The 57,671-nt window shown below is 59.1% G+C and carries 53 protein-coding genes, 1 tRNA gene and 1 pseudogene (2 of these 55 cut by a window edge); 23 read left to right on the plus strand and 32 right to left on the minus strand.

The window, feature by feature from the left end; translation table 11 throughout:
• The 8 genes from I6E56_RS04665 to I6E56_RS04700 form a co-directional block, all read right to left on the minus strand.
• A protein-coding gene (locus I6E56_RS04665) for an NAD-dependent epimerase/dehydratase family protein (RefSeq protein WP_197136355.1) crosses the window boundary here: on the minus strand, positions 1–576 show its 5' portion. 405 nt of this gene lie to the left of the window's left edge; only the first 576 of its 981 coding nucleotides appear in the window; its start codon is at positions 574–576; the stop codon falls past the left edge of the window.
• Positions 577–670: 94 nt separating this feature from the next.
• Positions 671–1,381 carry a 2-C-methyl-D-erythritol 4-phosphate cytidylyltransferase gene (locus tag I6E56_RS04670; RefSeq protein ID WP_255529371.1) on the minus strand — a complete coding sequence of 237 codons (711 nt, stop codon included), beginning with the start codon at positions 1,379–1,381 and terminating at the stop codon, positions 671–673.
• A 30-nt stretch (positions 1,382–1,411) separates the two neighbouring features.
• Positions 1,412–2,680, minus strand: a complete 1,269-nt coding sequence (locus I6E56_RS04675) for a polysaccharide pyruvyl transferase family protein (protein WP_197136359.1) — start codon at positions 2,678–2,680, stop codon at positions 1,412–1,414.
• A 30-nt stretch (positions 2,681–2,710) separates the two neighbouring features.
• The gene (locus I6E56_RS04680; RefSeq protein WP_197136361.1) at positions 2,711–3,658 is read right to left on the minus strand and encodes a phosphorylcholine transferase LicD; all 948 of its coding nucleotides are present in this window, start codon (positions 3,656–3,658) and stop codon (positions 2,711–2,713) included.
• 744 nt (positions 3,659–4,402) lie between these two features.
• Positions 4,403–5,170: an ABC transporter ATP-binding protein gene (locus I6E56_RS04685; protein ID WP_307842388.1), complete on the minus strand. Its 768-nt coding sequence runs from the start codon at positions 5,168–5,170 to the stop codon at positions 4,403–4,405.
• Entirely contained in the window at positions 5,163–6,020 is an 858-nt protein-coding gene (locus I6E56_RS04690; RefSeq protein WP_197136364.1) for an ABC transporter permease, read from the minus strand. The genes I6E56_RS04685 and I6E56_RS04690 overlap by 8 nt, the downstream gene beginning before the upstream one ends.
• A gap of 256 nt (positions 6,021–6,276) precedes the next feature.
• Entirely contained in the window at positions 6,277–8,142 is a 1,866-nt protein-coding gene (locus tag I6E56_RS04695; RefSeq protein ID WP_231606242.1) for a glycosyltransferase, read from the minus strand.
• A gap of 6 nt (positions 8,143–8,148) precedes the next feature.
• Positions 8,149–8,436 carry an integrase core domain-containing protein gene (locus tag I6E56_RS04700; protein WP_374061399.1) on the minus strand — a complete coding sequence of 96 codons (288 nt, stop codon included), beginning with the start codon at positions 8,434–8,436 and terminating at the stop codon, positions 8,149–8,151.
• 873 nt (positions 8,437–9,309) lie between these two features.
• On the opposite strand from I6E56_RS04700, the gene I6E56_RS04705 reads away from it, so the two are divergent.
• The 5 genes from I6E56_RS04705 to I6E56_RS04725 all read left to right on the plus strand — a co-directional run bounded on the left by I6E56_RS04705 (position 9,310) and on the right by I6E56_RS04725 (position 14,438).
• Positions 9,310–10,497: a polysaccharide pyruvyl transferase family protein gene (locus tag I6E56_RS04705; RefSeq protein WP_197136365.1), complete on the plus strand. Its 1,188-nt coding sequence runs from the start codon at positions 9,310–9,312 to the stop codon at positions 10,495–10,497.
• Complete coding sequence (locus I6E56_RS04710; protein ID WP_197136367.1) at positions 10,494–11,783, plus strand: CDP-glycerol glycerophosphotransferase family protein; 1,290 nt, start codon at positions 10,494–10,496, stop codon at positions 11,781–11,783. Before I6E56_RS04705 ends, I6E56_RS04710 begins: the two co-directional genes overlap by 4 nt.
• Before the next feature lie 23 nt (positions 11,784–11,806).
• Positions 11,807–11,965 (plus strand): hypothetical protein, encoded by a 159-nt coding sequence (locus I6E56_RS04715; protein ID WP_197136369.1) that lies wholly within the window; start codon positions 11,807–11,809, stop codon positions 11,963–11,965.
• A 92-nt stretch (positions 11,966–12,057) separates the two neighbouring features.
• Positions 12,058–13,725 carry a CDP-glycerol glycerophosphotransferase family protein gene (locus I6E56_RS04720; RefSeq protein WP_197136371.1) on the plus strand — a complete coding sequence of 556 codons (1,668 nt, stop codon included), beginning with the start codon at positions 12,058–12,060 and terminating at the stop codon, positions 13,723–13,725.
• Positions 13,722–14,438, plus strand: a complete 717-nt coding sequence (locus I6E56_RS04725; protein ID WP_197136374.1) for a 2-C-methyl-D-erythritol 4-phosphate cytidylyltransferase — start codon at positions 13,722–13,724, stop codon at positions 14,436–14,438. Before I6E56_RS04720 ends, I6E56_RS04725 begins: the two co-directional genes overlap by 4 nt.
• A gap of 424 nt (positions 14,439–14,862) precedes the next feature.
• Here I6E56_RS04725 and glf read toward each other — a convergent pair whose 3' ends face one another.
• The 3 genes from glf to I6E56_RS04740 are packed head-to-tail and all read right to left on the minus strand — an operon-like array spanning position 14,863 to position 17,820.
• Positions 14,863–16,017 (minus strand): UDP-galactopyranose mutase, encoded by a 1,155-nt coding sequence (glf, locus tag I6E56_RS04730; RefSeq protein WP_197136375.1) that lies wholly within the window; start codon positions 16,015–16,017, stop codon positions 14,863–14,865.
• 10 nt (positions 16,018–16,027) lie between these two features.
• Complete coding sequence (locus I6E56_RS04735) at positions 16,028–16,867, minus strand: glycosyltransferase (protein ID WP_197136377.1); 840 nt, start codon at positions 16,865–16,867, stop codon at positions 16,028–16,030.
• Positions 16,864–17,820, minus strand: a complete 957-nt coding sequence (locus I6E56_RS04740) for a glycosyltransferase (protein ID WP_197136378.1) — start codon at positions 17,818–17,820, stop codon at positions 16,864–16,866. The genes I6E56_RS04735 and I6E56_RS04740 overlap by 4 nt, the downstream gene beginning before the upstream one ends.
• A gap of 149 nt (positions 17,821–17,969) precedes the next feature.
• Between I6E56_RS04740 and I6E56_RS04745 the strand changes: the two genes are divergently transcribed.
• Positions 17,970–19,955, plus strand: coding sequence for a DUF6541 family protein (locus I6E56_RS04745; protein WP_197136379.1), 1,986 nt, complete (start codon positions 17,970–17,972; stop codon positions 19,953–19,955).
• Positions 19,956–19,977: 22 nt separating this feature from the next.
• Positions 19,978–21,129: a glycosyltransferase family 1 protein gene (locus I6E56_RS04750; protein ID WP_197136380.1), complete on the plus strand. Its 1,152-nt coding sequence runs from the start codon at positions 19,978–19,980 to the stop codon at positions 21,127–21,129.
• A gap of 41 nt (positions 21,130–21,170) precedes the next feature.
• Here I6E56_RS04750 and I6E56_RS04755 read toward each other — a convergent pair whose 3' ends face one another.
• The 3 genes from I6E56_RS04755 to I6E56_RS04765 form a co-directional block, all read right to left on the minus strand.
• Positions 21,171–22,475, minus strand: coding sequence for an LCP family protein (locus I6E56_RS04755; protein ID WP_197136381.1), 1,305 nt, complete (start codon positions 22,473–22,475; stop codon positions 21,171–21,173).
• A gap of 47 nt (positions 22,476–22,522) precedes the next feature.
• Positions 22,523–23,017 (minus strand): 5-(carboxyamino)imidazole ribonucleotide mutase, encoded by a 495-nt coding sequence (gene purE, locus I6E56_RS04760; RefSeq protein WP_197136382.1) that lies wholly within the window; start codon positions 23,015–23,017, stop codon positions 22,523–22,525.
• Positions 23,018–23,089: 72 nt separating this feature from the next.
• Positions 23,090–24,202, minus strand: a complete 1,113-nt coding sequence (locus tag I6E56_RS04765; RefSeq protein WP_197136383.1) for a 5-(carboxyamino)imidazole ribonucleotide synthase — start codon at positions 24,200–24,202, stop codon at positions 23,090–23,092.
• 103 nt (positions 24,203–24,305) lie between these two features.
• On the opposite strand from I6E56_RS04765, the gene I6E56_RS04770 reads away from it, so the two are divergent.
• Positions 24,306–24,902, plus strand: a complete 597-nt coding sequence (locus I6E56_RS04770) for a GtrA family protein (RefSeq protein WP_197136385.1) — start codon at positions 24,306–24,308, stop codon at positions 24,900–24,902.
• On the opposite strand, the gene I6E56_RS04775 is transcribed toward I6E56_RS04770, so the two are convergent.
• The 3 genes from I6E56_RS04775 to I6E56_RS04785 all read right to left on the minus strand — a co-directional run bounded on the left by I6E56_RS04775 (position 24,801) and on the right by I6E56_RS04785 (position 27,506).
• A complete protein-coding gene (locus I6E56_RS04775) occupies positions 24,801–26,102 on the minus strand; it encodes a UDP-glucose/GDP-mannose dehydrogenase family protein (protein WP_197136387.1) in 1,302 nt (433 codons plus the stop codon). The genes I6E56_RS04770 and I6E56_RS04775 overlap by 102 nt on opposite strands.
• Positions 26,103–26,186: 84 nt before the next feature.
• A complete protein-coding gene (locus I6E56_RS04780) occupies positions 26,187–26,726 on the minus strand; it encodes a PH domain-containing protein (protein WP_197136389.1) in 540 nt (179 codons plus the stop codon).
• A gap of 3 nt (positions 26,727–26,729) precedes the next feature.
• A complete protein-coding gene (locus I6E56_RS04785; protein WP_197136391.1) occupies positions 26,730–27,506 on the minus strand; it encodes a biotin--[acetyl-CoA-carboxylase] ligase in 777 nt (258 codons plus the stop codon).
• 153 nt (positions 27,507–27,659) lie between these two features.
• Between I6E56_RS04785 and I6E56_RS04790 the strand changes: the two genes are divergently transcribed.
• Together I6E56_RS04790 and I6E56_RS14975 are read left to right on the plus strand one after the other, a co-directional pair.
• Positions 27,660–29,231, plus strand: coding sequence for an acyl-CoA carboxylase subunit beta (locus tag I6E56_RS04790; protein ID WP_197138095.1), 1,572 nt, complete (start codon positions 27,660–27,662; stop codon positions 29,229–29,231).
• On the plus strand, positions 29,228–29,464 hold the full coding sequence (locus tag I6E56_RS14975) for an acyl-CoA carboxylase epsilon subunit (protein WP_197136393.1): 237 nt from the start codon (positions 29,228–29,230) through the stop codon (positions 29,462–29,464). Before I6E56_RS04790 ends, I6E56_RS14975 begins: the two co-directional genes overlap by 4 nt.
• A gap of 541 nt (positions 29,465–30,005) precedes the next feature.
• Here the strand turns inward: I6E56_RS14975 and I6E56_RS04800 are convergent.
• From I6E56_RS04800 to I6E56_RS04815, 4 genes are all read right to left on the minus strand, one after another.
• Positions 30,006–31,055, minus strand: a complete 1,050-nt coding sequence (locus tag I6E56_RS04800) for a hypothetical protein (protein WP_197136395.1) — start codon at positions 31,053–31,055, stop codon at positions 30,006–30,008.
• The gene (locus I6E56_RS04805; protein WP_197136396.1) at positions 31,052–32,341 is read right to left on the minus strand and encodes a sensor histidine kinase; all 1,290 of its coding nucleotides are present in this window, start codon (positions 32,339–32,341) and stop codon (positions 31,052–31,054) included. Before I6E56_RS04805 ends, I6E56_RS04800 begins: the two co-directional genes overlap by 4 nt.
• On the minus strand, positions 32,331–33,041 hold the full coding sequence (locus I6E56_RS04810; RefSeq protein WP_197136397.1) for a response regulator: 711 nt from the start codon (positions 33,039–33,041) through the stop codon (positions 32,331–32,333). The genes I6E56_RS04805 and I6E56_RS04810 overlap by 11 nt, the downstream gene beginning before the upstream one ends.
• 82 nt (positions 33,042–33,123) lie before the next feature.
• The gene (locus tag I6E56_RS04815) at positions 33,124–34,356 is read right to left on the minus strand and encodes a class I SAM-dependent RNA methyltransferase (protein ID WP_197136398.1); all 1,233 of its coding nucleotides are present in this window, start codon (positions 34,354–34,356) and stop codon (positions 33,124–33,126) included.
• A 21-nt stretch (positions 34,357–34,377) separates the two neighbouring features.
• Here I6E56_RS04815 and I6E56_RS04820 point away from each other — a divergent pair, with 21 nt between their 5' ends.
• On the plus strand, positions 34,378–35,022 hold the full coding sequence (locus I6E56_RS04820) for a nucleoside triphosphate pyrophosphatase (RefSeq protein ID WP_197136399.1): 645 nt from the start codon (positions 34,378–34,380) through the stop codon (positions 35,020–35,022).
• 78 nt (positions 35,023–35,100) lie between these two features.
• Positions 35,101–36,855: a biotin carboxylase N-terminal domain-containing protein gene (locus I6E56_RS04825; RefSeq protein ID WP_197136400.1), complete on the plus strand. Its 1,755-nt coding sequence runs from the start codon at positions 35,101–35,103 to the stop codon at positions 36,853–36,855.
• 73 nt (positions 36,856–36,928) lie between these two features.
• On the opposite strand, the gene I6E56_RS04830 is transcribed toward I6E56_RS04825, so the two are convergent.
• Positions 36,929–37,004, minus strand: a tRNA-Ala gene (locus I6E56_RS04830).
• A gap of 77 nt (positions 37,005–37,081) precedes the next feature.
• On the minus strand, positions 37,082–37,936 hold the full coding sequence (locus I6E56_RS04835) for a LuxR C-terminal-related transcriptional regulator (protein ID WP_197136402.1): 855 nt from the start codon (positions 37,934–37,936) through the stop codon (positions 37,082–37,084).
• 119 nt (positions 37,937–38,055) lie between these two features.
• Between I6E56_RS04835 and I6E56_RS04840 the strand changes: the two genes are divergently transcribed.
• From I6E56_RS04840 to I6E56_RS04850, 3 genes are all read left to right on the plus strand, one after another.
• Positions 38,056–40,062, plus strand: coding sequence for an AMP-binding protein (locus I6E56_RS04840; protein WP_197136405.1), 2,007 nt, complete (start codon positions 38,056–38,058; stop codon positions 40,060–40,062).
• Positions 40,063–40,126: 64 nt separating this feature from the next.
• Positions 40,127–40,519, plus strand: a complete 393-nt coding sequence (locus tag I6E56_RS04845) for a DUF485 domain-containing protein (RefSeq protein WP_231606246.1) — start codon at positions 40,127–40,129, stop codon at positions 40,517–40,519.
• Positions 40,516–42,150 (plus strand): cation acetate symporter, encoded by a 1,635-nt coding sequence (locus I6E56_RS04850; RefSeq protein WP_231606247.1) that lies wholly within the window; start codon positions 40,516–40,518, stop codon positions 42,148–42,150. Before I6E56_RS04845 ends, I6E56_RS04850 begins: the two co-directional genes overlap by 4 nt.
• A gap of 80 nt (positions 42,151–42,230) precedes the next feature.
• Here I6E56_RS04850 and I6E56_RS04855 read toward each other — a convergent pair whose 3' ends face one another.
• The 3 genes from I6E56_RS04855 to galU form a co-directional block, all read right to left on the minus strand.
• Complete coding sequence (locus tag I6E56_RS04855) at positions 42,231–43,169, minus strand: hypothetical protein (RefSeq protein WP_197136406.1); 939 nt, start codon at positions 43,167–43,169, stop codon at positions 42,231–42,233.
• Between the two features lie 86 nt (positions 43,170–43,255).
• Entirely contained in the window at positions 43,256–43,915 is a 660-nt protein-coding gene (locus I6E56_RS04860; RefSeq protein ID WP_197136408.1) for a GNAT family N-acetyltransferase, read from the minus strand.
• Positions 43,916–43,918: 3 nt separating this feature from the next.
• On the minus strand, positions 43,919–44,809 hold the full coding sequence (gene galU, locus I6E56_RS04865; protein WP_197136410.1) for a UTP--glucose-1-phosphate uridylyltransferase GalU: 891 nt from the start codon (positions 44,807–44,809) through the stop codon (positions 43,919–43,921).
• A gap of 39 nt (positions 44,810–44,848) precedes the next feature.
• On the opposite strand from galU, the gene I6E56_RS04870 reads away from it, so the two are divergent.
• Together I6E56_RS04870 and I6E56_RS15285 are read left to right on the plus strand one after the other, a co-directional pair.
• Complete coding sequence (locus I6E56_RS04870) at positions 44,849–45,439, plus strand: 5-formyltetrahydrofolate cyclo-ligase (protein ID WP_197136411.1); 591 nt, start codon at positions 44,849–44,851, stop codon at positions 45,437–45,439.
• Between the two features lie 7 nt (positions 45,440–45,446).
• Positions 45,447–45,587: pseudogene (locus tag I6E56_RS15285) on the plus strand (FmdB family zinc ribbon protein); the annotation flags it as partial.
• Between the two features lie 14 nt (positions 45,588–45,601).
• On the opposite strand, the gene I6E56_RS15290 reads toward I6E56_RS15285, so the two are convergent.
• A complete protein-coding gene (locus tag I6E56_RS15290) occupies positions 45,602–45,820 on the minus strand; it encodes a hypothetical protein (protein WP_307842825.1) in 219 nt (72 codons plus the stop codon).
• Here I6E56_RS15290 and mscL point away from each other — a divergent pair.
• Positions 45,819–46,220 (plus strand): large conductance mechanosensitive channel protein MscL, encoded by a 402-nt coding sequence (gene mscL / locus I6E56_RS04880; protein ID WP_197136415.1) that lies wholly within the window; start codon positions 45,819–45,821, stop codon positions 46,218–46,220. The genes I6E56_RS15290 and mscL overlap by 2 nt on opposite strands.
• A gap of 66 nt (positions 46,221–46,286) precedes the next feature.
• Here the strand turns inward: mscL and I6E56_RS04885 are convergent, their stop codons facing one another.
• Positions 46,287–46,535 (minus strand): hypothetical protein, encoded by a 249-nt coding sequence (locus I6E56_RS04885; protein ID WP_197136417.1) that lies wholly within the window; start codon positions 46,533–46,535, stop codon positions 46,287–46,289.
• Positions 46,535–50,332, minus strand: coding sequence for an ATP-binding protein (locus I6E56_RS04890; RefSeq protein ID WP_197136418.1), 3,798 nt, complete (start codon positions 50,330–50,332; stop codon positions 46,535–46,537). Before I6E56_RS04890 ends, I6E56_RS04885 begins: the two co-directional genes overlap by 1 nt.
• A 115-nt stretch (positions 50,333–50,447) precedes the next feature.
• Between I6E56_RS04890 and I6E56_RS04895 the strand changes: the two genes are divergently transcribed.
• Positions 50,448–51,746, plus strand: a complete 1,299-nt coding sequence (locus I6E56_RS04895; RefSeq protein WP_197136420.1) for a hypothetical protein — start codon at positions 50,448–50,450, stop codon at positions 51,744–51,746.
• 64 nt (positions 51,747–51,810) lie between these two features.
• Here the strand turns inward: I6E56_RS04895 and I6E56_RS04900 are convergent, their stop codons facing one another.
• Entirely contained in the window at positions 51,811–52,092 is a 282-nt protein-coding gene (locus tag I6E56_RS04900; protein ID WP_197136422.1) for an iron-sulfur cluster assembly accessory protein, read from the minus strand.
• Positions 52,093–52,335: 243 nt separating this feature from the next.
• Between I6E56_RS04900 and nhaA the strand changes: the two genes are divergently transcribed.
• Both nhaA and pdxH read left to right on the plus strand, forming a co-directional pair.
• On the plus strand, positions 52,336–53,601 hold the full coding sequence (gene nhaA, locus I6E56_RS04905) for a Na+/H+ antiporter NhaA (RefSeq protein WP_307842773.1): 1,266 nt from the start codon (positions 52,336–52,338) through the stop codon (positions 53,599–53,601).
• Between the two features lie 36 nt (positions 53,602–53,637).
• Positions 53,638–54,279, plus strand: a complete 642-nt coding sequence (gene pdxH / locus I6E56_RS04910) for a pyridoxamine 5'-phosphate oxidase (RefSeq protein ID WP_197136424.1) — start codon at positions 53,638–53,640, stop codon at positions 54,277–54,279.
• 202 nt (positions 54,280–54,481) lie between these two features.
• On the opposite strand, the gene I6E56_RS04915 is transcribed toward pdxH, so the two are convergent.
• Together I6E56_RS04915 and I6E56_RS04920 are read right to left on the minus strand one after the other, a co-directional pair.
• A complete protein-coding gene (locus I6E56_RS04915; protein ID WP_197136426.1) occupies positions 54,482–55,699 on the minus strand; it encodes an ammonium transporter in 1,218 nt (405 codons plus the stop codon).
• Between the two features lie 224 nt (positions 55,700–55,923).
• A complete protein-coding gene (locus tag I6E56_RS04920) occupies positions 55,924–56,820 on the minus strand; it encodes an SDR family oxidoreductase (protein WP_197136427.1) in 897 nt (298 codons plus the stop codon).
• A 135-nt stretch (positions 56,821–56,955) separates the two neighbouring features.
• Between I6E56_RS04920 and I6E56_RS04925 the strand changes: the two genes are divergently transcribed.
• Both I6E56_RS04925 and I6E56_RS04930 read left to right on the plus strand, forming a co-directional pair.
• Positions 56,956–57,252 carry a hypothetical protein gene (locus I6E56_RS04925; protein ID WP_197136429.1) on the plus strand — a complete coding sequence of 99 codons (297 nt, stop codon included), beginning with the start codon at positions 56,956–56,958 and terminating at the stop codon, positions 57,250–57,252.
• Between the two features lie 84 nt (positions 57,253–57,336).
• Positions 57,337–57,671: the 5' portion of an ABC transporter ATP-binding protein gene (locus tag I6E56_RS04930; RefSeq protein ID WP_197136430.1), read on the plus strand. It continues 364 nt past the right edge of the window; 335 of the gene's 699 nt are visible here — the first part of the coding sequence; the start codon lies at positions 57,337–57,339; the stop codon falls past the right edge of the window.

The raw sequence follows: 57,671 nt of genomic DNA on the forward strand, positions 1-57,671 counted from the left end.
ATTGTCCGAACTCCGAATCGACGGCCCGTAAATATGTCCGGGTCTCACGATCACGGAGTCAATGCCGTACTGCATGCCATACGCGACACACAGCGACTCTCCCGCACGCTTCGATGACGGGTATCCCGCACGCTCGTTCAAGATGTCTAAATAACCGAAGTCGTTCTCCGCATACGGGTGCGTGCCCTCACTCTTTCCGTAGACCTCGCTCGACGAGATATACAGGAGCTTGCGGGCCGACGTCGCCCGAGCCAGGTCGAACATACTCGACAGCCCGAGAATGTTCGCAAGCATCGTATCTACAGGTCGCTCCATGTATAGGGCGGGATTCGCGTTGCTTGCGCCATGGATAATGAAGTCGACATCCGAATCAAGCGCGACACCTTCGCTCGACGTCGCGTCATACGGCACGAAGACGATGCTGGAGTCGCCCGCCGAAAAGCGTGCGAACCGCTCGACGGCAGCCCGCTCACTACGACCCGCGACGAAGACAGTGATATTTGCGCTGTGCTCCCGGTTCATGAACAGGAGAATGTCGACAATTGATGAGCAGATCATCCCCGTCGCTCCGGTCACGAGAATACGGGTCCCGTGGAGCTTCGCCGCATCGGGGATACACGCCAACGCCGTCCGGAGGTCATCCCAGTAGGAACTCTCATATGCCATCAGCTCACCCAGCACTCTTCCGGGCATCGAGAATTGACTCGAAGATGTAGAGATCGTCCATGGTGGTGATCTTCAGATTCTGTTCCGAACCGGCCGAGAGATAAACCGTCTCGCCGAGCTCTTGCATGAGCACGCACGATGCCGCTGTGTCTTCAACGCCCTGAAGCTTCGCCTGCTCGTGAGCCCACATGAGCTTTCCGAGCGTGTATGAATGCGGTGTCTGGGTTCGAAACAACTGCTCGCGGGGAATGGAAACCGTCGACGATGCTCCTTCGTCATGACTCCTGAACACAGCTTCGACACAAGGAATAGCAGCAACTGCGCTGCCCTTAGCTTTGAACACGGCGACGTTATCAGAAATGATCTCCGACGAGACCAGGCACCGGTTCCCGTCGTGGATCATGACGACATCGTCATCGGAAGCTCCGTCAGCCCTGATCTTCTGAAGACCGTTGTTGATCGACTCCTGACCGCTCGCGCCGCCCGGCACGATAGCCTGCAACTTCGTGATTCCGTGCTGTTTCGCGTATGCCGTGACGACATCGATCCATGACGGGAGCGTGACGACAACAATTGCATCAATGGAGGGGTGATCTTGAAAGGCCTCCAGGGTGTAGACGATCAGCGGCTTGTTCTTTACGTGCATGAACTGCTTCGGGATGTCCTGTTTCATCCGAGAACCAGTTCCCGCTGCCGTTAACAGTGCCGTAATCATCGCAAAACTCCTGAAGACATCGAAGAGTGTTCAGTTGCGGACATCGAGGATCCTATCGAGGTAGTCAGTGACGCTCTCTTGTGCCTTATCTTTCATCGCAGAGAGAAGTTCAGGGTCGATTCCCTCGCTCTTCGCTTTCTCCATGCGATCAACAATAAGGTCCGGCTGGAAGTCCTTCTGCTGGATGGCTCGCTCAGGGTACCCGATGATCGTCATCAGCTTCTCGACCTTGTCGTTCCACGACAGGATCACGGATGGCACACCCATGGTGAACGCCGCGATGGATGAGTGCATCCGACAGGTGATGATGGCCTCATAGCCATTGATCGTTTCGCACAGGACAGTATCGTCAACCGGCCTATCGACCAGATAAGAATCCGGCAGGTTGAGTCTCTTGAGGACTCGTTTACCCAATTTGACGTCACCTGGCAGCCCGTTCGTGAAGAACTCAAAATCGTATCCGCGCTCGCGAAGAGTCGTCGCGATGCCGGCGAAAAGAGTCACCCATTGCTTCGCGCCGAAACTGACCCCATAGCCTTGCAGGGAGTTACCGCGGATGAGGCCGATACCGATCTTCTTTCGCTCTACGCCGGTGTCGATCGCGTAGGCTTCCTTCATCCAAAAAGCCGAGTCTGCGAGCAACTTTACCTTGTGCCCCGGGCCAGCGCACGCTTGGACTGCGTCCAGATTGTCTCTGGCCGACACGTACGTGACGGCCGGAGACTGGAGCGCCCTTTTGAGGATCGTGCTTCCGAAGTCCCGCTCATCGAACGCACCGGCTCTTCCAATGGCGTTATAGACCACTTCGAGATTGTGCCGCTCCGCGTACTCGCTGATGAGCAGCAATGACCAGTGGTACTCGTTATAGCTGTACTCAAGGAGACCGGCGCCATCGATGACGATGTAGTCGACCCCTTCGAGCTTCAGGTCGAAGTAGCTCACCAACCGCTTGCGGTAGTTGCGGCCAAACTTCCAGATCAGGTGCCGAGTCCTGCTGATCAGATTTTGTAGCGACTTGGACTCAGTCTCCCGGCCCTTTCGCTGCAAGTACAGGAACACTTTTTCAGTGAATCGCCCCTTCTCGCTGTACTGATGATAGTTGCGAAGTCGCCGTTCGCGGGCATCGTCGATCTCGAAGATCGTGTCATTCCGGCCGAGAAGGTCGACTTCCACATACTCGATTTCGATGCCCGGCTCAGCTTGCTGAAGTCCGTCTGAGATCAAGTACTCCAAGCTCCGCGCGATGAACATCTCCCCGAGATTCTCGCTCTTCACCAGCCCGCATATAGCGATCTTCACTGTCTTAGCCCTTTCGCTTTTCGGAATACGTCACTCCACATCGTCAAGCATGTCTTCGTCGTCGGCGATCGGCGTTTTAGAATCCATGGCCTCCGGCTGCGCATAGGTCACCAATGGCTTCTCCCCTTCAGTATATGAGAGGAAAGTCGCGAAGTTGTGGCGTGGGATTCGCTGGAACACAGGCAACCACTCCATGTAGTTCGCCCCATATAGCTGGCGAAGATACGTGTCGTATCCCGCGGGGCAGGAAAGCATGTGCCCTTCGAACTCCATCTTAATCACGGGAGAATACTCGGACTTCAGGACGCGTTCTTCGGTCGTATGAACGTTGGTCATCATTACGCCGATGTAGTCAGAGTCTTCGAGCCTTATCGAGGCCGCGAGGTCGATGACCTTATCGAAGAGCGACTGCACGCCGACGGTGCGGTAGATGCGAGCTGCCAGACGGTTGCGGAGGAAGCGATATGGATTCGCACCACGGTACCGGCTTATGTTTCGCGCGTGACTTACCCGATTCTTTCGGCGCCTGATCTCGGCGTAGTGTTCGTCATTCTTTGCTTCTGTGTCGGGCAGGCCCTCGACGGGAAAGATGTCCAAGAAGATCGGGTACACCTTGCTACCGATTCCACGTGCTTTTCGCTTCGCAATCAGGATCGACTCGGAGTACAGCTTCCAGTGGTAAGCAAAGTATTTGGGCGATGGGCTCGGAGCCACAAGCTCGAAGTCTCCGATACGACCACCGGACAGCTTCATAAGCTTCTCGCAATCGGACCTTGGCATGTTGACGTCGATGTCGTCGTCCCAAGGGATAAAGCCCTTATGCCGGACGGCTCCAAGCAAGGTGCCGCCGGAGAGGTAGTACGTCAGGCCATGCTCTTCACAGAATCTGTCGAACTCGACCAAAATTGCGAGCATGTGTTCTTTGTGGTCCGAATCGGACGCAAGGTCCTTAAGGTCGCTGTAGTCGTACTCCCGCATTTTTCTGCCGGGCTCCTTCGGTTAGTTTTTCACGGCACAAAGGCCGCGCGTATCACAGGAGACAATCGCCGGGTTTCACAGCGGGTCCATCGGTTCATACACCCAGCCGCGCGTCCGTTGCATCCCGACAGATCGGGGCAACCGGTCTCGCAGTGCTCAACCATACCCCAGACCCGGTCTGCAACCCTGCAAGGTGACAGCTTGTCGTCACGAAGCCAATGTGGCTGGCGTGTCCCTGAGGGCCTCGAACTCGATCGGGGTCACACGACCGAGGACGATCGAGACTTACCGGATCTCTTTGAAGTGCTTCGTTAGCTTTCTTACCGAGGAGAAGCATCTCCAGCCCAGAACAGTAGCGAGCCGGTAGCTGTCCTCGGTGCTGCCTATCGCGGCAGGGCCGAGGAGACTATCTTCTTGGGCGTCTTTTCCGCGGCAAAAGCGGCCAAAGGCGAAGGGCGCCAACACGCTGGTTCACGACACCAAATACGCCGACGAGGAGCTTTTCGCGTTGGCGTCGAGCCGTACCACGTCGACCAGACGGCGGCTGCTGCGGTTGTCCAAGCAGACCATGCCGAGTACAGGGGCACAGGACGAACTAACTCGGCGAAGCGATCGCCGGTTGTGACATACCCGGTTATCGGCGGGGGGCTGATCGAAAGTTCAACTCGCTCGACTGTGGCCCAACCACTCGGAATGGTGAATCAGGCGGACTGTTCCGTCAACGTCCACTCTTTTCGGTCCGATTCACTGGTTTGCGTGGCTGAGGTAGGCCTCGCACACTTCCTTTGGGTCACCGTTCATCCGAAGATTACCCTTGTCAATCCAGAGAACCCTAGAGCAGGCTTCCAGAATCGTACTGATGGAATGACTCACCAGCATTACAGTTCCTGCCGCGTTCTGCATTTCTTTAATGCGCTGCTCGCTCTTTTTTCGAAACTTCTTATCTCCGACAGAAAGCGCCTCATCAATGAGGAGAATCGAGTGGTTCTTGGACGCCGCGATGGCGAACCGTAACCGCGCAGACATACCGGACGAATAGGTGCGCATCGGGTACTGGATGAATTCTTCCAAACCGGCGAATTCCACAATGGACCCGTATTTTTCCCGCATTTCTGCTTCTGAAAAACCGAGGGCGAGTCCACCCAAACGCACGTTCTTATCGCCGGAAAGTTCGTTCAACAATGCGGCGTTCACCCCCAGCAAAGCAGGCTGGTCTTCCGCATACACAACGCCTGAAGACGCCGGCGTAAGGCCCGCCACTGTCCGCAGCAAGGTGGACTTACCAGACCCGTTGTGCCCAATTACGCCGATGCTTTCGCCTTGAAACGCGGTGAACGAGACACCCTTGAGTGCGTGCACTTCGCGTATGCCTCGAGTCTTTCGGGATGTCAGTGACTTGCCACCCTCCGATGGCTTTCCTGAGGCGTACGTACGATAACGCACATGCACATCGTCCACAATGATGGTCGGACGAGTACCCGAATCCAGCATGAGTTTTTCCTCGTCAGTCACGTCCGTACCGTTCCTCAGCTCGCCAGAAGAAAACAACCCCGAAAACGAAAGTTCCTGCTGCCCACAGCGCCGCCCAGAACCACAGCGAAGGGTCGATGGGCGAGTCAGCAAGAAGGACATTTCGCGCAAGACTGATGTACTCATAAACTGGCGTCAGATGAACAATCAGGAGCAGATCTGGCCTGTGAGCTAATATCAGATCGATGGAATAGAAGATGCCGCTGGTGTAGAACACGATTCGCGACACGACAGGAATAACCTGCTTAATGTCACGGAGATGCACCGACATTCGGGCCACGATCATGGCAATCCCGGCGTTGAAGAAGGACATCATCAAGATGATTGGAATGACGAGCAGCCAGGACCACCTGAGGGGCTCGCCGAAAAGCAAGAGCAACACTCCCAGGACGCCCAAAATTGGCACCATTCTGTAAAGCTGCTCCAAGAGCACCGCGATCGGCAGGAGAATGCGGGGGAAACTCAGGCTGCGTACAAGTCGAGTGTTGCTTATTATGGCCTTGGATCCTTGCCCGATTGAGTTCCCGAAGTACTCGAAAAAGAACACTCCGACAAGCAGGAAGGCAATGAAGTTTTCCGGACGGCTGTCGCTGTTCAGAATGAAACCGAAAACGAGTCCGTAAATTAGCGCATTAAGGAGCGGCTTAACGACGACCCATGCCATGCCGAGCCGGTTGCGTTCGTTCTCGGACTGGATGCGATACTTCGCCAGGGTGCGAGCAAAGTTGCGCCGTCTCCACGTGTCTGCGAGGTACTTCCCGAAACGAGGGCGAAGGCCTACTCGAATCAATCCATATCGCCCAGCGAGCACAGAAGGACTTTCCTCGATCACCTGACTCCTCCGATATGCCCGCTCGCAGCGAAGACGGGCCCAAGCTGCTCCCCTACTATACAGGCTGAGTCAGGCCAGTCTGCTTACGTACTTAATGGAGTGAACTGCCGTCAGGCCGGCGCCATCTTCGTGCGGTATTCCGAAAGTGGAATATCGATAAGCACTCCTCTTGTGCAACGCGCAGTGCCAAGTTTCGTCACGTTCCCGAAAGGCTATTCACGACTGTCACAATTCCTTCAGTAGCGAAGGAGCGAACTCATTTCCGAAAGGTTTGCTTCCAGACATCCGGCGATGTGATGTCGCTCGCCTGCTGACGATACCGGTTTCGCAAGTCGTCCCAGTTCTGTCCGATTTGGCGGTTGAGGCGAATGCTTTCGGCCAGGAGTGAGCGGAACTTGGCACGATCGCGGCGATACCATGACGATCCCTGAGAGTCGGCTGTGTCCACCAGCACACTGTCGAATCCGGGTAGTCGCCACCAAGTCGCATCACGCTTACTCAGTCTCTGCTCTGGCTGTTCGACCAAAGCTTGTGGGGTGCGGGCGAACCAGTGCCGAAGTGCCGCTCGGAAGGTGAACAGCGCCAGGGCTGCGCCACGCGGCCCCTTCCCATCCGTCGGTGGATACGACAACCGTCCCTCAAGGCTCTTCGGAGCTGTCGCCGAATCGTAGACCGCCATCTCCGGATAGTCGGCTGCCCACGCACGAAGTTCCGCCAGCCGATTCGGCATCATCTCGTGGAGGTGTTGTGGTCCGGCCAGCACGTCGCGCATAGCCTGAAGGCGGAGCGCGACGGGGTAGTACTGCAGCGAAAGCAAATGCTTGAGGTCTTGTTTGCGGTATTCGTTGAGGAGGGAGCCGCCCCGCCGAAAACTCGAGTGCAGGAGGGCCGCGATGAGTCGGTTGCGGGCGTGGAAGTATGCCTGCCAGTCGATGGTGTCGTCTTTGTCAACCCAAGAGACGTGCCAGAGTGCGACACCCGGCAGTGACACAGTCGGGTATCCGGCTTCTCCCGCCCGCAGTCCATACTCTGCGTCGTCCCATTTGATAAACACCGGCAGCGCGAGGCCGATGTCGCGGATGACAGCGATAGGGATTAGGCACATCCACCAGCCGTTAAAGTCGCTGTCTTCTCGTCGATGCAGCCACGATGTCTCTCGCAGTGAGGACTCCGCAAAGTCGTGACGTTCGTGTGCACGGTCTGGGGGTCCCCACATGAACGGCCGCTCGTCCACGACTTCGCTGTAGGCATGCAAGACGGTTCGCTTGCCCAGGTCGAGCATGTGCCCACCGACGATAGCCGGGCTCACGCAGTAGCGAGCGAACCACACTGCCCGCAGGACGCTTTCAGGCTCGATTTCGACGTCATCGTCGAGCAGCATGACGAAGTCGGAGCCGTCGCGCTTCAGGGTTTCGGCCATGCCGCGCGAGAACCCGCCCGAACCGCCCAGGTTCGATTGCTCGATCACCGCGAGTTGCTCACCTAGCGCCACGGCGACAGCGTCGTAACCCGCCTCTGCGGTGACCTTGCGGGTGCCCTGATCGATGATGAAGATTCGGTCGATCTCACGCAGGGTTTCGGGAGCGTCCGCGAGCACGTTGAGAGTTGCCACGCAGTAGTCGGGCTTGTTGAACGTGGTGATGCCGAGTGAAACTAGGCCGGTCGTCACCGGGTCCTCGGTGACGCCCCAGCGACTCTCCGTGACTTCGATATCTCCTTCGGCTTGCACGTCGAACCAATACCAGCCGCCATCGTCGAAACCTATGAGCGGAAGAGAGAAGGTTGACTCCGTCTCACCGGCGACCGCGGTGACCTGCATCGGGCGTTGCGTACCGTTCTCATCCGAACGCATTACTGTCACAACTCCGCGCCCTTTGGTGCTGACAAAAAGTATCGTTTCGCGGACGGACGTCCACCGTTGCCAGTAGGACGCGGGAAAAGCGTTGAAGTAGGTGGCAAACGACACCGAAGTCCCCGCATCGAGCCGAATTGCCCGGCGGTCGAGTACGGTGACCTTTCCATTGTCTTTGACGTCTACGTAGAGCGGAGCCAACTCGTCGATATCTCTGACCGGAAAGATAACGCACTGAACGGTTGCGGTCACTGGGGTGCTCAATGTCATCGTGTCCTAGTTGTAGTTCCCACTGAGGTTGTGAACGCGGTCTGATGGTGTTTGGCCGCCGATGCCGGTGTGGGGTCTGTGAAAATTGTAGTGGTGGAGCCCCGTGGGATATTCGGCGGCTCGGGCTTCGTCACTGCGATAGGTTTCGGCGTCGCCCCATTCGGTTGCGAGGGTTCGTTTGATTCGTTCGACTTTTCCCTTGGTTTGTGGCCAGTATGGACGCGTCGAAACATGCTTACTTAATGCTGCCGAGAGCAGCCGCAAAGTTTCACGATCAGCAACGGGCCCCCTCAACCCTCAACACCGCGGTGACAGTGACACCGGCGGCGGAGTGCAGAAAAGAATATCCGCGCCGCGGTCGACCGAGTCCGGAGTTTTTTCTATTGCTCGCCGCCCAGCCTAGGACCCGCTGTTCGCCCCATCAGCAATCCAGCCTTGTTTGTCGTATCCAAGTGCACTAACTCACCGGGAGTGACCTTCTCATAGCGGACGGCTCTTATCCCACGCACGGGAAGATCGGTGGCTTGGTCGAGATAGATCAGCTTTGGCATCCGATCGCGCACCAGAACTTTCTCGACCGCAGATCGGTTGATGCCAAGGTGATAACCAATCCGGTGCGGAAACCAGCGACGAGCGAACCGTAGTGGGACGATGCGATGTTCAAGCCGAGCTGAACCCCGGTTGGGAGACGCGCGCGGCCGCGAGGAACGCTCAATCATCGGCTGATTCAACCGATAACGAGCCGCCCATTTCACCGCGGTCACGCGATCATCAAGCTATTTAACACCAACCTGAAAGTGCCCCTGTCCCATCAGATAAGCGGCTGGGGCTTGAATAGAGACGGCACCAGGCTGACGGCTCGTATCGCTGCTGCACAAGGGGCCATGGCATAGAGTTAATGCGATATCGCGATCGCAGCCTCGGGCAAGTGAGGGGCATTCCCGCCAGTGTGCGTTAGGCTACCGGCCGCTTTCGGCGAAACGACTGCTCGGTAATGGCTGGCGTTGCCGAAGCATGAATCGACCCGGATGCCCGGATTGTCCAGCGGCTTCACCCGGCTATGTGAAAATGATTCCTTTACGTTTTGTCGAGCCACGGGTTCGAACGACAACAACATATCGATACCTCGGAGGTGCGACTATCAAGACGATACGTAAACGGGTAGGCGTGGTCGGGCTGTTCAGCAACGAGAACATCGGTGACTATCTCTTGGTTGAAAGCGCCAAGTTCTTGCTCAGGAAGCACTCTCCTGACATTTCTCTGCAGGATGTAGATGTCGATCCTCGAGATCCTCTTATCTTTCAGGGGCGGCGCCGAATCAACCTGTACCTGCATGTACTCCTCCTCCGGAATCGGAACATGGTCTTTTCCATCATCCGACTGCGAACGTTTCAGTATTTCTACGAGTACTTCATGTGGTGGCTGAAGGTGAACTGGTACTACAAAGAGGTCATGCAATCACTCGATGGCCTCGTGATTGCGGGCGGCGGATTCATCAAGTTCAAAACTCAGGGATTGAACTACTTGGATGAACAGATCATCAAGATCGCGGAGAAACGCAATATCCCAGTGATGTTCAATGCCGTTGGTGTCGAGGGGTACGATCCAAACGATATTCGCAGTCGACGGCTCAAGCGAGCGCTCAACTCAGATGTCGTCCGGGTCATCACGACCCGAGACGACCTGACAACATTGCGCAATTCGTACATCACAAACAAGAGCATCATCAGCGACCTCGTCGGCGATCCGGTGTTCTGGCTTCAAGACGCCTTCTCGATCGAAAAGCGGTCCGACGCAGTGAACGTGGGCATCAATTTGATCAACCCGGACAACTACAAGGAATATGGCGGTGAAGCCGATTCCTTCAAGATCGCCAACTTTTATAAGAATCTCATCCAAGAACTGAACATTCAAGGAGTCGACTTCTACCTGTTCTCAAATGGAATGGAAGTGGATCAGCGCTTCGGTGAACAGCTGGTCGCTGCCATGAATCTGCCCCAGAACCGGTTGATTAGGCGTCCAGAGAGTTCAGTCGAGTTCTTGGCGACGATGACTGATTTCAAGGTGATTCTTGCCGCGAGGATGCATGCGGGCATTGTTGCCTATGCACTAGACATTCCAAAGGTCGGGTTGATCTGGAGCGAAAAGATCGACTTCCTGGCTCACCTTCTTGGTGAACGGGATGCTTACTTCAACGAAGAAGAACTCGACTATAGGACGATCGTGCAACTACTTATCGAGAGCGAATCTTTGAAAATTGATACAACGACGAAGGATACTCTCAAGCAGAAAACCTTTAGCCATATTGGCTCGTTCCTAGACGATCTCGACGGAACTGGCGGTGAAGAACGTTGAGCCGGCTGATCAGCGGTCACTATGTTTCGACCCTCGCGAACCGTTTCTTCTCGGTCATCAAGTTGCCCCTGCAAGTCCTTTTGCTGTCCATCCGAGTCCTCAATAAGGTCTTGGACCGCTTTGTATTCTCGAAAATCGATGTTGCGCTATCGCGGACGGCCAGGAAGCGGCTCGCGAAGAAGACGCCCGTGGATCCCAACATCATTCTCTTCATTACGTTTCAGAGCGAGTACACCTGTAACGCTAAGTACATCAGCGAAGAAATGATCCGAAGGGGCTCTACATACAACATCGTCTGGGCAGTGAGCCCGTCCTCTCAAGGACCCCACCCAAGCGAGATGAGCTTCGTTCGCATTGGATCGGAGGACTTCTACAAGACCGCTGCACGAGCAAAGGTCATTGTCCAAAACGGTCATACTCTTCAGTTGCAAACTGTGGCGAAAAACACGGGTCAGTATTGGATCCAAACGTGGCACGGGTCACTGGGTCTGAAGCGGCTCGAAGGTGCGCGTGGCGATGATCGTTTCTACGATGAGATGAGAGCTCTCCAGTCCCGGCAAACCGACTTTCTTATCTCTAACAGCCAGTTCGAAGATGATGCATTTGACAAAACCTACTGGCCCGGTATTCCCGTCCTGAAACTGGGACATGCACGTAACGACATCCTTTTTGACCGTTCAGCCGAGACCGCTGGCGATCTTCGCCGCAAAGTGCTCACCCGCTTGAATGTCACCGATACAGGGCAAAATTTCCTGTTGTTCGCACCGACGCACGACGAAAAGAGCTTCGGGCGATCTTTCGGTAATCTAGATTTCGAGAGGCTTCGGGAAGTCTTAAGGAGCAAGTTCGGCGGTACTTGGGAGTTCCTAATTCGGGCCCACGAGAGCAACAAACGTTCGTCCAAGCAGTGGTTCGCTGGTCTGCCCATTTACTGCCACAATGTCTCGTTCTACCCGGACATGCAAGAGCTCATGATGGTCGCGAGCATTGGCGTAACAGACTATTCAAGCTGGGTCTGCGACTACATCTTAACGGGGAAGCCCAGCTTCTTGTATGGAGTAAATCTCAGAAATTTCGACGCGGTTCGCGGCTTCCATCACGAGGTTGAGGACACGCCCTTTAGTATGGCGACTTCTAACGCCGAGTTAGTTCAGAACATATCCGCATTCGATCAGCACGAGTACGAGTCCAAGATCGAGCAGTTCCTCGAGCATTGCGGATCCGTCGATGACGGTCGGGCCGCCCCACGGATCGTGGACAAGCTTGAGGAACTCATGGAGCATTAGGCGCGTGACGTAGAATCATTAAGATGTCTGCACAAAACAACAACGATGTCGGTGGTTTGCTCACACCTAGTGGCGAACATGCGACGGTGACGGAGCGCCCCTTCACCGGGTGGGCTCCGCACGTACGGTTGGAGTCCGGACTTGACTGCACCATTATCTGGCACGAAGAACGGGTGGCGTAGTGCTCCAACCAGCAAACTCGGACCACGCGGCGCCTCTTTCGGAACCCACGCACTCTCTAGCCGTCACCAATATCGGATGGATTCGGGTCCAGATGACTATCCGGGTGCTGCTGACCCAATGTGACAACGTACCGATGCGGAACGCTGAACAAAACATCACCTTCCAACTCGTCGACGGCCTGCGCACGCTGCCAGCACCGGCGACGTCAGAGGGTGCCGGTGTGTATGCATTACATCTAAACGTCACAGCCTTTGCAGGCCGCAGCGCGATACCCGACGGCATCTGGCGAATTCAAGCACTCCTAGACAATCAGGGCGGACCGGTAGCGTCCTACGACGGTCGGGCGCTGGAACGCCTCGACGATGCTTCACGCGTGTTTTTGTTCAATGCAAACCAATCGGCTCTGACCGTCTCCTACGACATCGCAGAGAACGCTGATCAGCTGGACTTCCTTTTGCGCAGTTTTCTGCTGTCGCGCAGTCCAATAGCATCGGCGCATCCGCTATCTCCCAAGCGATTGTACGAAAAATTTTTCGGCATGGTAGCCAAGCAGCATTACGCCCGCTGGATCTTTGACGCTTTCACACGCTTAGTCGGGCCGACGCCCGGACGGATACTCTTCGCGTCAGACCGACGTGGGAATACCGAAGGCAATCTCCAACGAGTCCACGAGCGCATGGTTGAGCGTGGGCTCGACAAGAAGTTTGACCTCCGAACTTCGTTTCGTCTTCCCCACACCACGCGTTGGTCTTCAACGATCCACATTCTCTACCTCATCGCCACCAGCGAGATCGTGCTCCTCGACGACTACTTCCCCATGCTCGAAGGCCTCAAGGTCGACCCCCGGAAACGGATAATCCAGCTCTGGCACGCCGGCAGCGGGTTCAAGTCAGTTGGATTCAGCAGGTTCGGAAGGCAGGACTCGCCCAACCTCTGGGATGCGCACCGCTATTACACCTATGCAATCGCCGGATCAGTGAACCTTGTTCCGGTCTACGCCGAGGTGTTCGGGATCGAAGAGAGCGCGGTGATTCCCACCGGATTGCCCCGCGTGGATTTGTTCCTCGACGAAGAACGTACACGCACGTTTGTCAGTGGTTTCTACTCGGCGCACCCCGAGCTGCGCGACAAACGCATTATCCTTTTTGCACCCACTTACCGCGGGTCTGACATCGAGAACGCATTCTACGATTACAGCCTCATCGATTTCGATGCGCTATACGAAGCGTGCGGTCCCGATACTGTGGTTCTGTTCCGTATGCATCACTTTGTGAAGAATGAAGTACCGATTCCGGAGCAACACCAGGAACACTTCTTCGACTTCACACGCTTCGAAGACGGGCTAAGGCTTCTGCACGTTACCGACCTCTTGATCACCGACTATTCCTCGATCATCTACGAATACTCGCTCCTTGACCGACCCATGCTGTTCTTCGCGCCCGATGAAGTTAACTACGCAGCGGTGAATGGGTTTCACCGCCCCTACGACGAGACCGCGCCAGGGCGTGTCTGTACGACGTTCGAGGACCTCATCGATGCGATCTCTTCCCGAGAGTACGAGCAGTCGAAAGTCTCACGCTTCCGCGCGGAGAACTTCGACAGAATCGATACCGGAGCAGCCGACCGGGTGATCGATTGGCTCATCCTCGGTGATCCGCGTAACGCATTTCACGAGAACTCAGCACGGGATGATGAACTCGAAGGTTCGACCCACGAATCAAAGACCGTAGATCTGTCACAGGAGGATGAAAGAACTTGAATGTTGCAGTAATTTTTGCGGGCGGTATGGGTTCGCGGATGACCTCGAAAACTGCGTTGCCGAAGCAGTTTCTTGCGATCCACGGGACACCCATAATCGTGCACACCATCCAGCATTTTCAGGAACACCCAGAGATCGATCGCATCGCCGTGTCGATAGTGCCAGAGGGGCGCGAACGCTTCGCGCGCTTGGTATCACAGTACGAGCTAACAAAAGTGAACTGGATCGTCGAAGGCGGTTCAACAGGGCAGGAATCACGTCACAAGGCGCTTCGCGCCGTTGCCAACGACGCTACCGGAGACACGGTCGTGCTGCTACACGACGGTGTGCGACCACTCATAAACGCGGACCTCATCACAGACAACATCCGCACGGTTCGTTCCTTGGGCCCGGCGATCACATGCACGAAGGTCAATGAAACGGTTATCTCGTCAGAACACGAAACAATCGACGAAGTGCTGCCACGAGACTTTCTCTACCTCGCCCAAGCACCGCAAAGTCTCCGGCTTGAGACAGCAATCAATATCTACGACCGAGCGGTCAGTGAGGGTGAAAACGACTCAATTGACACAGCCAGCCTCCTTCGCCGCTACGAGCACACGCTATATCGAGTCGATGGCCCTCGCTCGAACATCAAGATCACGACCGCCGAAGACTACTACATGTGCCGCACGTTCTTTGATCTCTTGGAACGCAACCAAGTCGGAGCATAGCCGCTTGCCGACCATTGGGTGCGCGCGATCCTCCACCCCGTCACCGGGATGGTGCTCGCCACAGACACCTGCCGAGTAAATGACTGGGACGCCTACTACCCGCTCGAGATCAACAATGCAAGTCCCCCTCCCGCAACCGGGTAACCAGTCGCAGCGACATCGACTACATCGTCGACTGCCAATACGGTGGCAAAACAGAGCCAGGAAACCTCGCTTGTCTGGGTCGCAGGCATCACGCGCTCTACAATTCGGCGGCTGGAAAGTACGCCAGACATGGCCCGGCGTACTCGAATGCACCAGGCCCACCGGACGAGTCATCACCGACCAATCAGACACCCGACCCGCCTTCACCGAAAACTAGAGTCGGACTCAGCGGGCTGGATTCGGTTCAGCGAGCGGGCGATGTAAGCGAGCGGAAACGGCTTCAGCGAGCAAGCACCGGTTTCAGCTTGTTCTCGAACATGCTCAACGCCGACGCAATCGCCATGTGCATGTCGAGGTACTGGTAGGTACCCAAGCGTCCGCCGAAGAAGACGCCAGCCTCGGCATCCGCATGCTTGCGATACTCCAACAAACGCTCACGGTCTTCAGCCGTATTGACGGGATAATACGGCTCATCATCGCGCTCCGCGAAACGCGAAAACTCGCGCATGATGACGGTCTTCTCCGACTGGTAATCCCGCTCAGGGTGAAAATGACGGAACTCATGGATGCGCGTAAACGGCACATCGGCATCCGCATAGTTCATGACGGGCGTGCCCTGGAAGTCTCCGACCTCAAGCACTTCTTGTTCGAAGTCGAGGGTTCGCCATGAGAGCTCGCCTTGGGCAAAGTCGAAATAGCGGTCAATCGGGCCCGTGTACACGATCGGAACTTGGCCGACCATGGTCGATTTATTGACCGGCTGCGACTCATCAAAGAAATCGGTGTCTAGGCGTACCTCAATGTTGGGGTGATCCGCCATCCGTTCGATCCACGCCGTGTAACCGTCAACGGGTAGACCCTCATAGGTGTCGCTGAAGTAGTGGTTGTCGTAGCTGTAGCGAACAGGGAGACGACTGATGACTTCGGCGGGCAACTCGGTGGGCGCCGTCTGCCACTGCTTCGCCGTGTAGTCGCGAATAAACGCTTCGTAGAGTGGGCGGCCGATCAGCGAGATCGCCTTCTCTTCCAGGTTCTGCGGCTCAGCGTCGCCCAACTCTGACGCTTGCTCTGCCACCAGCGCGCGAGCGGCATCCGGCCCAAACGCTGCACGGAAGAACTGGTTGATCGTGCCCAAGTTGATGGGAAGAGGAAAGACCTCACCGCCGTGGTTCGTGTAGACCCGGTGCTGGTAGTCGGTGAACTGCGTGAACTTCGTCACGTAATCCCACACGTGCTTGTTCGAGGTGTGGAACAGGTGTGCCCCGTAACGGTGCACCTCAATGCCGGTCTCCGGCTCGACCTCACTGTAGGCATTGCCACCAATGTGGGAGCGTCGATCAATGACCAACACCTTGAGACCCAACTCGTTCGCGGCACGTTCAGCGATCGTGAGGCCGAAGAAGCCAGAACCGACTACGAGCAGATCAGGAGTCACAGTACAACCTTTATGAGTGGAATCCGCGGGCAATAAACCGGCGGTAAGCGATACGACGAATCGCGACGGGCACCAGACGGTACCCCCCGCGCACAATCACATTACGAACATTTTGCAACGGGGTGGTGAACCCCAGCTTTCTAAACTCTTTCTGCAGACGCAACTCCGCCGTGAGCTGACCGAGCCCTCCCCGCCGAGTGTACGCACCAGCGCTCACCCGATACATCAGCAGGGCCTCTTGCAAATTTTCTACTCTGGCGCCGGAATCGATCATGCGCGCGAACAACCAGTAGTCCTCCATGAGGCCCACATCGATATAGCCACCCGCCGCTTTCACCGCAGAACGGCGATACATGACGGTCGGATGATTGAACGGATCATGAAAACGCGAATAGCGCGCAATCGCCTCTTGACCCTGCGGAGGAATCCGCTTGCCAATAACCGACCCATCATCTTCAGCGAACTCAAACATCGCAGTGCCCACTAGGTCGAGCCCACCCGCGATTGCCACCCGCTGCTTCTCGAAGCGGGTCGGCAACGAAACATCGTCGGCATCCATGCGAGCAACAACATCGAAACTGCACTGGGCCAAACCCGCCTCAAGGGCACGCGCCAAACCACGATTGTGTTCCAGCACCAAGAGCCTCGTTGGAACTGCCGAAGCTACAATGAGTTGCTGCATCATCGCCGCGAGCTCGGCTGACACCGGACCATCCTGAACCATCACCACCTCAGTGGGCGGCAGCGTTTGGTCATCAACACAACTGCGAAAGGCACGTTCCAAGAAGCTCGGCTTGTCGCCAGAATAGATAGGCAACAGCAGCGAGAAGTTCTGTTCAGTAGCGGTCACGCGCGACCTCTCGATGCCTCAACCTGCGCAACAGCATCCGCCACCACGGGCAGATCAGCAAAATACGACTCATTGGACTTCGGACGCGTGCGCACACCCTCGCTCAAGCCGCGACGCAGCCCGCTCCACAGCACAGGACGCTGCTGCGAGCGCCGAATGGTACGAATCCACCGTCGGATGCTCGACGCCCCGTACATCGCCTTCTCCCACGCCTTCAGGCCTCGAGAGTGGCGCATGAGCCACACCTTGTTACGCACCTCAAAGAAGAACCGCTCCCCCGGGTCGAGGTCGGTGGAGCCAAGAAGCTTCGTCTTGTGCACCACGACGCTGGCCGGCACAAAGATTCCGGGGCTATCGCGCAACACTCGTGTGGAGAATTCGAAATCGTCATTCCAGATGAAGTAATCAGCTACAGGCAATCCTGCTTCTCGAACGGCCGCGGCCGAAACGAACATGGATACGAACGACGAGCTGCGCACCGCAAGCGTGCCTGCCGCCGCGGCTGCCGCACGCTCGGCCGGTGAGACAAACGGCTTCTCCCGTGGGGTGTTCATGGGATGGTCACGGCCATCAGTCCAGATCACCCGAGAGCCGGCGACGGTAACGCGAGGCTGTGCCTCGACGGCGCTGACCAATTCTGCCGCTGCCGAAACAGTAGGAATAGTGTCGTCATCCATCAGCCACAACCACGTCGGGTCGTGAGCCTTCAGCGCGTGCGCCATGCCAGCAGCAAAGCCGCCAGCGCCGCCGGTGTTGCGGTCCAACGTGACCAGATCAACGTTGGGAAAGTTCGCGCGAACCGCGTCACCGGAGCCATCATCCGACGCATTGTCGACAACAACAATGGCATCGAGGGCACGAGACTGTGCCGACAGGGCAGTGAGGGCTTCCATCAGCAATTCGCGCCGGTTGAATGCCACTACCACCGCCACTACACGGGAAATCTGCGGCATTTTCGGTATCTCGATCTCACTGTCGCGAATGGAAGGGCAACACTCACTGTAGACGAGGTGCGCACGCAGCACACTTTACAGGCCGCCACTTCGTCCTGTAGGTAGGATTGCCCAGTGAACAGCGACAAATCACCCATCGGAGGGCTCAAGTGAGCTGGTGGGATACCATCCCGGCTTTCTTGGTCGTAGTGACGATCGGAATCGCCCCAGGACTGCTGCTGTCTCTGTTGCTCGGACTGCGCGGAATGGCGTTGCTTGGCTCTGCGCCCGCGTTCTCCGTCACGACCATCACGCTCGCATCCATTGCCGCACCCTTCATCGGGATTCCATGGGGACTCCTGCCCATTGGCGTCACAACCGCAGTGCTGTGCGTCATCGTCATATTGTTCCGGATGCTGTGGCACCGGCTTCGCCCTCAAACCGCGTTTCAGCATCCGCCAGTTCGGCTGCTCACGTGGGCTGCGCTCGGAACCGGCGTTGCAGCGCTCATCATCACCATTCGATTCATCATCGCGTTCGGGGATCCCGAAAATATTTCGCAAACCTACGACAATATTTTTCATCTCAATGCTTTGCGCTATGTGCTTGACACGGGAAACGCATCATCGCTCACCCTTGGTGGTCTTAACATTGACAACCCTCAGGCCGGCTCTTTCTACCCCGCGGGCTGGCACGCCATTACCGCGGCCGTTGCAAGCACCACAGGGGTCAGCATCCCCGTCGCGATCAATCTGGTTTCTATTCTGATCGGCGCAGTTTACTGGCCGCTGGGATGCGTCTTTCTCGCACGCACCATCATCGGCCCCCGCGCGATCGCTATCGTCGGCGCCGGAGTGCTCTCCGCGGCGTTCGGAGCATTCCCCTACGGGCTCATCGATTTCGGTGTGCTCTACCCCTATCTTCTTGGCGTGAGCCTTCTGCCCGCAGCTCTCGCTTACGCGATAATCGCAACCGGCATTAGTGAACAACCGGAGATGCGTATATCGCGAGCTTGGTTTGCCCTTTTGGGAGTCATACCGGGCATCACCCTCGCCCATCCCGGGGCCGGAATGGCCTTTGTCGCACTCAGCAGCGTCATTGTGATCGTTGGGGCTTACCGCGCCTACACACGTCTCGTGGACAACCATGCTGAGCCGCGCAGAATTCGTCTACTAGTGGCAACCACGAGTGTGGTCCTGGTCGCTTACGTCGCCACCTGGCTCATCGTTCGAGTCAGCGTGGTGTGGGAACCGATCAGAACAGTTGCCCAGGCGCTGGGCGAAGCGCTCACGAACGCGACGAACGGGCTACCGATCGCCATCGTCGCGACAGTACTGGTCATCATCGGCGCCCTTCGACTGCGCGAAACTCCTCAGCGCTACTGGCTTCTCTTCAATTTCGCACTCGTGGCAGTGCTCTACATCGCAGCAGCAGCAATGCCTCATTCGCTTCTCCAGTCGCTTCTTGTCGGCACGTGGTACGGCGATAGTCACCGCCTCGGATCGCTCATGCCGATCGTTGCTCTCCCCCTCGCTACCCTCGGCCTAGTTGCTGTCTACGACAGAGTGCGCACACGAACACCGAAAGCTCTGACGAGACCGATCAACACAACGCGCCAACGCACGTTCGCCATTGTGACCGTCGTGATCCTTCTTGTCGCGACCCAAGGCTATTCACTACACATTGCGACCATCGAAGCGCGAAGCAATTACGTCATCCCCGAAGAACCGCTCGACGAACCGTTCGACGAAGCATTCGAAGAAGCTCCGCTGCTGACGGCGGACGAACTAGACGTGCTGAATCATGTTGATGACTTTGTGCCTGAAGGTGCCGTTGTCGCCGGAAACCCCTGGACAGGAGCCGGACTTGTCTACGCCATCGCTGACCGTGAGGCGATGCTTCCGCACGTCGGAGGGTTCGACACCGCAGAATCTCGCCTCATCGGAGAACACCTTCGTGACGCCGATCGATACACTAACGTGTGCGATGCTCTTATGACCCTCGAAGTGGGGTATGTATTAGATTTCGGTACCCGAGAGATTCACGGTGAAGTTCACAACTTTGGCGGGCTTACTCGACTCGCGAGCTCCGACGCGGTAGAGCCGCTCTACACGAGCGGCGACGTCGGACTCTATAAGATCACCGCGTGCGACTAACAGACAAAGGAACAATATGGCGATGACGACCCTGCGCGTAGTCCTCGACGACATAGCCGCGCCTGCAACACGTACTTTGCGTCGTTACTCCGAAGAGTTGATCGCGCAGCTTATTGTCAGCGCACCCCCCAACTGCGAAGTCGCCGGTATCGTCTCAAACAACAGCACTAGCTCGGCCCACATCGAAGAGACCTTCCCTGGCCTTGCCGAACTCACCACCCTGCGATTGGGACACGACGCTCTCACGCGTGCGTGGCAGCATGGCGTGACAAGCATTCCCGCAACCCGCATGTCGGGCAAGGGCCTCATCCACTCTCCGAGCTTGTTCGCCCCCCTCTCCCGCCATGATCGGGTCAATGATCTTGGCACGCAAACCGTAGTCACTGTCCACGATGTGTTGGCCTGGACCAGCCCCGAGTCCATGAGCAGCAGACAGGTCGCTTGGAACAAAGCGATGGCGAAACGCGCATTCAAATATGCGGATGCGATTGTGGTCACGAGCCACTCTGTCGCTGATGAGCTCAACGACATCATGGACTTCGGCGAACGAGTGCGCGTAATCCCTGGCGCAGCAACCGAACGGGTGAAACAACCATTCAACGCGCACGCCCGCGCACTCGCCTTGGAACTACCCGAGCGCTACATTTTGGCTACGGGAACGCTTGCACCTCACACCCAATTGGATGCGCTGATCCAAGCCATGGCACATCCTGACGCGCCAGACATCCCATTGCTCATCTCGGGCCCGCCCGCCTGGGGCGAGAGAGACATCGCGAGCACGATCGCCGCCGCTGGCCTCAGTTCAGAACGCGTTCGCCACCTCGGGGCACTCGACGACAATGATCTCGCTGTTGCCCTCAACAACGCCACCATTTTCGCCCACCCCGACAGCTCAGAAGGTTTCAGCCTTCCTGTTCTCGAAGCATTCGCGCTCGGCACCCCCGTTGTGCATTCAGACGCCGCCGCTGTCGTCGAACTCAGTGCAGACGCGGGAATTGCGGTCGCCCGCGAAAGCGCAGAAACCTACCCGGAACGACTCGCGCAGACACTTGCCTCGGTCGCTAACGACAGCGAACTCGAACGCCAGCTCGGTTTTCGCGGTCTCGACCGTTCACACGTATTCACGTGGCGAGCCGCCGCCGATAAGGTGTGGCAACTGCACGCCGACCTGTAACTCGGCGCACTCAGCCCTGCACTGGGTGAGCGGCTACTCGGCTACTCGGACTCGCTTTCAGCATCCGGCGTGCCAACAACTGATTCCGCGACGAGTTCACGGATGTGATCGTAGTCGGGGTTTCCCACGTCAATAGTCGGTGGCGACAGTTCCAGCGTCGCGATCGGGAAATCCTGCGCGCTACTGGCGAGTTCAGTAAACAGACCGAGCATCACTGACGGGATGTCCGTTGTCACCACCTGTTTGCCCGCATCCGCGACCGTGCGGAACTTCGTCAAAATGTTTGCCGGTTCGAACTGCCGAAGGATGGCTTCCTGCACCTCACGTTGGCGGAGCATTCGGTCATAGTCATTTGAACCGTGTCGTGCGCGGGCGTACCAGAGAGCTTCCCAGCCTCCCAGACGCTGTTCGCCGACCTCAACCCAGCCATCAACGTTAATGGGCTGACCGAATTCGTCTTCATCGCCACCGATAGGTTGGCGTTCTGTCACATTAATGACCACTCCGCCGAGCGCATCAATGAGATCGTCGAAGCCCTGCATGTCGATCAACACGTAGTACTGCAGGTCGAGCCCTGTGACTCCCTCGACAGCGTCGCGCATGGCCTCAACGCCAGCCGAACTATCGTTCGCTTCGGCATCCGGATACAACTCAGGATGCTCTTCACCGTAGGTGTAGAGGTAACTGATCAGGCATTCATCGCCACAGTCGTAGCCAGAAGGGAAATCCTGATACAACGGAGAACCTTCGACGAATGGAATGAGCTCGAGATTGCGGGGGATGCCGATGAGGGTGGTTTCCCCCGTCTCTGCATCCACGCTGGCAATCGAAATGCTGTCTGGACGAAGGCCAACCCGGTCGGGCCCAGCATCCCCGCCAAGAAGAAGGATGTTGTAGCGGCCATCAGTCGGTGGTGCGTAATCCGCGCTCGTGAAAACCTCGGTGATAGTTGACCGCGCGGAGTCAACAATGTTGACCGCGGCCACTGCGACACCGGAATAGGCAACTAAAGCGATGAGTGAGAACGCCACCACGAACGGGCGCGCACCGACGCTCGCTCTCTTTACCTGGGCGAGACGCAGGGAATCCACCGCGAGCACGATCCACAGAACCACGTAGGCAATCAGCACCACTTCGATGACCGCGAGAACAATAGCGTTGGTGACTGCGGCGAGGAAAAGTTCACGAAACCAAAAAAACGAAACGAATGCAAGAATTGCCAGCGCCCAAAACAACGTTGTAACAACAACAGCAAAACGTCCGAGCTTGCGACTACCCGCCAGAATTTGGGCCGAACCGGGCACGAAAACGTTCAGCGCGACCAGCCACCATGCACGACGGGTCATCGTTGGCGCCGAGCCTAAGTCTGGCGCCCGCAACGAGGATGTTGTGCTCACAGCAGCTGTTGTAAAGCAGCGTTCTTATCGGCGACCATCGCCTCGAGACCGCGTGCATAATCCGCGAGCTTCGTCGCTACAGCAGCATCAGTTGCGCCAATAATGCGCAGCGCCAGAAGGCCAGCGTTCGTAGCACCGCCGATCGAGACCGTCGCGACGGGGATGCCCGCAGGCATCTGCACGATGGAGAGCAGCGAGTCGAGACCGTCGAGCTTTGCCAACGGAACCGGAACACCCACAACAGGCAATGTCGTGACCGAGGCCACCATGCCAGGAAGATGGGCAGCGCCACCTGCTCCCGCAATGATCACCTGCACGCCACGCGACGCCGCCTGCCTGCCGAATTCGATCATACGTTCAGGGGTGCGGTGGGCAGAAACGACTTCGACCTCGTAAGAGACGTCGAACTCAGCCACGATCTCGGCTGCGCCCTTCATCACTGACCAATCGGAATCTGATCCCATGACAATCGAAACGAGCGGTGAAGACATAGGAGGATACTATCTTCCCGCTCCTGAGGAGCTGCCTTCAACACACGGCGCACTAACGGTGCATGAGAGAAATTACTCGAACTCAGCAGCGGCAGCCCGAGCAGCGCTGCGCACAAAGTCAAGGTCTGCGCCCGACGCCGTGACATGCCCCACCTTGCGGCCAGGTCGCGACTGCTTCGAATAGTCGTGAATTTTGATCGCCGGAGAAGCCACGGTTGCCGCGGCAATCCGCTCATGCATTTCTTGCCCGACCGGACCGCCCAAAATATTCACCATCACCGACCACTCGTCGCGTGCTGCAGTGGCTCCGAGCGGAAGGTTGAGCACAGCACGAAGGTGCTGTTCGAACTGGCTTGTCTGGCATCCATCGATGCTCCAGTGGCCCGTGTTGTGCGGCCGCATAGCGAGCTCATTGATGATGATTCGACCATCGCTGGTTTCGAACAGTTCGACGGCAAGTACGCCGGTGACGTCGAGACCGTCAGCGATAGTGCGAGCGATCGACGCAGCCTGTTCCGCAAGCTCGGTGCTCAGTTGCGGAGCAGGCGCCACGACCTCGGCACACACGCTATTGCGCTGAATGCTCTCCACCACGGGCCACAGGGCAACATCACCCGAAGAGTTGCGGGCTACGGACTGCGCCAATTCGCGGCGAAAGTCGACGAGCTCCTCGATCAATAGCTCACCGTCGGTCAGCCACTGCGCGGCCTCCGCCCCAGCACGCACGATCAGAACGCCCTTGCCGTCATAGCCGCCGCGAGGGGTCTTGAGAACACCCACTCCGTTGTGCGTCGCAAGAAAGTCGTCAACATCGCCAACATTGGCGACCCGCGCCCACGCCGGCATAGGCAAACCCAATTCTGCGAGGCGTTCACGCATCTGCAGTTTGTCCTGGGCAAAAAGCAACGCATGTGGGCCAGGGTGCACGGCGATGCCGTCGGCAACCATTGCCTGCAATACGTCTTGAGGAACATGCTCATGGTCGAACGTCACGACATCAACTTGGCGCGCAAAAGCGAGCACCTGCTCAATTGAACGGTAGTCGCCGACAACCGTCGCTGCCAGATCGGCGGGGGATCCTTCGGCTTCAGCAAGCACGCGAATATCAATGCCCAAATTGAGAGCAGGAGGAATCATCATGCGGGCCAATTGGCCTCCACCGATTACACCGACTTTTACTGACATGATCTCTCCAGAGTTAGCGCTGACTGATTATCAGGATTGCGCAAGATTTCGCAGCTACAATTTCACCGCTTCTTCTATCTTTGCTTATCGACCGGGCGGATTCGTGCGTTTACTCATTACCCAGTTGAGCCGCTTCGGGCTCGTTGGCAGCGTTGGCCTCGTAATCGACGTCGTCATCTTCAACATTTTGCGCACCACAATCCTCGCGCCCGAGGTTCTGCATGAGGGACCAGTACTCGCCAAGGTCGCTTCCACCGCTGTCGCCATCGTCGCCAATTGGCTTGGCAATCGCTACTGGACTTTTCGACGCACCAAGCTTCAGCATCCTGTTCGCGAAGGCCTCAAATTCGGACTCGTGAGCCTTGGCGGCATTCTGATTGGCCTGAGTTGCCTCGTCGTGTCGCACTACGTGCTCGGCTTCACTTCACTGCTGGCAGACAACATCTCCAGCAACGTGATCGGGCTTGTTCTCGGCACCGTCTTCCGTTTTTGGGGATATCGCACGTGGGTCTTTGTTCAAGAGCCCCTCAACGACGAACCGCTCGTGGCTGCACCCACTGCCGCAGCACCGGCCACGGCACCCGCTACCGGTGCCGCGCTAGGGACGCCCGAGCGCGCGATAGGTCCAGCCGGCCTCTCGCCACTGCACCGGGTCCAAGCAATTTCGCCCGTCGAGAATCGCGCGCACCGCAACGACTGAATTCAGTTCGCTCGGATCAATAGCGCGGTATTCACGCCATTCCGTGAGCACAAGCACGACATCCGCATCCTGCGCCGCTTCTTCGAACGTGGTGACGTAATCGAGTCCGGGACGTAGCCGCCGTGACGTCTCGATTGCCTGCGGGTCGGTCGCACGCACGTGTGCGCCAAGTTCGGCAAGTCGCGCCGCTACGTCGAGCGCAGGCGAATCGCGAACGTCATCAGAGTCAGGCTTGAAGGCGAGACCCAGAACAGCTACCCGCGCACCCTCAAGGGTTCCGCCGAGCACCTCGCGACAGAGATCGACCATGCGTTCGCGGCGGCGAAGATTAATCGCATCCACCTCACCGAGAAAGCTGAGCGCGTCTCCAGCGCCAAGCTCCGACGCGCGTGCCATAAAAGCACGGATATCTTTGGGAAGGCAGCCACCACCGAAACCAAGGCCGGCGTTCAAGAAACGGCGACCGATGCGCTGATCGTACCCGATGGCGTCCGCGAGCTGGGTAACGTCGGCACCAGTAACCTCAGCCACCTCGGCCATGGCGTTGATGAACGAAATTTTGGTCGCGAGAAACGCGTTCGCGGCGACTTTTACGAGTTCAGAGGTCGCGTAATCGGTCACGACCCGCGGAATATTTTGGGCTAACACGGTGGCGTAGACATCATCGAGTGCTGCGACAGCATGGTCGTCGCCCGGGCGGACTCCATAGACCAAACGATCAGGACTAATGGTGTCTTTGACCGCGTAACCTTCGCGCAAGAACTCGGGGTTCCAGGCGAGGTGCGCTCCGACAGCCTCAATCTGACCGGCGAGGCGCTCTGCTGTGCCCACCGGCACCGTGGACTTGCCGACAACGACATCCCCCACAGCGAGGTGCGGAACAAGCGCGTCGAATGCCGCCTCAACAAAGCGCAAGTCTGCTGCGTTCGAGTCAGCTTGCTGCGGCGTGCCGACGGCAATGAAATGCACCGTTGCTCCCTCAGCACGGTCCATGTCTGTAGAAAAACTGAGAGTGCCCTTGGCGAGCGTTTCGGCCAGCAATTCTGGTAACCCTGGCTCATAGAACGGGGCCTGCGCCGACGCCAGTAGCGCGATTTTCGCGGGATCGATGTCGATGCCGACAACGTCGTGGCCGAGCTTTGCGAGGGAGGACGCGTGCACGGCACCGAGGTACCCGCATCCGATAACTGAGATCTTCACAGTGCGCACCCTATCTGATGAGAGTTGACGCCAAGTGACCCAGCAACGCGGATGCCGCGATAGCCTCGCGCGAAACTGCGCGGTCTAGCGTGTTCCCCACACAGCCGTCTCGTCAGATGCCTGCGATTCCTCGCGCTGACGACGCAATGAGACCACGTTTTGGTTGTTCTCCATGAGGTCGTGAAGCGCAGCTTGGGTGAGCGTAACGGAGGGAATGTCGCGGAGAACAACGGGGTGATCGTGGCCCGCGTTGATCAGCAGATCGCCGCTGCCGAACATCCGTTGCACCCATGACTGTCGCACCGTGACGTCGTAGCCGCGGCTGTGCAGCAGCTCTTGACGGATGCGCACGAAAATACCGCTAGAAAGAACCACGCGTCGCGTTGTGATCGTGTAATTGCGGGCAAGCCACGCGAAGAAGGGCAAGAGCCACGCGACGACGATCAGCAGCAATCCGGCCGTCAGTAGCGCGAGATTCTGCCAATCTTCCGCGAAAGTACCAAAGAAGTACCCGAGAGCCCCCGCCGTTGCCACAAAAATGATGCTCGGAAAAACTAGTGCGCGCGCGTGAGAGCGAACGCGGGCAACGATCGCCTCGCGCTGAACGCTCATCTCATTCGGCATAGATCATTCATACCGCAGGTGAGTGACGTCACCTGCCGCGACGTGCTGCAGGAGCCCGTTCGCGTCGTCCCTCACGACGAGTCGTCCTTCATCATCGATGGTCTCAGCACTGCCAAATATGCGGGCGCCGTCTGGCAACTCGACCCGCACTCGGCGACCGATCGTTCCGCACTCTGCACGGACGACATCCGCGATCCCACTTCGCACCGGGTCAAGACCCGCTGCCGTGAACTGCTCGACAAGCCCGGTGAATTCGGTCAGGTAGCGGCTCAACGCCTTATCGATGCCGGGCTCAGCCCCTTCCAACAGGAGGGAAGTGGAGACGGATGTCGGCAGCTCGTCGCGCTGGATCGTGAGATTCAATCCCGCTCCCACGATCACTCCTGTGCCGCCCGCCACGAGTTCGGAGAGCAATCCCGACACTTTGAGGCCCTCGATCTGAACGTCGTTTGGCCACTTGAGGGTGACCTCGCGATCGGTTACAAGGCTACGAACGGCCCTCGCCATGGCGAGTCCGCCGATGAGCGGCATCCATGACAATGCTTCGATCGGAGCGTCGTTGGGCGCTACCAATACGGAAACGGCGAACGTTTTGCCTGCCGGCGCAATCCATTCACGCCCTAGACGCCCACGACCAGCGGTCTGGTTGGTGGTCACGAGCGCCGAAAGATGTTCGGTTTCGCCTCGGGCGGCCCGCGCCACGAGTTCGCGGTTGGTCGAACCCACTTCGTCGAGGTGCTCAAGCAGCGGCAGTACAGCGGTACTCAATGGCAAGTGCATCGCTTCAGCGTAGAGCGCTGCAGCGTGCCATGGATGCCCCCTCTATGGTTTCCTCAATGAAACCGCCTTCAAACTTGTGGGTTCCACCAACCACACAAGCGGTGGATGGGTAGGTAAAGTGACACAGTGACCGAAGACAATACGACTCCAGACATGTTCACGACCGCCGGCCGGATCGCCGATCTCAAGAACCGCTATCACGAAGCTGTGACCGCCAGCGGCGACGCGGCCATCGAAAAGCAGCACGCCAAGGGCAAGATGACTGCCCGCGAGCGCATCGAGCAGTTGCTCGATCACGGTTCCTTCGTTGAGCTCGATGAGTTTGTTCGCCACCGCACCCATGCTTTCGGCATGGAAAAGAAGCGCCCGTACGGTGACGCTGTTGTGACGGGCGTTGGCACCATCCACGGTCGCCAGGTTGCCGTGTATGCACAAGACTTCACCATCTTTGGTGGATCGCTCGGTGAGGTTGCCGGCGAGAAGATCATCAAGGTCATGGACCACGCGATGAAGGTCGGTGTTCCCATCATCGGAATGCTCGACTCCGGTGGAGCCCGCATTCAGGAGGGCGTTGTTGCTCTGGGCAAGTACGGCGAGATCTTCCGCCGCAATACCCAAGCTTCGGGTGTCATTCCGCAGATCTCGATCATCATGGGCCCGGCTGCCGGTGGCGCTGTGTATTCCCCCGCCCTCACCGACTTCGTGATCATGGTCGACAAGACCAGCCAAATGTTCGTCACCGGTCCCGACGTCATCAAGACCGTTACCGGTGAAGACGTCGGCATGGAGGAGCTCGGTGGCGCTCTCACCCACAACAAGGTGTCTGGTGTTGCGCACTACCTCGCCAGCGATGAAGAGGATGCCCTCGACTACGCTCGCACCCTCGTCGGCTTCCTGCCAGACAACAACCTCTCGGATGCTCCCGTCTATGAGAGTGAAGTTGAGTTGGAGATCACGGATGAGGATCGCAAGCTCAACGCGATCATCCCCGACAGCCCTAACCAGCCCTATGACGTGAAGACGATCATCGAGCACATTGTCGACAATGGCGACTTCCTGGAGACGCAGCCGCTATTCGCCCCTAACATCGTGGTTGGTTTCGGTCGCGTTGAAGGTCGCTCAGTGGGTATCGTCGCCAACCAGCCACAGGCGATGGCCGGAACCCTCAACATTGAAGCCGGCGAGAAAGCGTCACGCTTCGTACGCTTCTGCGACGCGTTTAGCATCCCGATCCTCACGCTCGTCGACGTGCCTGGCTACCTGCCAGGCACCGACCAGGAGTGGACCGGTGTTATCCGCCGCGGCGCCAAGTTGCTCTACGCCTACGCGGAAGCAACCGTTCCACTCGTCACCGTTATCACGCGCAAGGCATACGGCGGGGCCTACATCGTCATGGGATCCAAGCAGCTTGGCGCAGACCTCAACTATGCGTGGCCGACGGCTGAGATCGCCGTCATGGGCGGCCAGGGCGCCGTCAACATCCTGTACCGCGGTGAGATCAAGGCCGCAGAAGCCGCAGGTGAGGATGTCGCAGCCGTGCGCACCCGCCTCGCCAACGAGTACACCTACAACGTTGCAAGCCCGTTCCTCGCGGCCGAGCGCGGCGAACTCGATGGAGTGATCGAGCCGGCCGCTACTCGTGTGCAGGTCGTGAAGGCGCTGCGCGCTCTGCGCACCAAGCGCGCGAGCATGCCGCCCAAGAAGCACGGAAACATTCCGCTGTGACCGGCAAACACGCGCAGGATGAACCTGCAGACATCCGCATCGTTTCCGCCAATGTCTCTGCTGACGAGATCGCTGCGGTTACGGCCGTCGTTCGTGCTGCTCTGCTCGAGTCCGCCGAGAATGCCGGGGCGGAAGAAACCGCCCCGATTTCGGCGTGGGCGCGCAACCAGCGACCGATTCGGGAACCCTTGGCTCCCGGGCCCGGGGCTTGGAATGCAAGCGCTCGACGCTAGCCGCAGCTCTTTTGGACCGTCTTTCGGCTAAAACATGTGCATTCATAGTCGTACCCCGTTCGGGGAGTACGGAATCCGTTGAAAACCGGGTTTTCGGGCCACTTTTTCACCCAAATAGACAGATTGTCCCCCGAGAGTCCCCCTAAAAACCGACTTTGTTAGTTGTTTGCATGATGCAGAATATTAACTGCTAGGTGGATCTCCATAGGAGTTACACCGCCAAAGATTGGCCGACTAGGGTAAGCGGGCCAATTCTTTGGGGGCGGATCAGGACGGTATTCGGGTTATCGTCCTGATCCGGGTTCTAGCGAAGGACCGGAGAAGTGCTTCTTATAGCCACTCCGGTCCTTCGTTCTTTAACGAGTGGGCCGATTGGCATAAGCCCATGGCCATCGCTCATCATTACGACCAGCGAGTTCATTGACCGGGGCTAGGGCGCACCCCTGAGAATCGCCAGCGGCGCTCTCACGCCGCGGACGGGCGTCTGCGCACTCCGCGAACGGAATAGTCACGCAGGGCGCTCAGCGCTCGTGCAGCGGGGTTAGACGGCGACGCTATCCACGCGCGGGATCTCCAGCCAGATGTCAACGACATCTTCTTCGAGCGAGTCTTGCCCGAGAGCGCTCGATTCGCCGTCTCCGGCGCTGTGTAGTCCCACGACAGTGATCGCGACATCCGACCCCTCAGGCACAGTGCGTGCAATCACTTTGTCGGCACTGGTTGACTGAATGGCCTGCGCGAGACGATTCAGCACCCGATCGAGATCGTCATCTGACAGGTCGTCGATTCCGCCCTCGTCGAGCAGTGTGACGGTGGCGCCGCGACGGCGCGCGATCATGACCTGGTCACGTACCGCGTCGTTCAAGAGCTTGCGGCCGCGAATTTCGTCACGGATAGCCCCCTCAAGATTCAAACATTCGCGGCGTTCGGCCTCAGACAAGTCACCGTTGGTTTCTTGAATGCGTTCGAGCATTTGGAACGCCATCATTCCCGTTTGTTCCAGACGGAATTGACGCTCATGCACGTGGGCGTCTTGCGCCGCTTGCCAGTCAGTGGCTTCCTGCTCTGCGAGCACAAAGCGCTGCGCATCCTTGGATGCCTTTGCCAACCCGCTGCTGAGAACGTGGGAGACAGCAACCCACGATGCGCTTCCGATAATGCCAAGGCTGAAGAGCCCAGCCGGGCCAACCGGGCCGAGGCTGAAGGTGTGCGCAACCAAGAAACCTATGCCCAGCCACGCGAATGTGTGGCGGCCTCGTGTCGAGGTGATCGTGAGCAGGGTGCCGCTAGCGGCGACGTACCACGTTGCGTAGCCTGTGCCACCTTCGCGGGTGAAGTCGAGTTCGTTGGCCACGAGCAGCGAGATCGCCACGACCGTAGCGAAATTGAACGTTGCCATCCAGATCGGCATTCGCAAAGGACCCCAGGGCAACAAACTGACGATGGTTGCTACGCCGTAAAGAACCATCGCGACGTAAACCGGACCAGCGTGAGCAGGAATATCGATCGTGTAGTTCGCCAAGACGATGTGATACGCCGAGAAGAGCGCAGCCAAGCCGACGATCAGGTACCGAGGAACACCGATATTCACAGGTCGTCCCCCTGCACGTCATAAACGGTCGGGCGCAAGCTTTCTGTATTTAATTCGTCGCTGCGATTGCCGTGCGGCCACTGGATGCAGATTTGCGTTCCCGCACCGGGTATCGATGCGATCGCGGTGCGACCCCCCGCGTTAGCGACACGTTCCACGATCGACACGCGCACTCCCAAACGTTCTTGAGGCACAGAGTCGAGATCAAAGCCCGCACCAGTATCGGTAATCAGTATCTCGATGCCGTTACCCTCGAGGCCTCGCACTTCGACGCTGCGTTGAGTGTCGAAACCACCAGCGTGTTGGATGCTGTTCATCATGGCCTGCACCGCCGCAGAGTGCACTGCTTCTGCAGCAACCACGGGAAGCGAGCGCGCTCCGACGCTGCGAACGGCACACGTGAAGTTGGAGGCCAGCAATTCAGCGGAGGTCACAACACGTTGAGCGAGATCCGTAGCCTGAACGGTCGAGATATCGTCTGGCGATGTTGCTGCTGCTTCGCGCAAGTGCCCAATGGCGTTGCCTGCCATGACAGCGGAGAGTCGCTCGGCCTGAGGCGTGTAGGCGCGAGCGGCTGAAATGAGGGTCGTCAGAACGCTATCGTGCACGATCGAATCAACCTGCACGCGTTCAACTTCTGTCGCGTGCTGCCGAACAGCATTCCCGTAACGCTGCAGCGCAGTGGCTTGCGCGTTATCGACGTTGGTCGCTGCCTGACGAAGCATCGTAACGATGATCATGATCGCGCTACCGAGGATGAGGGCGTAGAACGTTTCGAGCACCGCGAGCTGGAGCGGCGCCCCACCACCGACGGGAAGCGTACGCACGATGAGATACACGAGCGGGGCCGCGAAGAGGTAAATCGTCGCGAGCACCCTGTTGAAGGCAATCGCTGCCATCGCCGTCGCTACCGTGATGAGGTAGTTCAGCCAGTGGATTCCGCTAAAAACTTCGGCGCCGGGGATGACGGTGAATGGCCAGCTCAGCAGGGCGAGGAAATAAACAACGGCGAACGTGCCGTGAACGGCGCGCACACAGCGATTGGCGAACGACGCGACAACAACCACGATAAGCATTCCGAACAGTGCCGGAACGAAGATAAGTAGCCACCACGGCTGTGCTTCACCCGCCTGGCCCAAGAGCCACGGGAGCGTTTGGGCGCCAAAAACCAGACCGATGACGGCAACGGAGCGTGAGATTACCCGCTCAACCTGTTTGCGGCTGATCGGGTTTCGCGGCTGTTTGGCCGTCGGCGCCGGTCGCGCCACAGCCAGGCTAGTGGCCATCGCCGCCTTCAGAGTCGAGTCCTGGCAGGATGCCGTCTTCGACTGCGCGGCGCAAGAGGTCTACCTTGGTCGGCGCGGGGCGTCCGACTTCGACGTACTTCACACGGATGCGGTCCAAGTACTCGCGCGCGGTTGAGTAGCCGATTCCGAGCTGCTGTGCTGCGAGCTTGAGCGGGAGACCCGAGGCGTAGAGGTGCAAGATCTCGCGCTCGCGACGACCAAGCTGTGCTTTGGAGAAGTCTCGGTCGGCATCAATAGCGGTAGCCCACTCAAGGTTGTTGAGCACCTCGCCGCGGGCGACGGTTGCCGCTGCAGCGAGCACCGTCTTCGTGGCCGATGACTTGGGGATCACTCCGGCAGCACCGGCGGCCAGAGCCTCTCGCACGCTGGCGACACGGTCAGCGATGCTGTGCACCAGCACAGCAGAGCCGGTAGCCTGAACGTTTTTGACGTTGTCGGTGACGGTAGAACCGTCGCCAAGCGAGAGATCAAGCACGACGACATCAACTTCGCGACCGTTGAGGCCTTCCACCAGCTCTTTCACTGTGGCTGCGGCGAGAACGAAGTCGTAGCCTTCGTCGATAAAGGCAGCCTTTAGGCCCAATCGCACTGATTCGTGGTCATCGACAACAGCAACAGCAATTTTGCGCTGGGCGCTCTCACTGGGCGTTTCTGTCCCGGATGGTTCTGTCTGGGCCATGTGGCGTCCTCCTGAGTTTCTGTCCCCCATAGTAGTGGGAGAGAGCGCGACCACGCGCCTTTATGACCCCAAACACACTGCGCTATTTACGTGTGAACGCTCCCACAGCCTCCACATGGTGAGTGTGGGGGAAGAGATCGAACGCCCGCACGGTAGAGAGCTCGTAGCCGCGCTCGGCGAAGAAGGCGACATCCCGCGCAAAGGCAACGGGGTCGCACGCCACGTAGACGATCTGCGCGGGGCGCGCCTTGGCAACAAGGTCAACAACTTCTCGCCCTGCGCCCGAACGCGGAGGGTCAAGAATGATCGTTGAACGCTCTAGCCGGTCGCGCTCAACAGCTGTCGCTTCCTTCAAGTGCTGGCGCAACCAACGGTCGACGCGGCCAGTTTCGGCATGGGCGCCTAACCAGTCCGAGAGGTTATTGGCGGCGTGGTCGGTGGCCGACGATTCCGCTTCCACCGTGGTGATCTTGGTTGATGGGCCAAACTTGTCCCCCACCGCGGCAGCGAAGAGTCCTACGCCACCATAAAGATCCAAGTTGGATGCCGCTGGGTCGAACAGCGCGGGATCGATGGCATCTTGCACAGCAGAAGTCAGCATCGCGGCGGCGCCGTGGTGCACTTGCCAGAATCCGGAATCGAGCAACGTGAAATCGCGCTCCCCCACAGTTTCGGTAATGACTTGCGGCTTCTGCTTGCCCATAATCAGGCGAACGCCGCCCGAGCTGGGGTTGAGGATGTCCACCCGCTCGAACCCATCGAAGTTTTCGCCGAGCGGTGCTCCGGCAGAAAGTTCGGGCGTTGCCAATGGCAGGTCAGCGACAGAGATAACGCGGTGGGAACGAGCCGCGAACGGACCGACATTGCCGTGTTCGTCAACGTGCAGGCTGACGCGGGTGCGCCATCCGAGTCCCTTGCGTTCATCGTCACCCGGGACTGCTTCGACGACAGGAGCGAGCGAGACTTTTGCCATGCGCTCGAGTGATTCGTTGAGGATCTGTGCCTTAAGCACACGCTGATGACCGAGCTCGATGTGGCCAAACTCGGCGCCGCCGGCGCGATTGTCGGGGTCGCGGTCAACACTCGCGGCTGACCACACATGCTCTTGGCGGTGCTCACTCGGTGTGATGACCTTCACCGTTTCGGCGCGCCAGAACGACTTCTTGTTGTCGTCGGTAATGCGCGCTTGCACGCGTTCACCCGGGATCGCGTCGGAGACGAAAACGACACGACCATCGTGCCGCGCCACACTGACACCCCCGTGCGCAATGTTGGTAACGTCTACTTCGATCATTCGGCCAAGCAATTCACCCATCCCTTGAGCATAGGAGCCTTTGTGCGCCTTTATCTTGCTTCGACCTCTCCCGCGCGTCTGGCAACGCTGCGCGCGGCTGGCGTCGACCCCGTACTTTTAGCCTCTGGCGTTGACGAAGACGCGGTAGCTGCCGCCGCTCCTGGTCCCCTTGACGGCCCCGCACTTGTTGAGTTGTTGGCGCGCGCAAAGGCTGAAGCCGTTGTCGGCGCGCTCGTCAACGGTGGCCCCATCGACGGCTTCATTCTTGGCGGAGATTCCGCGTTCGAATTGGATGGCGAATTATTCGGAAAACCACACGAACCTGAGATCGCGCGGCAGCGCTGGCTCGCCCAACGGGGTCGCACCGGGGTATTGCACTCTGGTCACTGGCTCATTGACCACCGCGGCGGCGAAGTGCGAGGAGCTACGGGTGCCGTGTCGAGCGCCAGCGTACGTTTCGCCTCCAACATCACAGATTCTGAAATTGATGCGTACGTCGCCACGGGCGAACCCTTGAAAGTTGCGGGCTCGTTCACCATCGACAGTCTCGGGGCGGCTTTTATCGAGAGCATCGAAGGCGATCCGCACGCTGTAGTGGGGCTTTCGGTGTCGCTGGTGCGCCAGCTCATGCGCGAGTTCAACGCGGAGTGGACTGATCTCTGGAACATTGATCGGCCCACTCTGTAGGCATTCACAGTGCTTGCCCTATTTTTTTGTGCGCTTCAGCCCAAGGCTTCGGCCGTCATCCCCATAAGCTAGGTCACTATGGCTCGTATTACGAAGGTACTCATCGCCAACCGCGGAGAGATCGCCGTTCGCGTTATCCGCGCGGCTAAAGACAGTGGCATCGGTTCTGTGGCGGTCTACGCCGACCAGGATCGGGATGCCCGGCACGTGAAGCTCGCTGACGAGGCGTATGCCCTCGACGGCTCGACGAGTGCTGAGACATATCTCGTGATCGACAAGATCCTGTCGATCGCTCGCCGCTCTGGTGCTGACGCCATTCACCCCGGCTATGGATTCTTGGCCGAGAACGCCGAGTTTGCGCGCGCCGTCATCGATGCCGGCATCATCTGGATTGGCCCATCGCCTGAAGCAATCGAAAAGCTCGGTGACAAGGTGTCAGCCCGCCACATCGCGGAGAAGGTCGGCGCGCCGCTCGCTCCCGGAACGCTCAACCCGGTATCGGGCGCAGCTGAGGTTCTCGACTTCGTTGATCTTCACGGTCTTCCCGTTGCCATCAAGGCAGCATTCGGTGGTGGTGGCCGTGGCCTCAAGGTTGCACGCACTCGCGAAGAGATCCCCGAGCTGTTCGATTCCGCCACTCGTGAGGCTGTTGCCGCGTTCGGTCGCGGCGAATGCTTCGTCGAGAAGTACCTCGACCAGCCCCGCCACGTTGAAACTCAGTGTCTTGCGGATGCTCACGGCAACGTCGTCGTGATCTCCACCCGCGACTGCTCGCTGCAGCGTCGCCACCAGAAGCTTGTGGAAGAAGCACCGGCCCCGTTCCTCAGCGACGAGCAGAACAAAGAGCTCTACGAGTCGTCGAAAGCCATCTTGCGCGAGGTCGGCTACCTCGGTGCCGGCACGTGTGAATTCTTGGTTGCCAAGGACGGCACGATTTCGTTCCTCGAAGTGAACACTCGCCTGCAGGTTGAACACCCCGTTTCTGAAGAAGTCACCGGCATCGACCTCGTTCGTGAGCAGTTCCGCATCGCCGAGGGCGGCGTGCTTGACTACGACGACCCCATCCCGCGCGGCCACTCGTTCGAGTTCCGCATCAACGGTGAAGATGCCGGGCTCAACTTCATGCCCTCCCCCGGCCCTGTGCACGTTCTGCGCATGCCTGGCGGCCCCGGCATCCGCGTTGATAGCGGTGTCACGACCGGCGACGAGATCAGCGGCGCCTTTGACTCGCTGCTCGCCAAGCTCATCGTTACCGGTTCCAGCCGCGAGGATGCTCTTGAGCGTTCGCGTCGCGCCCTCGACGAGTTCGAGGTTGCTGGTCTTCCCACCGTTCTTCCGTTCCACCGCAAGATCGTTCGCGATCCTGCCTTCACGAGCGAACCGTTCAGCATTTACACACGCTGGATCGAAACCGACTTCGACAACGACATTGAGCCGTGGACCGGATCACTGGCCGACGAGACGCCCGTGGTAGCCCGCCACAACGTGGTCGTTGAGGTCAACGGCAAGCGCGTCGAAGTGAATCTGCCCTCGAAGCTCGTGCCAAGCACGTCGACCGGAGCAACCCTCTCTGCCGCTCCGAAGCGTCGGGCAGCATCCAGCGTCAACACCATCACCGGTGACTCGGTGAAAGCACCGATGCAGGCAACGATCGTTAAGGTTGCGGTCGCCGAGGGCGACAAGGTCGTCAAGGGCGACCTCATTCTCGTGCTTGAGGCAATGAAGATGGAGCAGCCGCTGGTTGCCCACAAGGACGGCGTTGTTACCACGATGAACGCGTCCGTCGGCCTTACGGTGTCGTCAGGTCATTTGCTTCTGAATATCGCCGACTAGACCACGGCGGACCTTACAACGCAAAGAAGGCCGCACCGCCCGTCATGACGACAGGCTGTGCGGCCTTTACAGTTGGTGGACCCTAGGAGATTTGAACTCCTGACCTCCTCGATGCGAACGAGGCGCGCTACCAACTGCGCCAAGGGCCCGTACTGCAGCACTAACGATATCACTCAGGAAACAGCATTCGACATTTGACTTCACGCGCTGCGGTACGCCGCGAGGGTTACGGCATCAATCCGAGCTTTCGCGCGGTCGAGACTGCCGTAAAACGTGACGATGCATCGAGCTTCTTCATGGCGCTACCGAGGTATCCCTTCACCGTTTGCTCGGTGAGCGAGAGGAGCGCAGCCGTTCGAGCGTTGCTGTAACCAAGCGCAACGCACGAGAGAACATCCGTCTCTCGTGGCGAAAGTTGCACCGTTGCTCGGGCCAACGCATCGTCGCCACCGCGGCACACCGCTTGCGAAAGCTCTCGCCCGATATCGCGGAGCTTCTGCCTCACATCACGGTCCGACACCGTGGCCGCAAGCTGGCGAAGTTGCGCAAATTGTTCCCTCAAGTGCTCCTGGGCGACGGGCGACAATCCCCCACGCTGATTCGACCGCAGCGCCACCATTCGACGGGTCACCTCATCCCGAATGGCGAGCTCGTTTCCTAGTGCGGCAGCGATCGCCACCGCCGGTCGAGCCGCTGCCGTATCCGGCTCGACGAGAGAGTGTGATCCGGCATAAATCAACCCGCGCAGTGTTCCTCCGGCAATGATCGGAATCGCCAAAAGCGAGACAACTCCTTCGCCCAACACAGCGCCGTCATAGTCGTGAGTGATGTCAGCAGAGTGCTCGTAGTCGCGCGTAAATCGCGGACTGCGTTGCGCCATAGCCAACCCGCCAAGCCCACGCTCTCGCCGCACCTTGAGCCCATCGAGGTTGCCCGTGCGGGCGCCGCTAAAGGCACTAACGGTGAGCTCTATGCCCGAGGTGAGACCGCCAAACGACAGGCTGAAACCCGTGCTCGCGGCGATCTCGCGAGTGGCCTGTTGGATCAATTCAAAGTCACTTGGTTCAGACATCTGCGTCATTGCGGATTCCCAACTTTCGGGGGTATTACGTGCGGTACGCCCCTCCGTAATCTGAGGCTAGCACGGGATTCTTCCGCCCCCACTGAGAATCCACATCAAGCATTTCAAAGGAGAAATTGATGTCAGATGCCCCTTCGCTAGAGCGAGTCTCCGCTCACAACACGGCCGCACGCTTGCGTAAGCAGAGCGGTACCTTCGCCGAAATTCAGAACCAGGCCACCCACGATCCCCATGGGTTCTGGCTTGAGCAAGCAGCGCGCATTGAGTGGATCACCCCACCGACGCTGTCCTCCCCCTCACCGGCCCACGAGCTCGGAACAGCGCAAGGCTGCTGGTTCGCCGACGGAACACTCAACATAAGCGTCAACGCCCTCGACCGGCACGTCGCCGCCGGCCGAGGAAACAACCCCGCCCTCATCACTGACTCCGCGATGACGGGTGAGCAAAAAACTCTCACCTATGCCGAGCTGCTCGAACGCGTTCGCAAATTTGCCGGCGCACTTCACGAACTCGGAGTCGGTGCTGGCGATCGCGTCTTGATCTACCTCCCGATGATTTCTGAGGCCGTAGTGGCGATGCTCGCGTGTGCCCGCATCGGCGCCATACACTCCGTCGTGTTTGGAGGGTTCGCCGCCAATGAACTGGCCGTGCGGATCAACGACGCCACGCCATCCGTGATCGTGACGGCGACCGGTGGCCTCGAGCCGTCACGCCAGGTGGAATACCTGCCGATCGTGCATCAGGCCATTGCCTTGAGCACCGGCAGCGTGCGCTATGTCGTGGTCAAAGACCGTCCGCAGATCAATGGCGATATCGCCGAGTACGCCACCGGCGCCACGAGCGGCGGCTCGCTCGACGTCGCTTGGCTCGATTGGGATGACCTCGAAGCTGCCGCTCTCCCTGCCGACGCCGTGGAGATGCACGCCAACGACCCGCTCTACATTCTCTACACCTCAGGCACAACCGGAAGCCCCAAGGGTGTCGTGCGGGACACCGGCGGTTATGCCGTCGCTCTGGAGTGGGCCATGACTCATATCTACGGTGTGGGAAACGACAGCACCATCTTCACCGCATCGGATGTCGGCTGGGTCGTTGGTCATTCCTTTATCGTCTATGGTCCGCTGCTGGCCGGTGCGGCCACCGTGCTGTACGAAGGAAAGCCCATTGGCACCCCCGACGCCGGAACGTTCTGGCGCATCATCCAGGACTACGCGGTTGATGTGCTGTACACGGCACCGACCGCGCTGCGCGCGATCCGCCGAGAGGACCCCGCGCTCGACGAGCTGAGCAGATACGACACCTCCAGCCTGCAAGCGGTGTATCTCGCCGGCGAGCGCCTTGATACCGAGACCTGGCACTGGGCCAATGACGGCATCCGCGTTCCCATCATCGACCACTGGTGGCAGACCGAAACAGGGTGGCCAATCTGTGCCAATCCGCGCGGTGTGCAGCAACTGCCCTCGAAGGCTGGTTCAACGGGAGTGCCGATGCCGGGCTTCCTCCCCCGCATCCTCGATGCGGATGGCAACGATGTGACGAAGCCGGGCACCGAGGGAAACATCGCCATCCAGTTGCCGCTTCCTCCTGGTGCCCTCATCGGACTCTGGGGAAGCCCGGAACGGTTCGCCACTTCGTACCTTGAGGAGTTTCCGGGGTACTACGCCACCGGTGATGCCGGTTACTTCGATGACGACGGCTACCTTTTCGTGATGGGGCGCACCGATGACGTGATCAACGTCGCGGGGCACCGCCTCTCGACAGGGTCGCTCGAAGAAGTGATTTCTCAGCATCCCGATGTGGCCGAATGCGCTGTTCTCGGACTGCACGATGAGCTCAAAGGCCAGCGCGCTGCAGGGTTCATCACGATGAAGCACGGCCGCAATCGCCTTGAGCATGATCTCGCCATCGAACTTGTCGCGCTCGTGCGCGAGGTGATCGGCCCGGTCGCTGCCTTCCGAGACGTCATGGTCGTTGAGCGTCTGCCCAAGACGCGCTCGGGCAAGATCCTCCGCAAAACGATTCGTCAGATCTTCGATGGCGAAGAGGTTCGCATCCCTCCCACAATCGAAGACGTCACGGTGCTCGATGCGCTCTACACCGCTGCCGGACGCACTCGCTCGCAGTAGTTCCCGCTTCACGATTCCCCACCATCCGTTCCCCTCTCAATTGTTTGTGGCAAGGAGGCCCCAAATGTCTGACGAAAGTTCCCCCATTAAAAATGCGATGTCCCCACCCGGCGAGCCCAGCGATGCGCCGAGCGTGCGTGCCGGGCTCATCTATCAAGATGAAGAGAAGGAGCCGGCGTTTATCGAACTCAAACGGCGACACCGCTCGTTTGTGTTTCCGCTCACGGTGTTCTTCTTGGTCTGGTATTTCGCCTACGTGATTTTGGCGGCCTACGCCCATGACTTCATGGCCACGCCCGTCTTCGGCGTCATCAATGTCGGGCTACTGCTCGGTTTCGGCCAATTCATCAGCACGTTCGTGATCACCATGATGTACGTGTCATTCGCTAACCGGCGGCTGGATCCGCTCGCCGCCCAAATCAGAGCAGATCTCGCCGCAAAGGAGTCAGCACTATGACCGCCAACACCCTGGCCATGCTCGCCGCTGCGGCGGTCGACGCTGAGTCTCAGAGCAATCCGGTTCTCAATATCTCGATCTTCATCGGCTTCGTCGGAATCACCCTCTTTATTGTGATTCGCGCCAGTCGCAACAACGCGACGGCGGCAGACTATTACGCGGGCGGGCGTTCGTTCACCGGTCCACAGAACGGGTTCGCGATCACCGGAGACTATCTCTCTGCAGCATCGTTCCTCGGCATTGTTGGTGCCATTGCGATCAATGGCTATGACGGATTCTTGTACTCCATCGGCTTCTTGGTGGCCTGGCTGGTCGCCTTGCTGTTGGTGGCTGAACTCATGCGCAATACCGGAAAATTCACGATGGCGGATGTTCTTTCCTTCCGCCTGAAGCAGCGACCAGTAAGAATGGCAGCAGCGCTCACAACGCTCGCCGTCTGCTTCTTCTACTTGCTCGCCCAAATGGCCGGAGCTGGTGGACTCGTCTCGCTACTCCTTGGCATTGACGACAAGGTCGGTCAGTCGATTGTGGTCGCCATCGTCGGCGGTCTGATGATCCTGTATGTACTGATCGGTGGCATGAAGGGCACCACGTGGGTGCAAATTGTGAAAGCCTTCCTCCTCGTGGGCGCCGCAATCGCGATGGCGATCTGGGTACTCGTGCTCAACGGCTTCGACCTGTCGCGCGTGCTGCAGAGCGCGGTCGACAACTCCGTGGCTACGCCCGCTGAGGCAATTTTGGCGCCGGGACTCAAGTACGGCACGAACCCGCTCGACTTCATCTCCCTGTCACTCGCCCTCGTGCTGGGCACGGCAGGCCTGCCTCACGTGCTCATGCGCTTCTACACGGTGCCAACCGCCAAGGAAGCACGGCGCTCAGTCGTGTGGGCAATTTGGCTCATCGGTGGCTTCTACATCCTTACCCTCGTGTTGGGTTACGGTGCAGCGGCCCTGGTAGGTTCTGCGACGATTCTGGATGCTCCTGGCGGAGTGAACTCCGCTGCTCCGTTGCTCGCACTCGAACTCGGCGGGCCACTGTTGCTGGGGTTCGTCTCCGCGATCGCGTTCGCTACGATCCTTGCGGTCGTGGCGGGACTCACGATCACGGCAGCGGCATCCTTCGCTCACGACATCTACTCCAACGTGATCAAGAAGGGCAAGGGAGACCCAGATGCCGAGGTTAAGATCGCGCGTCGCACCGTCATCGTGATCGGGGTACTCGCCGTCGCAGGTGGTATTGGCGTTCAAGGTCAGAACATCGCCTTCCTCGTGGCGCTCGCCTTTGCGGTTGCCGCAAGCGCGAACCTTCCGACGATCCTGTACTCCCTCTACTGGAAGCGGTTCAACACTCGCGGCGCCGTCTGGAGCATGGTTGGCGGCTTGTCAGCGGCGGTTCTGCTGATCGTGTTCTCGCCCGTCATGAGCGGAACCCCCACTTCGATGCTGGGTGAAGGCGTGAACTTCGCGATCTTCCCGCTGCAAAATCCGGGTATCGTCTCGATCCCGCTCGGGTTCGCTCTCGGCTGGTTGGGAACAGTGACCTCGTCTCGCACAGAAGACCCGGCGCTTGCTGCCGAGATGGACGTGCGTTCGCTCAGTGGCCACGGCGCTGAAGCGGCGACAACTCACTAGAACGAGGATGGGGCGTGCGGTGCGGAGATTCTTCGCACTGCACGCCCCATTGTTCTGCCCGGTAGCGGGACAGCAAGTGGTTAGCTAGCGCGACGACGAGCAAGCGCGGCGTCGAGATCGAGCGAGTTGCCCGATTCTTCGACGATCCCCATGCCAGCAAACCTGCTGGGAGCGGATGCCGCGGCTGGAGCTTCGGCGGGAGCAGCCGGCGCACGCCGAGCATCCCGCGCAAGCTCCGCTTCGCGAGTAGCCGCAGCCATCGCGGCGGTGTTCGCGCGTAGGGCTTGTTCGGCGGATTCCGCCGCGGCCCGCAGCTCGCTGTCGATCTGTCCGGCGTGGCGCGCTGCCGCAACTACTGTTTCTGGCGCGTTGCTGCGACTGAGGTACATGGGCTTCGGCACGGGAACGGGAGTCCAGCTGACTTTCGAGGTGACGTCTTCGATCGGGGCCTCCGAGGAGAGCACCACACGACGACGGGGTGCCGCGGCACGAGTTCTCGGGGCTTGCTCGCTCCGGCGTGCTCGTGAACGTGTGGCGAGGCGCGACAACATTGCACTCGCGCTGATTCCCGCCATCGTCGCAGCAGCGAGAATAAGCCAGGTTCCCGATGAGAGTGCGGCACCTGCCGTGAAGATGAGGACCACGTTGACGCCGACGACGGCGACACTGGCGAGCAAAACTAGTGCGGTGAATGCGCGAGTGCGGCGAAGACGACGGGCAGACAGCGCAAGCACTTCTTCGCGCGTCGGTGGCGTAACAGCGCGGCCGACAGCGACCGGCCCTTGATTCAGGTTGGCTTTCGCCAGTTCAGCGGCTTGTCGCGCCACGGCTTCCGCACGCACGGCATCAGGAATTTCTGAGGTTTGCGCGAGAATGCGAATGGTCTGCTGGAGTCGAACGGCATTGCGTTCGGTGGCCAAGTACTCGCGATTCTTGAACCAATTCGGAATCAGATAGACGAGCCACAGCGCCGCAGCGAGCGCGATCATGACGCCGCCGCCGATGCTGGTGAGTTCCATGGGTATACGCTACGAGCTTCCGGGCGAGTCAGGCTCTCGGCACGCGGCAGAGACATCAGAAGTTGCTGAGAGTCCCAGCGAGTGGATCAGCGTGGCGGAAGCGTCAGCGGGTGCGCGGCGCGCAGGCGGTCCTCGGCGGGAATATGGGCATCCTGCTGTGGCGCGGTGCCCAATTTCCAGCGGCGAAAGATTCCTTGCGGGACTTCTTCTACCGTGAGAGCGAAGCAGAAGTGGTCGCGCCAGTCACCATCGATGTGGATGAAGCGGCGCCGCAGTTGCTCGTAGCGGAACCCAAGCTTCTCGACCACCCGAAGGCTCGGCTCGTTTTCGGGCCGAATGCAGATCTCCATGCGGTGAAGACCGAGTTGAAAAAAGCAGTAGTCCGTGGCGAGCGCTACGGCCGTCGGTGTGAGCCCCTTGCCCGCGAATCGTTCTGACACCCAGTATCCGAGGGACGCTGACGCGAGTGAACCATAGGTGACTGAGGAAACGTTGAGCTGACCCGCGACCTCACCATTGAACTCGATGACGAACGGCAAGCCGGTGCCCACGCGAGACTGTTGCAACAGCCCCCGGATGCTCGACTTCACGTCGAACGACGACGGACCAACCGGGCTGGTGGCTTCCCACCGGCGAAGCCACCCCCGGTTGTCGCGAAGTTCTTTCTCTAACGCACGAGCGTCTCGCACCCGAATGGGCCGAATACTGATGTTTCCGTCGCCAAGCGTCGGAATGCCAAACGCCACCCGTTAATCCAGTGTTGTGCTGAACTGCTTAAGCCATGGGCGCAGTTCAGGGCCCAAGTCGTCGCGCTCAACAGCAAGCTGCACGATGGCCTTGATGTAGTCGAGACGGTCACCAGTGTCGTAACGGCGGCCGCGGAACACGACGCCGTAAACGCCGCCCGCGATGTCGTTCTCTGCCATCTCTTGCAAGGCATCTGTCAGTTGGATTTCGCCGCCCTTGCCTGGGTCAGTGCGCTCAAGAATCTCGAAGATTTCTGGAGTCAGCACGTAGCGACCAATGATCGCGAGGTTGGAGAGCGCTGTGCCCTGAGCCGGCTTCTCTACGAGACCCGTGATGTGCACAACATCGGGGTCGTCGGTGGGTTCCACCGTCGCGATGCCGTACATGTGGCTCTGGGCCGGGTCGACCTCCATGAGGGCGATGATCGTGGCGTTGCGACCCTCTTGCTCTTCGAGCATGCGGGAGAGCAGAACATCGCGTTCGTCGATGAGGTCGTCACCGAGCAGTACGGCAAACGGTTCGTGACCGACGTGCATTTTGGCACGAAGGACGGCGTGACCGAGGCCACGCGGATCGCCCTGACGGACGTAATGCATGTCGGCGAGGTCATTGGAGAACTCGACCTTAGAGAGGCGATCTGTATCGCCCTTTTGCTGGAGCGTCGACTCCAACTCTGTCATTCGATCGAAATGGTTTTCAAGGGCGTTTTTATTACGCCCGGTGATCATCAACACGTCGGTGAGGCCAGCGGCAACAGCCTCCTCTACGACATATTGGATAGCCGGTTTATCTACAACCGGCAACATCTCCTTCGGCATAGCTTTCGTTGCCGGGAGAAATCGTGTGCCCAGACCTGCAGCAGGGATAACCGCTTTAGTAATCTTCGTAGCCATAGGTACAGCGTAGTCGGCCAGTCTCGTAGAATGCTTAGTATGACCGACGATGTCAGTCACGATAAACGTGCACTCCGAGCCGAATTACGCGAACGCCGACGCATCTGCACCGCCAAAGAGCGGGAAGAATTTAACACTGGTGTAACAGAGCACCTCATCGAGCTCACTCAGAGACTCGGATCTACTTCGATCGCCGCCTACCTCTCCACCACCGACGAACCCGAAACCCGCGGATTTTTGCACTGGGCCTGCGACCACGACATCACCGTGCTGCTTCCCATCTCGCGCGCCGATGGCCTACTCGACTGGGCCCCCTACGACGGCGAAGATGAAGACCAAGACCTCATCGGCATGCCAGCGCCTACGAGCGACGTGCTTGGCCCGATCGCCATCAACGATGTCGACCTGATTATTGTGCCCGCGGCATCCGTGGATCGCACGGGAATGCGCATGGGGTGGGGTCGCGGCTACTTCGACAAGACCCTCGGCTCTATGGAGACCAAGCCACCCGTCTACGCGGTGATCTTCGACAGCGAATTCGTGGATAAAGTGCCCACAGAAATTCATGACCAACCAGTAAACGGCATAGTTACCCCCACGGGAATTGTGACCATCACCGAGCACAACTAAGGATCTCGTGCCTACCTATTCCTACCGCTGCACCGAATGTGACAACGCGTTCGATATTCAGCAATCGTTCACCGATGACTCGCTCACGGTCTGCCCCGCCTGCCAAGGCAAACTTCGCAAGATCTTCTCCGCCGTCGGAGTCACGTTCAACGGTTCGGGTTTCTACCGCAACGACTCACGTGCGACCACGAGTTCGACTGACTCCAGCTCGAGCTCGTCAAGCTCCTCAAGTTCGTCGAGCTCGTCCCCTGACTCGAAGAAATCTGACTCCGCGAAGTCAGATTCGAAGCCGTCGACGAACCCCTCATCTCCGCCAGCCTCTTCACCATCGGCCGCAAAAGCGTCATAGTTATTACTTCCCCCACACAGAGGAGTAATCATGTTAAGCGGATTCAAAGAATTCATTTTGCGTGGCAATGTCATCGACTTGGCCGTAGCCGTCGTCATTGGCGCTGCCTTCACGGCAGTCGTCAACACGATTGTGGAAGCGGTTTTCAACCCGCTCATCGGCGCCCTGTTCAGTGCAGAGTCGCTGGCGACAGCACTCCCGGTCGCAATTGGCACCAGCGGGGCAACGATCTACTTCGGCGCGGTCCTCGCGGCGATCATTCAGTTCGTGCTCGTCGCCGCCGTCGTGTACTTCGCCATCGTTGCACCTATGAACTACGCCAACAAGCTCGCGAACGCGCGCAAACCGGTCGTTATCGAACCTGAAGCTGGCCCGACCGAAGCAGAACTGCTACTGCAAATTCGCGACCTTCTCGCCAAGCAAAACGGCTAGCAGCCAGCAACCCGCAACTCGCAGCTGCCCCCGGTAGCTCACGAAAACAACGAGTGGCCAAGGCACTTACCCCCAATGCGGAGGTTTGTCGCCCTTGAGCCGCTCGTCGTTTTCGTTAACCGGATGGCGTTCCGGTTCAGCGGGCGGATGCGGATCTGACCCCGCTGGCGGAGCCGTCGTCACGCGGCGACGCTTCTTCGGCTTCGCGCGCGGCTCGACGGACTGCTCTGCTCCCGCCGTGCTGCGCTGCTCGCCCTCGCGCGCGCGATCGCTCGACGGTGCGCCCGACTGCTCGGGATGGATGCCGTCTGCCATTACTGCTGCGGACGGGTGGCGGGAATGATCGCGATGGGCTCGGTGGTGGGAGCAGGTTCTGCTCCGAGCATCCGGGCGACCTTGTCGGCAACCTGATCGGGGTCGCTGAACAGCTCGAACGCGTGCACCCGCAAGTAGTGCCAGCCCAGACGACGCAGTAGCTCAGGACGCAAGCGCAATGACTCGCGCAGGCTTGATTCGTGAACCATGGCGTCAGTCTCGATGGTGCCGCAGCGGCCGCCGCGGGAAGCAACGAGTCCGAGCTTGCCGCGGTGCCCGAGCGAGACGCGAAGTCCGCGCGCTTCGAGGCGACGAGCGAGATCAACGAGCATGGGGTCGCTGTCGTCGGGCACAGGAACTTCGGCAAAGCGGGCATCCACTTCATCGAGCACTTCAGCCAGAGCAACAGCACCATGCTTCATGCGACCGTCGTCGAGGTCTTCTGACCGGAACGACGTGACGATTTCGAGCGAACGACGCGCTCGCGTCATCGCGACAGCGAGCAGGCGCTCTCCCCCGGGTTCACCAAGTGACCCGAAATCGGAGAGGACGCGACCGTGGGGCGTGCGGCCATATCCGATGGAGAAAATAACCCGGTCGCGACTTTGGGCCACAGCCTGATCAATCGTCGTGACCGTAAACGGTTCGGCACGATCGCCGATGATGACATCGAGCAATTCGGGGCGACGACGGCTAACGGCATCCAACACCGCCTGCATAACACGAACGGAATGCACGGGGCTTGCCGTGATGACCATGAGTGACTCTTGCGGACGCTTGGTGGCGTGGTCGAGCACGAGTTCGACAACGCGAGAGACTTCGGCGTCAGGGCTTTCGACAGCGCCTGAGTCAGGGTCGGGCATTCCGATTCCGTCAGCGACGTAGCTGACAGCCAGACTGCCGTGACCGAGGAAACTTCCCGCCCAGGGCAGCGACTCGATCTGACCGTCATAGAAGCGACGATTCACGAGCTCAGCAAGCTCTTCACCACCGGGGCGGTAGCTGCGCGTGAGGGTGAGGGTAGGCAGCACGCCGCTGAGCTTCGCAAAAGCGGAGTCGTCAACGAGTGCTTCGCGCGCGTCATCGTCGACGAGCGGAGCAGCATCGCCGGTCGCATCGCGCACCGCCGTTTCGAACGGTGTCGGCGATTGGATGACAGGGTCGCCAATAACGACGACCTGCTTTGAACGGCGGATCGCTCCGGCCGCTTCAGCCACCGTGACAGCGCCAGCGTCAACGAGCACGACAGTGTCGAACGGCATCGTGTCGACAACAGAGTCAATCTCGTAGGGCGAAGCGAGCCACACTGGCGCGATGGTGCGCGACAAGTGTGGTGCCGAGGTTTGCACGTCGAAGGACGTGAGGCGCTCTTTGGCGAGAGCGCGCTTAAGGGCGCGGGCCTCATCTGGCCAGTCGACGAGGCCGATCTTCCAGTTCTCGGCGATCTGCCACGAGAGCTGCTTGGCGTTGGCAGAAGCGTGAGCTTCATCCACGAGACGGAAATCAGCTTCGAGACGATCGACAACGGTCGTGTTGGCGTTCAGCAGCGCCCGGTCAACTTCGAGCATCGAATCGAGTGCCGACTTCCACCACGACAGCTCAAGCTCAGCCGCGACTTGATCTTCAGGAACATGGCGCTCAGCGAGGTCTTCAATCAGCGGGTCCAGCTTGAGATCACGCAAGCTACCCATCAGCGCGGTGCGCTCCTGCAGGTTATTGAGCACATCAGATTCAGCCGCGAGAGATTCCACCTTCTCGATCAAAAACGGAATCGGGAGGCTCGAGAGATTCATGTGCGAGTCAGCCAGACCGAGCGGCACGTCGAGGGCAGCGAGGTCGTCAGAGACCTGCTGGTATGACCGCTGAACTTCACCAATTCCCACGGGAACCGCCGGGCTCGCACCCTCAGCCACAAAACGGTGCCACAACACACGCTGCTTCTGGATGCGCTTGAGCGCACCATGCATGTCGGTTACACGCACGCCAGGGCGAACGTACTCGAGAGCAAGCTTCTTGAGACGGCGACGGTTCGCGCTCGTCATGTCAGGGAAGTCGCGACGCGGAGCGGTAGCCGCAATCAATTCCGTGATCGCGCGGTCGAACACCGTCGGCACAAAACGGTCGAGGGTTTCGCGAAGATCAACGAGCAGTCGCAAGTACACGCCGAGCTCATCGATGCTCTGGAAGGGACGCATGCGCGTGTTCGAGACAAGACGATTAGCAACATCGAGCAGCGACGACAGTTGCTCATTCGCCCGCTGAGCGATGCCGTGCGCTTTAAGCGCTTCCCCACTATTGGCGAACTGTGCGCCGTACCAGGGCGAATCTCCGGGGCCGTACTTGAATTCGCCGAGTTTCGCTGCAGCGATAATCACGCCAGTGGCCGTGCTGCGATCCTTGGCCAGCTTCTCCACGGCCTCCCGCGACAAGCGTGCCGTTGTGGATGGCGGTGTCGGCAACAGCGCCAAACGGCTGAGTTCCGAAACGCAGTCGAGAACCGAAACGCCGAGAACACCGTCGGGCACCGACATTGACTCGCGGTAGTCGAGCATGATCTTGCGCAAACGCAGCAGCGCGTCATCCACGTCTTCGATCTGCGGACGGCCAGCTTTCTCACTGCGAGAAATGGAGCGGATGATGTCGCGGCGAAGCGTGCGGGGTGCGACCGAGAGGCCAGGAAGTCCGATGTCCGAGAAGCGATCAGCAATTGACTGCAGCGAGGCGCGACGCGGGCTCACCACGAGCACTCGCTTGTTTTGTGCGACAAGCGCACCAACCGCGTTCACAATCGTTTGAGTTCCACCGGTGCCGGGCAGAGTGCGCACGACGAGGGAGTTGCCTGCCTCGATTTGGGCGATCACGTTCTCTTGTTCGGCATCGGCATCAAGCAGGAGATTGTCGGTCTGCGGCGAGCGCTCATCCGCCGAGAGAGCCGGAACAGGCGCGTAGCCTTCCTTGATCGTCCAGGCTGCGGCAGTGTTGCCGGCGAGCGCATCAAGGATGGGGTGCTTCAAATCTGCGGCGTCGTCGACCAGACCATGGGCGACATCCGAAAAGGATGACACCACGAGGCGCGGACTAACCGCAAAGTTATCGAGGTGCGAAGTCAGACCGCGCAGCCGGTCGATGACCGGGTTCGGCTTGAACGTTCCATCAGCATCGGCGAGCGCGACAAACGATTCGGCATCAAGACGCAAATGGAACTGCTCGTCAAGAGCCCGAGCAAGCGCCGGGTTGAGATAAGCGCTGCCCCGAAGCTTGAGTTCAAAATCGCGACCATGACGACGAATAGCCAGTGGGCGCAGTAGAACAGGACCACAGAATTCGACATCCTCATGAGTCCAGCGGGCAATTCCGATTCCCAGATGCACCGAATCGATGCCGCGGGCGGTAGCCAGCTCAAGGCCCTTTGCCGCGACAGCTCCTGCAGCAGTCTTAGCGGAGCGAAGCGCGACATCATCGCGAATGAGGCTCGACAGCAGAGTGCGCTTGCCGGTGATGAACTGCGCAAGACCGCCGGGATGGGTCGTCGATAAATCGACTCTCGTGCGAGGCGAATCAACGAAGTGGATGAGCGGGGAACGCCCGCCCAGCTCTGACAATTGCGAACGCCACAGCGTCCACACGGGCTCTGCAACGTTTCCGGCCATAATGTTCGGCTCACCAAAACTCAGCGTGTGAGGCGCTGTTACTTGGACGTGGGCATGAGCGTGCTCGTTTTCGCCGTCGTCAACGTCATGGTCCACCGAATCTGGGTCGACCGTGAAATCATCGGAAACTCTATCTGCACGCCACACACCGCCACCTTAAGCTTGTTACCTCCATAAAACGTGCAACACCCACGAGTTTCGCCAGACTCACCCGCTAACCTCACCCCCAGTTCTCGCGACAAACGGCCCTAGAATACGGTGCATGGTGCCTCACGCCCTGCCCTTTCTCCTCATCACCGACACAGCCGAACTCGTGCGCGGCACCACGATCGCCGTCATCACCGTCGTCGTGCTCGTGGTGGCGATCGGGGTCGTAGCGTTTGTCGTCTTGTTCCGTCGTGGAGGCGACCGCGGCATCCGCGGAACGTCGTCGCAGTCAGCGCTCGAATCGCGGACTGCCAGTCTCTTGGTGATCCTGGATGATCGAGTGCGCGAGGCCGACAACGAACTCGGTTTTGCGGTGGCCCAGTTTGGGGCCGCTGCCGCCCGCGATTTCGGGAGCGCTCTCGCCGAAGCGCGCGGCCAACTTACTGAAGCGTTTCGGCTCGGACAACAGCGTGACGACGTCTCGGCCACCGCCGATCACGCGCGCCGCCAACTCACCCTGCAGATGACAGCGCTCTGCGAAAAGGCGCTCGCCAGTCTCGACCGGTTCGATGCCGCCTTCACTGAGCGACGTCAGAACGAGGTAGTGGCAGCGGAAACAGAACACGAACTGCGTGCTCGACTTTCGACCGTGCGGGCGCGGCAAACGGCGGTGCGCGGTGCCATAGCCGAGAGCGCCATGAGCTACGTGGAATCGGCGTTGACGGCGGCACGTCGCCAACTCGATGCAGCGAGCATCGCTCTCGACGAAAGCGAAGCAGCATTGGATGCCGCGGCCCCCGGCATCAGCCCCACCGGAGTCAACGCGGTCACCGACACCCTCCACACCGCAGCCGCCGCTCTGCACCGCGCCGATCGCGCCGTCTCGGCTGCCGACAGTGCTCTCAACGAGCTAGCCGACGCCGACGCTGCGGTGGCTCGAATGCGCGCGGATGCCGCAAGTGACCTACTCGAAGCGCGGGTGGCACGAGAAACGGCTCCCGATCCGGAGAGCGGAGCGCGCATTGTGACGGCCATCGCGGCCAACGAGAGGGCTCTCGAGCAGACGGCTCCGGCATCCGGAACTGTGTATGACCCGGTCCTGCAACTCGCGCTACTCAGTGATGCCGCAGCAGAACTGGATACAGCCCTAGCAACCGCGCGCAACCAGCAACAGCGGTTTGAACACGCACGTGCTGCCTACCAAGGGACTCTGGTGGCGGCACGGAGTCAGATCTCAGTCGTGCGAGAACTCGTGGGGCGCAGTGGCGCAAGTGCACGGGCCCGCACCCGACTAGCGGAGGCGGAGCGCCAGCTAATGATCGCTGAAGCTGAGACAGATCCGGTAGAAGCATTAGATGCCATCCGCCGGTCAGTTACTCATGCTCGAGATGCTGACGCTCTCGCCCGCTACTAGTCAAAAAGAATTCGATCGACCGCGCGCCGTCGAATTCTGGTCTAGCTATCGAACGTGCGCGTGATTACGCGTTGTCGAGAATGGCGAAGTTCACTGCGCCGTTTTCGCCGACTTCGGCGTGAAGCGTCTTGTCACTCAACGCGACCGAGGCGTTCTCTTCAAGAAAAACGCGGGCGCCGTCGGCTTCAACGACAGAGTCGCCAGCCTCAGGAGCCGCAACGACGGCAACGGTGAGGTTGGGGGCACCAGGTTCCCCGTTGATGCGGAGGCCCGAGGCTTCCGTATTGGGGTCCTGCTCGACGATCGTCTTGACGACCGTGGTGGCTGTTTCGGTGAGGGTGAGCATATGTTCGTCCTTCCAGGTTCAGCGAGATGAAACCCCCACGCTTCCTTAGTGGGCGCGCGTCAGCAAGCCTGAGGCCCGATTGTGAGGCAACTCTCATAGTCAGTGGAGCGCACGGTCAGGTCGAGGCCGTTCCCGTGCACGCCCTCAGCCTCACAACCGGTAGAATTGACAACGGAGTGCCGGGAAGTCTGGTCGGCGATTGTGTCGGCGACCCCGCTGACGAACCTCAACGTCTGGAATTTTGTGACCACATCCGTGAAGAAACTGAGCCCCCGCAAGCGAGTACGCCGGTGGGTCACCATGGAAACCACCAGCGGAATCCTGCTGATGGTTGCCGCTGCGATCGCGCTCATCTGGGCGAACTCGCCGTGGCGTGAAGGCTACGCAGCCCTTGCCGAGACCACGGTCGGCCCCGAGTCGCTGCACCTCAACCTCACCCTCGCCACCTGGGCTGCTGACGGCCTGCTCGCGATTTTCTTCTTTGTGGTGGGTGTCGAGCTCAAGCAAGAGCTTGTAGCTGGCAGCCTGCGCAAACCTCGCGAAGCCGCTGTTCCCGTCTTTGCCGCAATCGGCGGGATGCTCTTTCCCGCGCTCCTCTTTACGCTGATCATTCTCGTTTCAGGCGACTCCACCGCACTCGGCGGCTGGGCAATTCCCACCGCCACCGACATTGCGTTCGCTCTCGCCGTACTCGCTATCTTCGGCCGCGGCCTCCCGCGAGCGCTACGCACCTTCCTGCTCACGATGGCTGTCGTCGACGATCTGCTCGCGATCATCATCATTGCCCTCTTCTACACCGAGAGCATCGACCTGCTCTCGCTGCTGTTCTCACTCATCGCGATTGTGCTCTTTGCTGTTGTCGTTCGCTCGCGCAAACCTCGCTGGTGGCTGCTGCTCCCCTTGGCGCTTGTGGCGTGGGCGTTCATGCACGACTCCGGAGTCCACGCGACTATCGCCGGCGTTGTTCTCGGATTCACCGTTCCCGCCAAACTCGTGCACGGAGAGAAAGACACCCGAACGCACGCGTTCGACGATGCGGTGCGCCCCACCTCATCCGGCATCGCGTTGCCGATCTTCGCCTTCTTTGCCGCTGGAGTCTCCCTCGGTGGAGACGGCGAAAGCGCCAGCGAGGTGATTGTTCAGCCCGTTGTTGCTGCCATCATCGTTGGACTAGTGGTCGGAAAGATTATTGGTGTGCTCGGTACTACGGCGCTCATCACCAAGGTGACAAAGTTCCGTCTCGCCGACTCGATCGGGTTGCGAGACCTCTTGCCCATCGGATTCCTCACGGGAATTGGCTTCACAGTCTCTCTGCTCATCGCAGAGCTCTCTTTCCCCGACAGCGAACACACCACCGGGGCAAAGCTTGCGATCCTCATCGGAACAGGCCTGGCCGCGATCTTCGCCGCGATCAGTCTTCGCTGGGACTCCCGTCTCGCCCGCAGACGCGACATGAACGACGACGGCATTCCCGACCGCAACAAGGCTCTCATCGAAGACGAAGACTAAGCAGCGCGCCTCACGCACGCTGTCGAAAGGATCACCGTGTCCGACCCATTGAGCACCCACACCGACTACGGCCAGCTGCCGCTCAATGATTCGGATGTGCTCGCCGACCCCATAGAGCAATTCCGGCTCTGGCTAGCAAACGCCAGCGATGCGAACGTCTACGAGCCCAACGCCATGGTGCTATCGACCGTGGATGCCGACGGCTCCCCCAGTAGCCGCACCGTGCTGCTGCGCGCCATCGACGACACGGGATTCGAGTTCTTTACGAACTACAGCTCCATCAAGGGCCGCGCACTGCTCGCGAACCCGGCAGCAGCGCTCGTTTTCCCCTGGTATTCGATCCACCGGCAAGTGCTGGTGCAAGGAACAGCTCAGCCCGTCGCTGATGCCCTCTCTGACGCTTACTTCGCCACGCGACCGCGAGGCAGCCAGATCGCGGCGCACGCCAGCGAACAATCGCAACCCATCGCATCCCGTGCACTGCTCGAAGAACGTGTGATCGAGCTCGAGGCTGAGTTCGAGGGCCGCGATGTGCCCCGCCCGGCTGACTGGGGCGGTTTCATGGTGGAGCCCACCACGATCGAATTCTGGCAGGGACGCAGCTCACGCCTCCACGACCGCGTGCGCTTCACGCGTGCCGCCTCTGGCGACTGGGAGCGGATGCGGTTGCAACCCTAAGCTGCGCTCGACGACGCGTAGCCATACGCACACGCACGCACACAACCCCGCTCCTCTAGCAAAACCAGAGGGCGCGGGGTTTATTCGTTAGAGCCACACGGTTTGTTAGCGCCGCATCGTTTGCTAGCGCCGCATCGTTCGTTAACACCAAAAGAGGGACACAGTTGCGATAACAACTGTGCCCCTCCCGAGGTTGTGGGCTCTACTTAGCCGATACAGTTTCCTGCGTCGACAGTGCATAACCCGACTCGCCGTGGACGGCGAGGTCGATACCAGCAATTTCTTCTTCCGAAGTAACGCGGAATCCGATGGTCTTCTGAATCGCGGTTCCGATCAACCAGGACATTACGAAGGAGAAGATTGCTACGGCGAGCACGCTGATCGTCTGAACGGCGAGCTGTCCTGCATCTCCACCAGTGAAGAGTCCGGTGTCGGTGGCGAAGAAGCCAAGGTAGATGGTTCCGATGATGCCGGCGACGAGGTGGAGTCCCACTACGTCAAGCGAGTCATCGAAGCCGAGGTTGTACTTGAGCTCAATTGCGAGAGCACAAACGGCACCGGCGACGACACCGAGAATCAAAGCCCAACCGGGCGTCAGGTTTGCACAAGCGGGGGTGATGGCAACGAGACCAGCAACGACACCTGAAACGGCACCAACTGCTGTGGCCTTACCAGTGCGGAGCTTCTCAACAACGATCCAACCGAGGATTGCTGCGGCGGGAGCGGCGAGCGTGTTGAACACGATCAGGCCGGCCTCGTCGGGGTCGCTAGATGCACCAGCGTTGAATCCGAACCAACCGAACCAGAGCAGTGCTGCACCGATCAGGACGAGAGGAACGTTGTGAGGCTGGGTGATGTTCTTGTTGAAGCCAACACGCTTGCCGAGTACCAGGGCGAGTCCGAGAGCGGCTGCACCAGCGTTGATGTGAACGGCGGTACCACCGGCGTAGTCGATAACGGCAGGAAGGCCACCGAGGCTATCTCCGAGGTTCTGGATCCAGCCACCGCCCCATACCCACGCAGCGACGGGGAAGTAAACGAGCGTTGCCCACACACCGGTGTAGATCATCCAGGGTCCGAAGCGAGCACGGTCTGCGATGGCACCGGAGATAAGTGCGGTGGTGATGATGGCGAAGGTTCCACCGAATGCAACAACGAGGAGGTCAGAGCCGGCGACGCCTTCTTGACCGAAGTTGCTGAACGGGTTACCGGCGAACGACCAAATCGAACCGTCGATCGAGCTCATGTTTGCACCGATGAGAATCCAGAGAACGGCAACGAGGCCGAGCGATCCGAAGCTCATCATCATCATGCTGACTACTGACTTCTCTTTTACGAGTCCACCGTAAAAGAATGCCAAACCGGGGGTCATGAGCAGCACTAATGCAGTGCTTATGAGTACCCATACGACTGTATCCATCTCAACCTCTTTCGCTTTGTGCGCCCTGTGCACACGGATGCTTTTGCGGATTGTCAGTGAGTGTCGGGTTATTCCACTCCCACTGACCCGCACGACAAAGCATCCCGTCTCAGCGTTTCGTAAGACCCTCAGTTATGTTTCGTAGACGTTAAACGTCATCGCTGGGTGTTACGGAAAGGTTTCAAGAAGCCAAAGGTATTCGGTGAATCGGGTCTCAGATATGGCTAGGGCGTCGGAATCCCACCATTGGCGTTGAGCGTTTCACCGATGACATAGCTCGATTCTGCCGATGCCAGGAACACGTACGCCGGCGCCATTTCAGCCGGCTGACCGACTCGCCCCAGAGGCGTATCGTGCCCGAAGCTGGCGATCTTCTCTTGAGGTTGTCCATCTGACACTTGCAAAGGTGTCCACACCGGACCGGGAGCCACCGCATTGACTCGAATACCGCGTTCAGCCAGCTGAGCCGCTGTCGCCTTCGTGAACGAATTGATCGCCGCCTTCGTCGAGGCGTAGTCGACGAGCACCGGTGACGGCTTGTAGGCCTGAACGGAAGTGGTGTTGATAATGGTGGAGCCGGCCGGCAAGTGTTCGAGCGCGGCCTTAGTGATCCAGAACATTGCATAGACATTCGTCTTGAACGTCTGGTCGAATGCCTCGTCGGTGAGATCTTCGAGCTTGGTGCAAAAGACCTGCTTCCCCGCGTTGTTCACGAGGGTATCGAGGCCGCCCAATTTTTCAGCGGCGTCTGCGACGAGGGTGCGGCAGGCTTCCGCACTAGAGATATCGCCAGGGAAGAGGTGGGCTTGCTGCCCGGCATCCCGAATCAGCGCTGCGATGCGCTCGGCATCGCTCTGTTCGCTCGGGAGATAGGAGAGGGCGACATCGGCGCCTTCTCGCGCGAACGCAATTGCGACAGCGCCCCCGATCCCTGAGTCGGCACCCGTAATGAGTGCGCGGCGGCCCGAGAGGCGGCCGCTGCCGCGATAACTGTCTTCGCCAAGGTCAGCGAGCGGCTTCAACTCTGAGTCAAGACCGGGTTCCGGCTGATGCTGTTTCGGCGGTGAAACCTTCTCGAAGCGAGTGGTGGGATCAACGAAGGTGTACTGGTCGTGTGCCATGGTCTCCCTTTTCTCAATAGTGAATAGCGCGGTGGCGCGTCGTCAACTTTAGAAAAGAAAATCTCAGCATCCCTCAGATCCCATGGAACCATGACGCTTTTCCCAGCGAGCACAGAGAGAACGTAGAGTTGGCGGATGCACGACTCCGCGCCAGCAGACATGCCAGACAACGCCACTCCCCCAGCCAAGCCCTCCCTCGTGAAGGCACGCATCCGCCAACTCACCACTCCGTGGTGGCGGTTGGTATGGCTCATCGGCGGGCTCATCTGGGCCGTGGTGTTTAACGTCATCTACGTGAACACCGGCGGAGATCAAGAATGGTGGGGCGTCGCATCCGTGGTGCCGATTGCTCTGCTGCTCGTCGACGTGCTGCGCATCGAACGACTCGAGCGTGCTACTGAGCAGAAACGCCAAGCCGACCTTAAGAAGTAGACAACAAAAGATACTTCTCTCGCCGTAGGCCAGTGACTCCCCTCGGCTGACTCGCTGAGCGCTGAAGTCAGCGAGACTAGGCCTATGACTACCCCCATCATCCGAGTCAAGGATGTCCACAAGTCCTACGGCAAAGGCCCCAACCGCTTTGACGCCCTCAAAGGTGTCACCTTCGACATCAACGAAGGTGAGAGCGTCGCGATCATCGGCAAGAGTGGATCGGGAAAGTCGACCCTCATGCACGTGCTCGCGCTCCTCGATGCCCCGACCTCCGGAACGGTTGAGCTCGAAGGGATCGACACCAGCACGTTGAAAGGCAAAAAGCTCAATCGTGCGCGCAACAAGACGTTCGGGTTTGTGTTCCAACAGTTCTTTCTCACTGCCAACATCTCCGTTCTGGAGAACGTTATGCTCCCGAT

The organism is Salinibacterium sp. NK8237 (genome assembly GCF_015864955.1).
Lineage (GTDB): Bacteria > Actinomycetota > Actinomycetes > Actinomycetales > Microbacteriaceae > Rhodoglobus.

What these genes read in the sequence shown, in the direction of transcription:
- I6E56_RS04670 (WP_255529371.1), bottom strand. Translation starts at nt 1,381, where the DNA reads ATGATTACGGCACTGTTAACGGCAGCGGGAACTGGTTCTCGGATGAAA.
- I6E56_RS04680 (WP_197136361.1), bottom strand. Translation starts at nt 3,658, where the DNA reads ATGCGGGAGTACGACTACAGCGACCTTAAGGACCTTGCGTCCGATTCG.
- I6E56_RS04695 (WP_231606242.1), bottom strand. Translation starts at nt 8,142, where the DNA reads ATGACATTGAGCACCCCAGTGACCGCAACCGTTCAGTGCGTTATCTTT.
- I6E56_RS04715 (WP_197136369.1), top strand. Translation starts at nt 11,807, where the DNA reads ATGTCTGCACAAAACAACAACGATGTCGGTGGTTTGCTCACACCTAGT.
- I6E56_RS04720 (WP_197136371.1), top strand. Translation starts at nt 12,058, where the DNA reads ATGACTATCCGGGTGCTGCTGACCCAATGTGACAACGTACCGATGCGG.
- I6E56_RS04740 (WP_197136378.1), bottom strand. Translation starts at nt 17,820, where the DNA reads ATGCCGCAGATTTCCCGTGTAGTGGCGGTGGTAGTGGCATTCAACCGG.
- I6E56_RS04750 (WP_197136380.1), top strand. Translation starts at nt 19,978, where the DNA reads ATGACGACCCTGCGCGTAGTCCTCGACGACATAGCCGCGCCTGCAACA.
- I6E56_RS04755 (WP_197136381.1), bottom strand. Translation starts at nt 22,475, where the DNA reads ATGACCCGTCGTGCATGGTGGCTGGTCGCGCTGAACGTTTTCGTGCCC.
- purE (WP_197136382.1), bottom strand. Translation starts at nt 23,017, where the DNA reads ATGTCTTCACCGCTCGTTTCGATTGTCATGGGATCAGATTCCGATTGG.
- I6E56_RS04765 (WP_197136383.1), bottom strand. Translation starts at nt 24,202, where the DNA reads ATGTCAGTAAAAGTCGGTGTAATCGGTGGAGGCCAATTGGCCCGCATG.
- I6E56_RS04780 (WP_197136389.1), bottom strand. Translation starts at nt 26,726, where the DNA reads ATGCCGAATGAGATGAGCGTTCAGCGCGAGGCGATCGTTGCCCGCGTT.
- I6E56_RS04785 (WP_197136391.1), bottom strand. Translation starts at nt 27,506, where the DNA reads ATGCACTTGCCATTGAGTACCGCTGTACTGCCGCTGCTTGAGCACCTC.
- I6E56_RS04790 (WP_197138095.1), top strand. Translation starts at nt 27,660, where the DNA reads ATGTTCACGACCGCCGGCCGGATCGCCGATCTCAAGAACCGCTATCAC.
- I6E56_RS04805 (WP_197136396.1), bottom strand. Translation starts at nt 32,341, where the DNA reads ATGGCCACTAGCCTGGCTGTGGCGCGACCGGCGCCGACGGCCAAACAG.
- I6E56_RS04810 (WP_197136397.1), bottom strand. Translation starts at nt 33,041, where the DNA reads ATGGCCCAGACAGAACCATCCGGGACAGAAACGCCCAGTGAGAGCGCC.
- I6E56_RS04815 (WP_197136398.1), bottom strand. Translation starts at nt 34,356, where the DNA reads ATGGGTGAATTGCTTGGCCGAATGATCGAAGTAGACGTTACCAACATT.
- I6E56_RS04825 (WP_197136400.1), top strand. Translation starts at nt 35,101, where the DNA reads ATGGCTCGTATTACGAAGGTACTCATCGCCAACCGCGGAGAGATCGCC.
- I6E56_RS04835 (WP_197136402.1), bottom strand. Translation starts at nt 37,936, where the DNA reads ATGACGCAGATGTCTGAACCAAGTGACTTTGAATTGATCCAACAGGCC.
- I6E56_RS04840 (WP_197136405.1), top strand. Translation starts at nt 38,056, where the DNA reads ATGTCAGATGCCCCTTCGCTAGAGCGAGTCTCCGCTCACAACACGGCC.
- I6E56_RS04845 (WP_231606246.1), top strand. Translation starts at nt 40,127, where the DNA reads ATGTCTGACGAAAGTTCCCCCATTAAAAATGCGATGTCCCCACCCGGC.
- I6E56_RS04850 (WP_231606247.1), top strand. Translation starts at nt 40,516, where the DNA reads ATGACCGCCAACACCCTGGCCATGCTCGCCGCTGCGGCGGTCGACGCT.
- I6E56_RS04855 (WP_197136406.1), bottom strand. Translation starts at nt 43,169, where the DNA reads ATGGAACTCACCAGCATCGGCGGCGGCGTCATGATCGCGCTCGCTGCG.
- galU (WP_197136410.1), bottom strand. Translation starts at nt 44,809, where the DNA reads ATGGCTACGAAGATTACTAAAGCGGTTATCCCTGCTGCAGGTCTGGGC.
- I6E56_RS04870 (WP_197136411.1), top strand. Translation starts at nt 44,849, where the DNA reads ATGACCGACGATGTCAGTCACGATAAACGTGCACTCCGAGCCGAATTA.
- mscL (WP_197136415.1), top strand. Translation starts at nt 45,819, where the DNA reads ATGTTAAGCGGATTCAAAGAATTCATTTTGCGTGGCAATGTCATCGAC.
- I6E56_RS15290 (WP_307842825.1), bottom strand. Translation starts at nt 45,820, where the DNA reads ATGATTACTCCTCTGTGTGGGGGAAGTAATAACTATGACGCTTTTGCG.
- I6E56_RS04885 (WP_197136417.1), bottom strand. Translation starts at nt 46,535, where the DNA reads ATGGCAGACGGCATCCATCCCGAGCAGTCGGGCGCACCGTCGAGCGAT.
- I6E56_RS04895 (WP_197136420.1), top strand. Translation starts at nt 50,448, where the DNA reads ATGGTGCCTCACGCCCTGCCCTTTCTCCTCATCACCGACACAGCCGAA.
- I6E56_RS04900 (WP_197136422.1), bottom strand. Translation starts at nt 52,092, where the DNA reads ATGCTCACCCTCACCGAAACAGCCACCACGGTCGTCAAGACGATCGTC.
- I6E56_RS04915 (WP_197136426.1), bottom strand. Translation starts at nt 55,699, where the DNA reads ATGGATACAGTCGTATGGGTACTCATAAGCACTGCATTAGTGCTGCTC.
- I6E56_RS04920 (WP_197136427.1), bottom strand. Translation starts at nt 56,820, where the DNA reads ATGGCACACGACCAGTACACCTTCGTTGATCCCACCACTCGCTTCGAG.
- I6E56_RS04925 (WP_197136429.1), top strand. Translation starts at nt 56,956, where the DNA reads ATGCACGACTCCGCGCCAGCAGACATGCCAGACAACGCCACTCCCCCA.